Source organism: Aliiroseovarius sp. B-4, assembly GCF_056857795.1.
Map to the genome: position 1 here is coordinate 54,309 of NZ_JBSXNV010000030.1, position 54,977 is coordinate 109,285.

Annotated in this window: 59 protein-coding genes (2 of these 59 cut by a window edge); 40 read left to right on the forward strand and 19 right to left on the reverse strand. The window is 59.0% G+C overall.

What is annotated here, in order from left to right; genetic code table 11:
• Positions 1 to 920, reverse strand: the 5' portion of a protein-coding gene (gene ubiA, locus AC13C8_RS04495; protein ID WP_091428230.1) for a 4-hydroxybenzoate octaprenyltransferase. 49 nt of this gene lie to the left of the window's left edge; 920 of the gene's 969 nt are visible here — the first part of the coding sequence; it begins with the start codon at positions 918 to 920; its stop codon lies off the left edge, out of view.
• 11 nt (positions 921 to 931) lie between these two features.
• On the opposite strand from ubiA, the gene AC13C8_RS04500 reads away from it, so the two are divergent.
• From AC13C8_RS04500 to AC13C8_RS04515, 4 genes are all read left to right on the forward strand, one after another.
• The gene (locus AC13C8_RS04500) at positions 932 to 1,657 is read left to right on the forward strand and encodes a 16S rRNA (uracil(1498)-N(3))-methyltransferase (protein WP_482846502.1); all 726 of its coding nucleotides are present in this window, start codon (positions 932 to 934) and stop codon (positions 1,655 to 1,657) included.
• The gene (locus tag AC13C8_RS04505) at positions 1,627 to 2,520 is read left to right on the forward strand and encodes a GNAT family N-acetyltransferase (protein ID WP_482846503.1); all 894 of its coding nucleotides are present in this window, start codon (positions 1,627 to 1,629) and stop codon (positions 2,518 to 2,520) included. The genes AC13C8_RS04500 and AC13C8_RS04505 overlap by 31 nt, the downstream gene beginning before the upstream one ends.
• A complete protein-coding gene (locus AC13C8_RS04510; RefSeq protein ID WP_482846504.1) occupies positions 2,517 to 3,029 on the forward strand; it encodes a hypothetical protein in 513 nt (170 codons plus the stop codon). The genes AC13C8_RS04505 and AC13C8_RS04510 overlap by 4 nt, the downstream gene beginning before the upstream one ends.
• 64 nt (positions 3,030 to 3,093) lie before the next feature.
• Complete coding sequence (locus tag AC13C8_RS04515) at positions 3,094 to 4,464, forward strand: glutamate--cysteine ligase (protein WP_482846505.1); 1,371 nt, start codon at positions 3,094 to 3,096, stop codon at positions 4,462 to 4,464.
• A gap of 461 nt (positions 4,465 to 4,925) precedes the next feature.
• Here AC13C8_RS04515 and AC13C8_RS04520 read toward each other — a convergent pair whose 3' ends face one another.
• A complete protein-coding gene (locus AC13C8_RS04520; RefSeq protein ID WP_091428239.1) occupies positions 4,926 to 5,168 on the reverse strand; it encodes a hypothetical protein in 243 nt (80 codons plus the stop codon).
• A 93-nt stretch (positions 5,169 to 5,261) separates the two neighbouring features.
• Between AC13C8_RS04520 and AC13C8_RS04525 the strand changes: the two genes are divergently transcribed.
• The gene (locus tag AC13C8_RS04525; protein ID WP_091428241.1) at positions 5,262 to 5,630 is read left to right on the forward strand and encodes a YigZ family protein; all 369 of its coding nucleotides are present in this window, start codon (positions 5,262 to 5,264) and stop codon (positions 5,628 to 5,630) included.
• Positions 5,627 to 5,980: a diacylglycerol kinase gene (locus tag AC13C8_RS04530; protein ID WP_091428243.1), complete on the forward strand. Its 354-nt coding sequence runs from the start codon at positions 5,627 to 5,629 to the stop codon at positions 5,978 to 5,980. The genes AC13C8_RS04525 and AC13C8_RS04530 overlap by 4 nt, the downstream gene beginning before the upstream one ends.
• Before the next feature lie 4 nt (positions 5,981 to 5,984).
• Here the strand turns inward: AC13C8_RS04530 and AC13C8_RS04535 are convergent, their stop codons facing one another.
• The gene (locus AC13C8_RS04535) at positions 5,985 to 6,443 is read right to left on the reverse strand and encodes a hypothetical protein (protein ID WP_091428245.1); all 459 of its coding nucleotides are present in this window, start codon (positions 6,441 to 6,443) and stop codon (positions 5,985 to 5,987) included.
• Positions 6,444 to 6,803: 360 nt separating this feature from the next.
• On the opposite strand from AC13C8_RS04535, the gene AC13C8_RS04540 reads away from it, so the two are divergent.
• Entirely contained in the window at positions 6,804 to 7,397 is a 594-nt protein-coding gene (locus AC13C8_RS04540) for a thymidine kinase (RefSeq protein ID WP_091428248.1), read from the forward strand.
• A gap of 1 nt (position 7,398) precedes the next feature.
• Here the strand turns inward: AC13C8_RS04540 and AC13C8_RS04545 are convergent, their stop codons facing one another.
• From AC13C8_RS04545 to AC13C8_RS04560, 4 genes are all read right to left on the reverse strand, one after another.
• Entirely contained in the window at positions 7,399 to 8,349 is a 951-nt protein-coding gene (locus AC13C8_RS04545) for a 2-hydroxyacid dehydrogenase (RefSeq protein ID WP_482846506.1), read from the reverse strand.
• Complete coding sequence (locus tag AC13C8_RS04550; RefSeq protein WP_482846507.1) at positions 8,349 to 8,687, reverse strand: tRNA-binding protein; 339 nt, start codon at positions 8,685 to 8,687, stop codon at positions 8,349 to 8,351. The genes AC13C8_RS04545 and AC13C8_RS04550 overlap by 1 nt, the downstream gene beginning before the upstream one ends.
• Complete coding sequence (gene proC / locus AC13C8_RS04555; RefSeq protein WP_482846508.1) at positions 8,680 to 9,504, reverse strand: pyrroline-5-carboxylate reductase; 825 nt, start codon at positions 9,502 to 9,504, stop codon at positions 8,680 to 8,682. Before proC ends, AC13C8_RS04550 begins: the two co-directional genes overlap by 8 nt.
• 109 nt (positions 9,505 to 9,613) lie before the next feature.
• Positions 9,614 to 10,117, reverse strand: a complete 504-nt coding sequence (locus AC13C8_RS04560; protein WP_091428259.1) for a type III secretion system chaperone family protein — start codon at positions 10,115 to 10,117, stop codon at positions 9,614 to 9,616.
• Between the two features lie 325 nt (positions 10,118 to 10,442).
• Here AC13C8_RS04560 and AC13C8_RS04565 point away from each other — a divergent pair, with 325 nt between their 5' ends.
• From AC13C8_RS04565 to AC13C8_RS04585, 5 genes are all read left to right on the forward strand, one after another.
• Positions 10,443 to 11,729 (forward strand): lipoprotein-releasing ABC transporter permease subunit, encoded by a 1,287-nt coding sequence (locus tag AC13C8_RS04565; protein WP_482846509.1) that lies wholly within the window; start codon positions 10,443 to 10,445, stop codon positions 11,727 to 11,729.
• Positions 11,722 to 12,399, forward strand: a complete 678-nt coding sequence (locus AC13C8_RS04570) for an ABC transporter ATP-binding protein (protein ID WP_482846510.1) — start codon at positions 11,722 to 11,724, stop codon at positions 12,397 to 12,399. The genes AC13C8_RS04565 and AC13C8_RS04570 overlap by 8 nt, the downstream gene beginning before the upstream one ends.
• 105 nt (positions 12,400 to 12,504) lie before the next feature.
• On the forward strand, positions 12,505 to 13,152 hold the full coding sequence (locus AC13C8_RS04575; protein WP_482846511.1) for a DUF3047 domain-containing protein: 648 nt from the start codon (positions 12,505 to 12,507) through the stop codon (positions 13,150 to 13,152).
• Positions 13,153 to 13,244: 92 nt separating this feature from the next.
• Positions 13,245 to 13,658, forward strand: coding sequence for a c-type cytochrome (locus AC13C8_RS04580; protein ID WP_482846512.1), 414 nt, complete (start codon positions 13,245 to 13,247; stop codon positions 13,656 to 13,658).
• 347 nt (positions 13,659 to 14,005) lie between these two features.
• Positions 14,006 to 14,764 carry a reverse transcriptase domain-containing protein gene (locus AC13C8_RS04585; RefSeq protein ID WP_482846513.1) on the forward strand — a complete coding sequence of 253 codons (759 nt, stop codon included), beginning with the start codon at positions 14,006 to 14,008 and terminating at the stop codon, positions 14,762 to 14,764.
• Here AC13C8_RS04585 and parE read toward each other — a convergent pair.
• Positions 14,761 to 16,719, reverse strand: a complete 1,959-nt coding sequence (parE, locus tag AC13C8_RS04590) for a DNA topoisomerase IV subunit B (RefSeq protein ID WP_482846514.1) — start codon at positions 16,717 to 16,719, stop codon at positions 14,761 to 14,763. The two genes, AC13C8_RS04585 and parE, sit on opposite strands and share 4 nt — an antisense overlap.
• Before the next feature lie 135 nt (positions 16,720 to 16,854).
• Here parE and AC13C8_RS04595 point away from each other — a divergent pair, with 135 nt between their 5' ends.
• The gene (locus AC13C8_RS04595; protein ID WP_482846515.1) at positions 16,855 to 18,303 is read left to right on the forward strand and encodes a pyridoxal phosphate-dependent decarboxylase family protein; all 1,449 of its coding nucleotides are present in this window, start codon (positions 16,855 to 16,857) and stop codon (positions 18,301 to 18,303) included.
• Positions 18,304 to 18,372: 69 nt separating this feature from the next.
• On the opposite strand, the gene AC13C8_RS04600 is transcribed toward AC13C8_RS04595, so the two are convergent.
• Together AC13C8_RS04600 and truA are read right to left on the reverse strand one after the other, a co-directional pair.
• On the reverse strand, positions 18,373 to 19,236 hold the full coding sequence (locus AC13C8_RS04600; RefSeq protein ID WP_177179278.1) for a DUF533 domain-containing protein: 864 nt from the start codon (positions 19,234 to 19,236) through the stop codon (positions 18,373 to 18,375).
• Between the two features lie 145 nt (positions 19,237 to 19,381).
• A complete protein-coding gene (truA, locus tag AC13C8_RS04605; protein ID WP_091428265.1) occupies positions 19,382 to 20,149 on the reverse strand; it encodes a tRNA pseudouridine(38-40) synthase TruA in 768 nt (255 codons plus the stop codon).
• A gap of 108 nt (positions 20,150 to 20,257) precedes the next feature.
• Here truA and AC13C8_RS04610 point away from each other — a divergent pair, with 108 nt between their 5' ends.
• The 3 genes from AC13C8_RS04610 to AC13C8_RS04620 are packed head-to-tail and all read left to right on the forward strand — an operon-like array spanning position 20,258 to position 23,135.
• A complete protein-coding gene (locus tag AC13C8_RS04610) occupies positions 20,258 to 21,697 on the forward strand; it encodes a YcjX family GTP-binding protein (protein ID WP_091428266.1) in 1,440 nt (479 codons plus the stop codon).
• Positions 21,694 to 22,128 carry a GNAT family N-acetyltransferase gene (locus tag AC13C8_RS04615; RefSeq protein WP_091428267.1) on the forward strand — a complete coding sequence of 145 codons (435 nt, stop codon included), beginning with the start codon at positions 21,694 to 21,696 and terminating at the stop codon, positions 22,126 to 22,128. The genes AC13C8_RS04610 and AC13C8_RS04615 overlap by 4 nt, the downstream gene beginning before the upstream one ends.
• Complete coding sequence (locus tag AC13C8_RS04620; RefSeq protein WP_482846516.1) at positions 22,128 to 23,135, forward strand: YcjF family protein; 1,008 nt, start codon at positions 22,128 to 22,130, stop codon at positions 23,133 to 23,135. Before AC13C8_RS04615 ends, AC13C8_RS04620 begins: the two co-directional genes overlap by 1 nt.
• Before the next feature lie 18 nt (positions 23,136 to 23,153).
• Here the strand turns inward: AC13C8_RS04620 and AC13C8_RS04625 are convergent, their stop codons facing one another.
• A complete protein-coding gene (locus AC13C8_RS04625; protein WP_482846517.1) occupies positions 23,154 to 23,591 on the reverse strand; it encodes a group III truncated hemoglobin in 438 nt (145 codons plus the stop codon).
• A 274-nt stretch (positions 23,592 to 23,865) separates the two neighbouring features.
• On the opposite strand from AC13C8_RS04625, the gene ileS reads away from it, so the two are divergent.
• From ileS to AC13C8_RS04680, 11 genes are all read left to right on the forward strand, one after another.
• Complete coding sequence (gene ileS, locus AC13C8_RS04630) at positions 23,866 to 26,856, forward strand: isoleucine--tRNA ligase (RefSeq protein ID WP_482846518.1); 2,991 nt, start codon at positions 23,866 to 23,868, stop codon at positions 26,854 to 26,856.
• Positions 26,857 to 26,931: 75 nt separating this feature from the next.
• The gene (locus tag AC13C8_RS04635) at positions 26,932 to 27,390 is read left to right on the forward strand and encodes a methylated-DNA--[protein]-cysteine S-methyltransferase (RefSeq protein ID WP_482846519.1); all 459 of its coding nucleotides are present in this window, start codon (positions 26,932 to 26,934) and stop codon (positions 27,388 to 27,390) included.
• A 62-nt stretch (positions 27,391 to 27,452) separates the two neighbouring features.
• Positions 27,453 to 28,379, forward strand: coding sequence for an ABC transporter ATP-binding protein (locus AC13C8_RS04640; RefSeq protein WP_482846520.1), 927 nt, complete (start codon positions 27,453 to 27,455; stop codon positions 28,377 to 28,379).
• Positions 28,376 to 29,137: an ABC transporter permease gene (locus AC13C8_RS04645; protein WP_091428272.1), complete on the forward strand. Its 762-nt coding sequence runs from the start codon at positions 28,376 to 28,378 to the stop codon at positions 29,135 to 29,137. The genes AC13C8_RS04640 and AC13C8_RS04645 overlap by 4 nt, the downstream gene beginning before the upstream one ends.
• An 80-nt stretch (positions 29,138 to 29,217) precedes the next feature.
• Positions 29,218 to 30,015, forward strand: a complete 798-nt coding sequence (locus AC13C8_RS04650) for a S49 family peptidase (protein WP_482846562.1) — start codon at positions 29,218 to 29,220, stop codon at positions 30,013 to 30,015.
• Between the two features lie 168 nt (positions 30,016 to 30,183).
• Entirely contained in the window at positions 30,184 to 31,155 is a 972-nt protein-coding gene (locus AC13C8_RS04655) for a calcium/sodium antiporter (protein WP_245744637.1), read from the forward strand.
• Positions 31,155 to 31,946 carry an SDR family oxidoreductase gene (locus AC13C8_RS04660; RefSeq protein WP_091428273.1) on the forward strand — a complete coding sequence of 264 codons (792 nt, stop codon included), beginning with the start codon at positions 31,155 to 31,157 and terminating at the stop codon, positions 31,944 to 31,946. Before AC13C8_RS04655 ends, AC13C8_RS04660 begins: the two co-directional genes overlap by 1 nt.
• Positions 31,947 to 32,261: 315 nt before the next feature.
• Complete coding sequence (gene uvrC / locus AC13C8_RS04665) at positions 32,262 to 34,145, forward strand: excinuclease ABC subunit UvrC (protein WP_482846521.1); 1,884 nt, start codon at positions 32,262 to 32,264, stop codon at positions 34,143 to 34,145.
• 18 nt (positions 34,146 to 34,163) lie between these two features.
• A complete protein-coding gene (gene pgsA, locus AC13C8_RS04670; RefSeq protein ID WP_091428274.1) occupies positions 34,164 to 34,838 on the forward strand; it encodes a CDP-diacylglycerol--glycerol-3-phosphate 3-phosphatidyltransferase in 675 nt (224 codons plus the stop codon).
• Complete coding sequence (moaD, locus tag AC13C8_RS04675) at positions 34,831 to 35,079, forward strand: molybdopterin converting factor subunit 1 (protein WP_091428275.1); 249 nt, start codon at positions 34,831 to 34,833, stop codon at positions 35,077 to 35,079. Before pgsA ends, moaD begins: the two co-directional genes overlap by 8 nt.
• A 1-nt stretch (position 35,080) precedes the next feature.
• Positions 35,081 to 35,524 (forward strand): molybdenum cofactor biosynthesis protein MoaE, encoded by a 444-nt coding sequence (locus AC13C8_RS04680; RefSeq protein WP_482846522.1) that lies wholly within the window; start codon positions 35,081 to 35,083, stop codon positions 35,522 to 35,524.
• Positions 35,525 to 35,552: 28 nt separating this feature from the next.
• Here the strand turns inward: AC13C8_RS04680 and AC13C8_RS04685 are convergent, their stop codons facing one another.
• The 4 genes from AC13C8_RS04685 to fsa form a co-directional block, all read right to left on the reverse strand.
• A complete protein-coding gene (locus AC13C8_RS04685) occupies positions 35,553 to 36,251 on the reverse strand; it encodes a CDP-alcohol phosphatidyltransferase family protein (protein WP_482846523.1) in 699 nt (232 codons plus the stop codon).
• A 61-nt stretch (positions 36,252 to 36,312) separates the two neighbouring features.
• Positions 36,313 to 37,248: a tyrosine recombinase XerC gene (locus tag AC13C8_RS04690; protein ID WP_482846524.1), complete on the reverse strand. Its 936-nt coding sequence runs from the start codon at positions 37,246 to 37,248 to the stop codon at positions 36,313 to 36,315.
• Positions 37,245 to 37,952, reverse strand: coding sequence for a DUF484 family protein (locus AC13C8_RS04695; protein WP_091428279.1), 708 nt, complete (start codon positions 37,950 to 37,952; stop codon positions 37,245 to 37,247). The genes AC13C8_RS04690 and AC13C8_RS04695 overlap by 4 nt, the downstream gene beginning before the upstream one ends.
• Before the next feature lie 140 nt (positions 37,953 to 38,092).
• A complete protein-coding gene (gene fsa / locus AC13C8_RS04700) occupies positions 38,093 to 38,746 on the reverse strand; it encodes a fructose-6-phosphate aldolase (protein WP_482846525.1) in 654 nt (217 codons plus the stop codon).
• Positions 38,747 to 38,848: 102 nt separating this feature from the next.
• Between fsa and AC13C8_RS04705 the strand changes: the two genes are divergently transcribed.
• Together AC13C8_RS04705 and AC13C8_RS04710 are read left to right on the forward strand one after the other, a co-directional pair.
• A complete protein-coding gene (locus AC13C8_RS04705) occupies positions 38,849 to 41,044 on the forward strand; it encodes a primosomal protein N' (protein ID WP_482846526.1) in 2,196 nt (731 codons plus the stop codon).
• Between the two features lie 63 nt (positions 41,045 to 41,107).
• Complete coding sequence (locus AC13C8_RS04710; RefSeq protein ID WP_091428281.1) at positions 41,108 to 41,542, forward strand: GNAT family N-acetyltransferase; 435 nt, start codon at positions 41,108 to 41,110, stop codon at positions 41,540 to 41,542.
• A gap of 8 nt (positions 41,543 to 41,550) precedes the next feature.
• Here the strand turns inward: AC13C8_RS04710 and AC13C8_RS04715 are convergent, their stop codons facing one another.
• On the reverse strand, positions 41,551 to 42,624 hold the full coding sequence (locus tag AC13C8_RS04715) for a YeeE/YedE family protein (protein ID WP_482846527.1): 1,074 nt from the start codon (positions 42,622 to 42,624) through the stop codon (positions 41,551 to 41,553).
• A 134-nt stretch (positions 42,625 to 42,758) separates the two neighbouring features.
• Between AC13C8_RS04715 and AC13C8_RS04720 the strand changes: the two genes are divergently transcribed.
• The 5 genes from AC13C8_RS04720 to AC13C8_RS04740 all read left to right on the forward strand — a co-directional run bounded on the left by AC13C8_RS04720 (position 42,759) and on the right by AC13C8_RS04740 (position 46,632).
• A complete protein-coding gene (locus AC13C8_RS04720; protein WP_482846528.1) occupies positions 42,759 to 43,994 on the forward strand; it encodes an MFS transporter in 1,236 nt (411 codons plus the stop codon).
• Positions 43,995 to 44,076: 82 nt separating this feature from the next.
• Positions 44,077 to 44,946 carry a 50S ribosomal protein L11 methyltransferase gene (locus tag AC13C8_RS04725; protein ID WP_482846529.1) on the forward strand — a complete coding sequence of 290 codons (870 nt, stop codon included), beginning with the start codon at positions 44,077 to 44,079 and terminating at the stop codon, positions 44,944 to 44,946.
• 140 nt (positions 44,947 to 45,086) lie between these two features.
• A complete protein-coding gene (locus tag AC13C8_RS04730) occupies positions 45,087 to 45,395 on the forward strand; it encodes a hypothetical protein (RefSeq protein ID WP_143064274.1) in 309 nt (102 codons plus the stop codon).
• A 200-nt stretch (positions 45,396 to 45,595) separates the two neighbouring features.
• Positions 45,596 to 45,919: a 2Fe-2S iron-sulfur cluster-binding protein gene (locus AC13C8_RS04735; RefSeq protein ID WP_091428286.1), complete on the forward strand. Its 324-nt coding sequence runs from the start codon at positions 45,596 to 45,598 to the stop codon at positions 45,917 to 45,919.
• On the forward strand, positions 45,919 to 46,632 hold the full coding sequence (locus tag AC13C8_RS04740; protein WP_482846530.1) for an FG-GAP repeat domain-containing protein: 714 nt from the start codon (positions 45,919 to 45,921) through the stop codon (positions 46,630 to 46,632). Before AC13C8_RS04735 ends, AC13C8_RS04740 begins: the two co-directional genes overlap by 1 nt.
• Before the next feature lie 6 nt (positions 46,633 to 46,638).
• On the opposite strand, the gene purD is transcribed toward AC13C8_RS04740, so the two are convergent.
• Complete coding sequence (gene purD, locus AC13C8_RS04745; protein WP_482846531.1) at positions 46,639 to 47,901, reverse strand: phosphoribosylamine--glycine ligase; 1,263 nt, start codon at positions 47,899 to 47,901, stop codon at positions 46,639 to 46,641.
• Between the two features lie 81 nt (positions 47,902 to 47,982).
• On the opposite strand from purD, the gene xseA reads away from it, so the two are divergent.
• Positions 47,983 to 49,491 (forward strand): exodeoxyribonuclease VII large subunit, encoded by a 1,509-nt coding sequence (gene xseA, locus AC13C8_RS04750; protein ID WP_482846532.1) that lies wholly within the window; start codon positions 47,983 to 47,985, stop codon positions 49,489 to 49,491.
• Between the two features lie 12 nt (positions 49,492 to 49,503).
• Here xseA and AC13C8_RS04755 read toward each other — a convergent pair whose 3' ends face one another.
• Complete coding sequence (locus tag AC13C8_RS04755; protein WP_482846533.1) at positions 49,504 to 50,496, reverse strand: pseudouridine synthase; 993 nt, start codon at positions 50,494 to 50,496, stop codon at positions 49,504 to 49,506.
• 71 nt (positions 50,497 to 50,567) lie between these two features.
• Between AC13C8_RS04755 and AC13C8_RS04760 the strand changes: the two genes are divergently transcribed.
• Positions 50,568 to 51,020: a nucleoside deaminase gene (locus AC13C8_RS04760; RefSeq protein WP_482846534.1), complete on the forward strand. Its 453-nt coding sequence runs from the start codon at positions 50,568 to 50,570 to the stop codon at positions 51,018 to 51,020.
• A gap of 3 nt (positions 51,021 to 51,023) precedes the next feature.
• Here AC13C8_RS04760 and AC13C8_RS04765 read toward each other — a convergent pair whose 3' ends face one another.
• Positions 51,024 to 51,722 (reverse strand): metal-dependent hydrolase, encoded by a 699-nt coding sequence (locus AC13C8_RS04765; RefSeq protein WP_091428292.1) that lies wholly within the window; start codon positions 51,720 to 51,722, stop codon positions 51,024 to 51,026.
• Positions 51,723 to 51,870: 148 nt separating this feature from the next.
• On the opposite strand from AC13C8_RS04765, the gene gatC reads away from it, so the two are divergent.
• The 4 genes in view from gatC to AC13C8_RS04785 are tightly spaced (at most 43 nt apart) and all read left to right on the forward strand, a layout consistent with a single transcriptional unit that may run on beyond the window.
• Entirely contained in the window at positions 51,871 to 52,158 is a 288-nt protein-coding gene (gene gatC / locus AC13C8_RS04770) for an Asp-tRNA(Asn)/Glu-tRNA(Gln) amidotransferase subunit GatC (protein WP_091428293.1), read from the forward strand.
• A complete protein-coding gene (gene gatA / locus AC13C8_RS04775) occupies positions 52,158 to 53,639 on the forward strand; it encodes an Asp-tRNA(Asn)/Glu-tRNA(Gln) amidotransferase subunit GatA (RefSeq protein WP_091428294.1) in 1,482 nt (493 codons plus the stop codon). Before gatC ends, gatA begins: the two co-directional genes overlap by 1 nt.
• A gap of 43 nt (positions 53,640 to 53,682) precedes the next feature.
• The gene (locus AC13C8_RS04780; RefSeq protein ID WP_177179280.1) at positions 53,683 to 54,420 is read left to right on the forward strand and encodes a hypothetical protein; all 738 of its coding nucleotides are present in this window, start codon (positions 53,683 to 53,685) and stop codon (positions 54,418 to 54,420) included.
• Positions 54,421 to 54,977, forward strand: the 5' portion of a protein-coding gene (locus tag AC13C8_RS04785) for an N-acetylmuramoyl-L-alanine amidase (protein ID WP_281242417.1). 130 nt of this gene lie beyond the right edge of the window; the window shows 557 of its 687 coding nt (coding positions 1-557); its start codon is at positions 54,421 to 54,423; the stop codon falls past the right edge of the window.

The window sequence follows — 54,977 nt, forward strand, 5'->3', positions numbered from 1 at the left end:
TTCCGGTTGGATCGGAACAGTCGCAGGCAGGTTTCCGGATTGTCTGTTTTCAGTTGCCCGAGTTGCCACACCATATGCCAACCCATGAACCAGACTCCGCCAAGAGCGATGGCCAATGACAGGACATTTGCACCGGGAACCAAGGCCAAAACAACTGCAAATGCCATCAGGGCAACCGTCAGAATCTGAAACAACAGTAACCAACGTCGGCTGTTGTCGCCAAACAGGCGGGCGGTGGATTTTACACCGATCAGGGCGTCATCTTCGGTGTCCTGATGGGCATAGATCGTGTCGTAAAACAGTGTCCACGCGATACCTGCGACATAAAGCATCACTGCGGGCCAGCCAAGGCTTCCGGTATGCGCGGTCCACGCCAGAAGCGCGCCCCAGTTGAAGGCGATGCCCAGAAAGACCTGTGGCCACCAGGTAAACCGCTTTGCAAACGGATATATGGCGACTGGCAGCAGCGAGATAATGCCCAGCAAGATGGTCGCGCCGTTGAAGGTCAGCAGAATGCCAAACGCGATCAGGGCTTGCAGCGCCATCCAGATTGCGGCTTGCCGTGCCGTGACCTGCCCGGAAGGAATAGGGCGACTGCGCGTTCGTTCGACCCGCGCATCAATGTCCCGGTCGGTGATGTCATTCCACGTGCAACCCGCCCCACGCATCAGCCAAGCGCCGATGGCGCACCCCAACATGATCCACACATCAAACCAACCGAAACGCCCGGTGACGTTGGCGGCAAGCAATACCCCCCACCAGCACGGCAGCAGTAAAAGCCAGGTGCCGATGGGTCGGTCCGCGCGGCTCAGGCGCAGGTAAGGGCGGCTCCATGTCGGGGCGCGATGATCGACCCAATTGCCGCTATAGGCGTCGGACACCCGCCCTTTTGGCTCTGGCATATCGGCGTTTTGGGTCATAGGTTTCCCTCATGAAACAGGCGAAAGTCAGGCTCTATGTAGATCACCCCTTGGCCGAGGGGCAAACCGTTTCGCTGTCGCGGGATCAAGCACATTATCTTTTTGGGGTAATGCGCCTGGGCGAAGGCGACCTTGTGGCCCTGTTCAACGGGCGTGACGGAGAGTTCCCGGCACAGATCATCGAAGCCGGGAAGCGCAAAGGCGTTCTGGAATGTGCGGCCCGGTCGCGTCCCTTGCATATGCCGCCTGACCTGTGGCTGTGTTTTGCGCCGATCAAGAAAGCCCGCACCGATTTTATCGTGGAAAAAGCGGCTGAAATGGGCGCGGCCCTGATCCAGCCGATGCAGACGGAGTTCACCAATTCCGAACGCATCCGCCGCGACCGCCTGCAAGCACATGCTGTCGAGGCGGCCGAGCAATGCGGTGGCACCTATGTGCCCGAGGTTGTTGACTTGATGCGCATGGACAAACTGCTGGACGCTTGGCCCGATGATCGTCAGATCATGTTCTGTGACGAGTCATTGGCGGGGGCCGCGGAAACCCTGAGTGCGGCCAGCGGCCATCGCTGGGCGATCTTCATCGGTCCCGAAGGCGGTTTTTCCGACCGCGAACGTGGGCGCCTGCTTGCTATGGATGTCGCGCATCCGGTCAGCCTTGGCCCGCGCATCCTGCGGGCGGATACGGCTGCGGTCGCTGCGATGACCCTGTGGCAACAGACCTTGGGGGATTGGGCGTGATCCGCGTGGCAAAGCCGGGCGATGAAGGCGCGATTGATGCCTTCCTCGCGCCACGTTCCGAAAGCTCAATGTTTCTGCGATCCAATCTGGCACAGTTCGGCGTCAGCCCCGATCAGTCCGATGATCCGAGCGCTACGACCTTCTGGCTGATCGAAGAAGGTCCCATTCGCGCGGTGTTTGGGAAAAGCAATGCCGGGTTTCTGATGGGGCAGGCCCCCGACAATCACCGGACCGATTGGCGGGCATTTCGTCACGTATTGCGAGGAGCAAAGGTGGCAGGCATCACGGGCGAGACACATCAGATCAAGACTGCGCTGGATATTCTGGGCCTTCGCGATGCAGCGTTTTCCGTGATGCGGGACGAACCGCATTACAGACTGATTCTTCAGGACCTTGAGCGCCCGACAGGCAATGCGCAGCTTCGTACGGTCAGGTCGGATGAGTTCGACATGCTGGTTGACTGGATCATCGACTATGACACCAGCGTGCTGGGATCGGCGATGAATGCGGAAACCCGCACCCGCGCCCTTGCCAACGCCAGCGCACACATGGATTCCAAAAACCATCGGATTTTGGAAGTGGATGGCATACCCGTCGCCAAAACCGCGTTCAATGCGGCATTGCCCGACATGGTGCAGGTCGGCGGTGTTTATACGCCCCCGGAACATCGGTCGAGAGGCTATGCCCGCACGGCAGTCGCCCTGCATCTGTTGGAAGCGCGCGAGCGTGGTGTGACGACCGCGATCCTGTTTGCCAGCGGCGAGCCCGCCTGCCGCGCTTATGAATCGATCGGTTTTCGAAGGATCGGCACCTATACGCTGGGCATCCTCGCTAAAGCGCAGGTGATTGGAGCTGAGGAATGAGCTTTATGCGACCCGAAGCACGCGATGCGTTTGCCCGGTATCGCGAAGCCATGGTGGGCGGCGGGATCATACTGTTGGGTCTATGGTGGGCAATCGAATCGCTGGGCCTGGTCAAGTGGATCGGCCTGGCCGTCGCGGCATTCGGTGCTGCGATCCTGTGGTCGGGCATGCGTCATGCACGCATCCGTGCGGGTCACGGCGGTGTTGGGGTGGTGCAGGTCGATGAACGGCAAATCACTTATCTGGCCCCGGTCGGTGGCGGCTTTGCGTCGCTGGACGATGTCGGTCGGATCGAGATTGCCAAAGACCGCGCAGGCATGGCTGTTTGGCGGTTTCGCACCGGCAACGACATTCTGTTCATTCCAGTGCGCGCTGAAGGGGCCGAGGCATTGTTTGACGCGTTGACCGCCTTAACGGGTGCAGACATTGATGGGGCGATCCGAGCGGCCAATACGCCACCCCATGATACTGTTGTGATCTGGCAGCGGCCGGCCGTATCGCTGCATTGACAGTCCCGCCCCATTGGCCCACCACTGAAAGACCTTGCAAGGCGCGAACAGTCAGGAGACGCCCATGTCCATCCCTCAGTCCGGCGGCGGACCCATCACCCATCATGACCAACTGGCCCGGTATCTGGAAGACGGCTGCAAACCGCGTGATACGTGGAAGATCGGGACCGAGCATGAAAAGTTCGGCTACTGCAAAGACACACTGAAACCGCTGCCCTATGATGGACCGCGGTCGATCCTGGCGATGCTGGAAGGCTTGCGGGACCGCTTTAACTGGACCGAGGTGCGCGAGGCGGGCAACCTGATTGGCTTGGAACGTGACGGGGCGAATATCAGCCTTGAACCCGGTGGGCAGTTCGAGCTGTCTGGCGCGCCCTTGGACAGTATCCACCAGACTTGCGACGAGGTGAACGAACACCTGCGCGAGGTGCAAGAGGTGGCCGAGGGGATCGGCGCGCGTTTCATCGGTCTGGGGGCGGCCCCCGAATGGACGCACGAACAGATGCCTGTGATGCCCAAGGGGCGTTACAAGCTGATGACCGACTACATGGACAAGGTTGGGACACACGGCAAGCAGATGATGTATCGGACCTGCACGGTGCAGGTGAACCTCGATTTTACGAACGAGGCCGACATGGTGCAGAAATTCCGTGTGGCGCTGGCGTTGCAGCCTGTGGCCACCGCGCTTTTCGCCAATTCACCGTTCTTTGAAGGAAAACCGAACGGTCACAAATCCTGGCGGTCGCGCATCTGGCGTGATCTGGACCCGGCCCGCACCGGGATGCTGCCATTCGTCTTCGAAGACGGGATGGGGTTTGAGCGCTACGTCCAATACGCGCTCGATGTGCCAATGTATTTTGTCTATCGCGAGGGCGTATATGTCGACGCGCTGGGTCAGTCTTTCCGCGATTTCATGCAAGGCAAACTGCCCGCGCTGCCCGGAGAAAGGCCGACGCTGTCCGATTGGGCCGACCACTTGACCACCATCTTCCCCGAAGCGCGGATCAAGCAATACATGGAAATGCGCGGCGCCGATGGCGGCCCGTGGCGCCGACTTTGTGCGTTGCCAGCGTTCTGGGTGGGGCTGATGTATGACCAAAGCAGCCTTGATGCAGCGTGGGACCTTGCAAAAAATTTGGGTGCCGAAACCCGCGAGGGTCTGCGGGTTGCCGCTTCGGTCAAAGGGTTGCAGGGCGAAGCGGGCGGCGTGAAGCTGCACGATCTTGCTCGCGAGGCGGTAAAAATAGCCGAAACTGGTCTGAAGGCGCGCGCACGGGCAGGGAATGCGGGGCTGGTGCCCGACGAAACTCATTTCCTGAATGCCCTTCAGGAAAGTGTCGAGGAAGGGCGTTCGCCCGCCTGTGAATTGTTGGCCAAATATCACCACGAATGGGACGGTGATTTGAAACGGATCTATGCTGAATACAGCTACTGAGATGCTTTGAGTCTTCCGCGAAAGGCGGTTTTCAGGAGGCTCGTTCTACATATGAAGGGGCGCTGCCCCTCGGCCTCCCGCTGCGCGGGCGCCCTCACCCCGGGATACTTGTGACAAGAAAAAGAGAGGGGGCTGCCCTCTCTTTCAAGCTTTCGCTTTTCCTTGTACGGTCATCGGCGTCCCCGCCTGTACCGCTGAATCAGAATAACGCTCATTGGTTAACAAAATGTTGCGCTTTTTCTTGTTTCAAATATCCCCGCCGGAGGCTGCCATCATTTCGACGCTTGGTGACGATGCGCCTGATGTGCACGCAAGATATGGCATTCCAGAACTGCACGCGATGCTTTCCAACTACGGATGACCTTAGCGCGGCAAACGGGCGGCAGTCATGACGCACATGCTTGCGATCGACCTCGGCACATCTCATCGCGTGCCCCTTTTGGACGCCGCGCGGCGAGTGTTCATTCGTCTTTTATCTGCGCCGAGCGATAGATCCCTTCTGGCAGGTTCAAAGCCGCCGTCAGGTCCCTGAGTTGTGCAAGCGACAGGGTGATCCGGTGCACAAGATCCGTGCGCGGGTCCCATTGTTCCAACGTGACGCAGTCGTCAAACGCGTTGATCGTGACGTCTTCATTCAGATGCTCGCGGCCCTCGTCCACAAGGGTGACGACAGTGGCATCAAATTCGTGCTCAATGGTAAACATGGGACGAGTTTACGCGTTCAGACGGCAAAGGCCAGTGCCTCATTTGAGCGCAGTGTTCGAAGGTGCCGATGTAGTGGAGGGGAGCCGGGACATATGCGACAGTTTAACGGATTTCTGACGGATCGAGGATCAAAATACGCCGTGTCCGGCGGGCCGGTTGCGTCCCGTGCCGAAGTAAAGTCTTTTCTGAAAACCCTTGCGCGAGACAAACGCTTCGCAAAAGCCACTCACAATTCATGGGCCGCCATTTTGCCCGATGACGGTCCGGTCAAGGGTGACGATGGCGAAGCGGGTGCGGGGATGGTGATCCTGCGGATGCTGGAGCGCGAAGGGCTGCACGGGCACATCATCGTGGTCACGCGTTGGTTTGGTGGCACCAAGCTGGGGGGCGATCGGTTTCGCCGTATTCAGAATTGTGTGGATCATTACGTCGCCAATGCCATACTGGAGGCGCGGAGATGATCAGGTCGGAACTGAAACGCTTCTGGAACACCTGTGTTTGGTCTTGGGCGGGGTGGTGCACCGCGTGGAAAACCGAAAAATCGCTGCGCCAATGGATGATCGTGTGCCTTTTGTCCTGCGGTCTTGCGCTTTGGCTTGATCTTAGCCGCGGAGAGCGCGCCCTCATGCTTGCTTTGTCCGTGCTGGTGGTGGCGTCCGAACTGATCAACACGGCGATCGAGCGGGCTGTCGATCTTGTGACAAAAGACATCCACCCGCTTGCGGAGCAGGCAAAGGACGCCGGCAGTGCGTTTGTGGCGTTGACTGCCTTGGCCGGGGGCTTCGCTTGGCTGGCGATCTTGATGGGCTGAACCTTCAGCTGCCGCTTTCTTCTTCCAGATGCAGCTTCATGTCGATCAGCACATGTTGAAGTGCCAGCGTTTCGCGCAACAGGCGTTTGGCTTCATTGATTGTGATGACGCCGTCTTCGATGGATTGCTGATACTCGCCCATCAACATGGCAAACCGCTGTGACAGCGCGATAACATCGGAATTGACGCCGCCACCTTGGGCATTTTTACGTTCTGAATCATAGGACATGGTGATACCGCGCAGTTCCGCGAGTGCACCTGTGACATGAGGATATCGTGCAGCTTCTTCCAAGGCGGCCACTGCATCAACGGGCATGAACCTGTCCGCATGCTCGTCACTGTCAGAATAATACCGGCCCAGTGTCGCCTTGGATTTGCCGGTTAGTTCACACGCGGCCTCAAGCCCCACATCCTTGACCAGGGCCTCGGTGTGTTTTTTCAGATAGCTGCCAATACTGTCCATATTCGTAACCTCATCGCGTCCGCACAGCTTTGCGGGGAAAACCGGTTTTCTTTTCCCATTATTCTCAGCGCAATGGAATGGCTTATTTAATTCGTGGCAAGTTGGTGAGTTTATCGAGTGCATGGTGCAGTTTGTGCCAGCGCGCGGAAAGGGCCCGTCATGTGTATTATGGCGGGGGTCTGGTCAGGTGATCAGATCAGTGTCAGCAGGGCATAGGTAGTGAGTTTGAGGTCCGTTCCATCCCCAGGGTTTCGACCCGCAGACCTCGGTAGTGATTTTGTCCCTGCGACCCCCTTTTCGTCTGCGCATGAAACGACAGATAGTCTTGATCGCGGGGTCGGTGCCGCGTAATCCCTGTGCATGGCAAAACTCTATTTTCAGTATTCGACGATGAATGCGGGGAAATCGACCCTGCTCCTGCAAGCCAGCCATAACTATGGCGAACGCGGAATGCAGACCTATCTGGTTACGGCACGGTTGGATAATCGCGCTGGGACGGCCCGGATCGGCAGCCGGATCGGTATCGGGTCAGAGGCTGATACGTTCTCAGTTGGCGAAGACCTGTTTCAAAAAATCAAGGCGCGGCTGGATGCCGGCCCGTGTGCTTGCGTTTTCATTGACGAAGCCCAATTCCTTGAACCCGATCAGGTTTGGCAGCTGGCGCGTGCGGTCGATGACCTTGGCGTGCCTGTCATGTGCTACGGGCTGCGCGTTGATTTTCAGGGCAATCTGTTTCCGGGGTCGGCGGCGTTGCTGGCGCTGGCAGATGAAATGCGCGAGGTGCGCACGATCTGCCATTGCGGCAAGAAAGCCACGATGGTGGTGCGCCAGGACGGGGAAGGCAACGTGATGACCGCTGGCGATCAGGTGCAGATCGGCGGGAATGAGACATATGTCTCGCTTTGCCGCCGTCACTGGCGAGAAGCCGTGGGTGACAACGCGACCGGCGCCTAGATCAGACTGGGTTGACCAGTGGTTTGCCCGCCACAAATGCTTCCAGATTATCCACGGCCAGCAACCCCATCGCGGTGCGCACCTCAAGCGTGGCAGTGCCCAGGTGGGGCAGAAGCGTCACGTTTTCGCGCGCGATCAGGGCGTCAGGCACCCTGGGTTCAAACTCATAGACATCCAGGCCCGCACCCGCGATCTGCCCGGCGTCAAGCGCAGCGATCAATGCGGCCTCGTCCACGATTTCACCTCGCGCGATGTTCACGAATATGGCGTGGGGCTGCATCGCAGTAAACGTGCCCGCGCCAATCAGATGTTGGGTGTCTGCCCCGCCAGGGACGGCGATCACCAGAATATCGCAGGCACGGGCCACGTCCTGAATGCTATCCAACTGTTGCGCCGGGAAAGCTGGGAGTTTCGGAGAGCGGTTGAAGAATACCACGTCCATTCCGAACCCATAGTGACAACGCGCGGCTATCGCTTGGCCGATGCGGCCCATGCCAATGATGCCGACAGTCTTTCCGGTGACGTGCATCCCCAACATCTGCGTGGGGTGCCAGCCGTCCCAGAGACCCGCTCGCACAAGCCGTTCACCTTCACCCGCGCGGCGTGCCGTCATCAGGATCAGGATCATCGCCGTGTCGGCGGTCGCGTCTGTCACTGCACCGGGCGTGTTGGTCACCACCACTCCATGCGCGCGGGCGGCATCCACGTCGATATGGTTATAGCCCACGCCGAAATTGGCCAGCAGCTTGGCGCGGATATTCCCTGCCGCCTTGAACACCTCGGCCGAGTAGAAATCGCCCAGAGTTGGCAGCACGAGGTCATAGTCGCGCAGGCTTGCCACCATCTCGTCATGCGACATGGATGTGGTGTCGGTGCGCAGGGTCACATCGAAACCCGCGCGGGCACGATCAATCACCTTTTCTGGCAGGGGGCGGGTGACGAACAGCCGCATCAATACATCCGCGCGCCGTTCGGCACGGTCTTGTCCGGGGTCAACAGCACGATGTCTTCGTTTTCGTCGGGCAGGCCCAGCACCAGAACCTCGCTCATCACCGGACCGATCTGGCGCGGGGGGAAGTTGACGACGGCCAGAACCTCTTTGCCCACCAGCGTTCCCGGGTCGTAAAGCGCGGTGATCTGGGCCGAGCTTTTCTTTTCACCAAGCTCTGGCCCGAAATCGACCCAAAGCTTGATGGCGGGCTTGCGGGCCTCGGGGAAGGGTTCGGCACGGGTGATGGTCCCCTTGCGAATGTCGACTTTCAGGAAATCGTCAAAACTCAGATCACCCATTGGCAAGCTCCTTGGATCGGTTGGCGGCGGCGGCAACGGCACGGGTTAGAAGGGCGGGGAAGCCGTCTTTCTCGTTCATCAGCACCGCAAGTGCGGCGGCGGTGGTGCCGCCGGGGCTGGTCACGTTCATGCGCAACTGGGCCGGGTCGTCGTCTGCTTGTTCCGCCAAAGCGCCCGCCCCGGCCACCGTCGCCGTGGCAAGCTGCATGGCAAGATCGGCTGACAGACCTTGCGTCTCACCGGCGGCGGCCAGCGTTTCGATCAGGTGAAAGACATAGGCCGGGCCAGAGCCTGACACGGCGGTCACCGCGTCCATCTGGTGTTCCCCGTCCAGCCGCACGACCTGCCCAACCGCAGTGAGCAGTGCCTCGGCCATGTCCAGATGCTCATCGGTGGCGAGGTCATTGCCGCAGATCGCCGTAATTCCACGCGCAATGGCGGCGGGGGTGTTCGGCATCGCGCGGATGATCGGGGTCTGGTCGCCCAGCATCGCCTTGTAGGTGGCAATCGAGGTGCCAGCCGCGACCGACAGAAACAGCGTGTTGCCATTGCCGAACCCGGCCAGTGCGGGCAGCGTATCCGCCATCATCTGCGGCTTCACGGCGATCAGAACGATGGCTGGGCTGTCAGGCAAGGTCATGTTCAGGTTCACCCCGGTGCTGGAAAGCCAGTCCGATGGATGGGGATCGTTCACCCAAACCGCCCCCGCAGGCAGACCTTGTGCCAGCCAGCCTTCCAGCATCGCCGATCCCATCTTGCCGCAGCCCAGCAGCACCAGCCCGCGTGCCTCAAGCTCTTTCATACTCCCAGTGCTCATGTTGGCTCCTCCGCTATTCCAGCCATGGATAACGCGATGGTCGGGCAGGGAGCCAGCAAAAAAGCCCGACTGAAGCCGGACCTTTTTCTTAACCCGTCATGAAGTGGGATCAGGCGCGGCCATAAGCCTCGGCAATGGCGACCTGAAGCGCGTCGTCCACGCTGCGATCGGTCCAGCAGACCAGTTGGAAGGCAGGATAGAACCGTTCCGACGTTGCAACCGCGCTTGAGATCAATTGGTCGATTTGCTGCGGGCTGACGATTTGTCCGCCATTCAAGGCAAGGCCATAGCGATACACCATCAGACGCTGTTCATGCCAATAGGTGAACGCACCGGTCCAGCACATGTCATTGGTGCGGTTCAAGGCCTCGTAAAGGCGAGGCAGGCTTTCTTCCGGCGGCTCCATCTCGAACGTGCAGATCAGGCGCAACGTTTCGTCATAGGGCGACCACGCAAGGGTCAGCGAATAGGTTCGCCATTGTCCTTCAACCGCCATTGCGATCTGGTCGTCGGCCACGCGGTCAAACTCCCAAGCGTGGTGTTCGGCAATGGTTTCGACGATGTCGATGGGGTGAAGCTCGTCACTTTCGATGAACTGCTCGGTCGCGGACATGATGTTGTCCTTCCATTCGTTTCAGCCTCGCGACGCTTGGGCAGATGGTCGGCCAAGACCAAATGCGGCCACTAAGACTTGATGCCTGTACTAGGTTCGGCGTTCTGTGCGCCTTGCCCTTACTAGATATGGTGTCAGGTCGCCGAGTCCCTGTAAAGACAAACTTTCGCAGATGAAGCAGTTGTCCACAGAAAACATTTGTTTCTCCACAGCTTAACGGGGCATGACGGGGAAGGCGGAACCAAGCCAGTTTTTTCGGGTCCGCTTGACGTTGCCCCTTGGAACCCCCAACTTGCCGCGAAACAGAAGATGTCAGGAGACACAGGTGTCCAAACACACAGCCCCGTTTGCCCGGTTCGAGTGGCAGATTGCTTGGCGATACCTGCGCGCGCGCCGCGCCGATGGGGGCGTCAGCACGATGACCTGGATCAGCCTGATCGGTATCACGTTGGCCGTTGCGGCGCTCATCATAACGCTGGCTGTACGCACCGGGTTCCGGGACGAATTTGTCGACACGATTTTGGGCGCCAATGCCCATGTCGAGGTATTCGCCCAGAGCTATGTGAATGAAAATGGGCAGGTTGAACGCTCGATCACGAATTATGTGGAGTGGGCAGAACGCATCGCGCAAGTGCCCGGTGTTGTCCGCGCCGCGCCCCTGATCAAGGGTCAGGTCATGGCCAACGCGGGCCAGAACAACGCAGGGGTCGAGGTGTTTGGCATATCCTATAATGATCTGCTGGCCATCCCGCGCGTGGCCAAGCCCGAAAGCTTTGCGGGCGATATCTCGGCGTTTGAAAACGGCATTGCCATTGGGTCGGGCGTGGCGGCTGAGCTTGGTATCGGGCTGGGCGACAAGATCAAGATCATCTCGCCCAACGGGGTCAAGACGGCGTTCGGCACCAGCCCGCGGGTGAATGCCTATGACGTGACATATATCTTCACTGCCGGGCGCTGGGACATCGACCGCACACGCGTCTATCTTCCCTTTGCCGAGGCGCAGAGTTTTTTCAACCGTGAAGGCGCTGCCGATCAGATCGAGGTGATTGTTGATGAGCCAGAAAAGGTTGATCGGCTGATCGAAGATATTCTTGCCGCGACCGTGGAACCGTCATCCTATTGGACCTGGCGTGACCGATCCGGCGCGTTTCTACGGGCACTCGATATGGAAGATAACGTCATGTTCATTATCCTGTCGGTGCTGGTGCTGATCGCATCAATGAACATCACCTCGGGCTTGATCATGTTGGTCAAGAACAAGGGGCGCGACATCGGCATCCTGCGCACCATGGGTCTGACCGAAGGGTCGATTCTGCGGGTGTTTTTCCTGTGCGGATCGTTGACGGGGATCGTTGGCACCATCGCAGGGGTTATCCTTGGCTGTCTGTTTGCCATCAATATCGACGCGATCTTTTCGGCAGTGAACTACTTTGCCGGGGGCGGGGTGTGGGATCCGTCGATCCGCGGCATCTATCGCCTGCCTGCCAAGCTGGAGTTTTGGGACGTGGCGTCCGCTGTGGGCCTATCCCTGACCCTGTCTTTCCTTGTCACCCTGTTTCCGGCACGCAAGGCAGCCCGGATGAACCCGGTCGAGGCGCTGCGCTATGAGTAACCCTGTTCTTCACCTGTCAGGCATCGAAAAGACCTATAACGCGGGCACACCCGGCGAAATCCGCGTGCTGCGCGGGGCTGATCTGGAGATTGCGCGGGGCGAGGTCGTGGCATTGGTCGCGCCCTCTGGATCGGGCAAATCAACGCTTCTGCATATTGCCGGGCTGCTGGACACGGCAGACGCTGGGCAGGTTGCGATCAACGGGCAGGATATGGGCGCGCTGTCGGATCGCAGGCGCACCGCAGCCCGCCGGAACGAAGTGGGGTTCATCTACCAGTTCCACCACCTGCTGCCCGAATTCACCGCGCTGGAAAATATCGCCTTGCCGCAACTGGCCAACGGGATCAGCGACAAATCGGCCCGCGATCACGCGATGGAGTTGATGGAGCGCGTGGGCGTTGATACCCGCGCGACCCACCGACCGGCGGAACTGTCGGGCGGTGAACAGCAGCGCGTCGCCTTCTGCCGCGCGCTTGCCAACCGCCCCGCGCTTTTGCTGGCGGATGAGCCCACCGGCAACCTTGACCCCGACACCGCGGACACTGTGTTCAACGCGCTGATGGAGCTGGTGCGAGACACCGGTCTGTCGGCCCTGATCGCCACCCACAACCTTGAACTGGCCGCGCGGATGGATCGGACGCTCAGACTGGATGCGGGCGTCATCGTCTGACCGCTCTCGGTTCCTGACATTCACGTGACAGGCGGCGCGCTGCCATTGCGCCGCGCGATCCTTCTGGCACACTCCACGCTCGCAACCCGTGCATCGGAGAACCACATGCGCCACCTGACAAAATCCGCTTTCTTCGTCGCAGCACTGGGTGTGCAGGTGGCCAACGCTGGCCCTGTCGGATTTGGCGACTGGCGACAACATTGGTTCGCCCGGTTTGCGGATGTGGATTTCACCTACTCCGGCAAGTCGCTGAGCGTTCAGGCCAACGGCGCCGTGTCGATCACCTACAAGCTGCTGGACCAACAGCATTGGGATGCCAGGACCGCGCAATGGCGGTGGGCCGTGGATAAAACCGTGCCCGCAACCGACCTGCGCCAGAAGGGCGGTGATGACCGCAACCTTGCGCTCTATTTCGCGTTCCTTCCGGAAGCCGAGGCCGAACGGGTAAACGGGGGCCGCAACCTGCGCCGCCTTTTGAAAAACCCCATGGGTCGAGTCCTGGTCTATGTCTGGGGCGGCGATCACGGGCGTGGGGCCGTTCTGCCGTCGCCCTATCTGGGCACGCGCGGCAAGACCGTGGTGCTGCGGCCATCCGGAACGGGAGGATATAGCGAAAACGTCGATCTTGCCGCCGATTATCGCCGCGCCTTTGGATCGGATCCCGGTGCCCTGGTCGCCTTGGCCGTGTCGTCCGACAGCGACGATACCGACACCATTGCGCGGGGGCAGATCACGGATCTGGTGTTGAAATAGGCGGATTGCAGCAGCTTGGGCACCTGTTCCGGTTGAACCTGCCAGACGGCGTGCTAGGGTTATGCAACCCCTTTGAAAAGCTGCGAGGTTCCATGCTGCGCACCGTCCTGATCATCCCCGCCCTGACCCTGACGCTTGCCGCCTGCGAGCCGGATGGGTTGTTCACCGCAAGCACCGATAAAGTTGACGTGACGGACGAGACCGGCGCGCAAATCTTTGCAGAGAACTGCGCGTCCTGCCACGGGGCGGACGCCAAAGGCGGCGCGATCGCAGGAGCCCCAGACCTGACCACACTAACCGCCCGCCACGGCGGCAAATTCCCGGCCCGATATGTCATGTCCACCATCGACGGCTACGCCCAAGGCACCCACCGCGGCCCGATGCCCGAATTCGGCACCTATCTGGAAAGCGAGATGGAGGTCTGGGTGGACGAAAAAGGCGTGCAGACCCCGACGCCGGGGGCGCTGGTGCGCCTAGCGGAGTATTTGGAGAGTGTGCAGGGGTAGATTTCGCGCCTGAATAATCTCCAATCCCTGTTTCCGTTTGAACTTGAACTTCCCGTAGTGATTACATATTTGGTGATTGCAACCGGCGATAGAATGGCAGGCGACGTATAGGTTTAACTTATGCCCATCTGCATGGCGGATTGCCTATGGGTAAATCCAAGGTGATCCATATTTTGAACAGTGATCATCGCTGAGGTGAAAGGCCGCCGGATGTAAGTAATGGAGGGTTTTGCTATGCAGAAACTCAAATACTTCCTGCGCCTCGCTATGATGATTGCGGCAAAGTTGGTGGTCAAAGAGATCATCAAGTTCGTCATTGATCTGATTAGCGAGGCCACTGTTTACGCGTGTCGCACAATTATGAAACTCGTTTTGAGCTTAAGCCAAACAAATGGATTTACGTCCCTACTGAACAGGCAAAAATTGATGGCCTTAAAATCGTAACCAGACTTAGATCTCAGTGGACGCCTTGGTCTTACTACTATCATCTATATAAAGCTGGTGGACATGTCGCGGCGATGCGTCCCCATGCGCATCAAATCTACAAAGCTTCGATTGACCTAAGATATTTCTTCAGTTCTTGCACCCGAACAAAGGTCGCACGTTCTTTGCGTCTAGTTGGTTATTCTTCGAAGGACGCTTTTGATGTTGCACACCGCTCATGTGTTGTCAGCGGCAGGATAAAGCACCTACCTTATGGTTTTCCTCAGTCGATGCACCTTGCAACCTTGGTTATCGACAGAAGCGGACTGGGTAGTGAACTGCGACACTTGCAAAATGAAGGGATCGTAGTGTCCATGTATGTGGACGATATTCTTATTTCCTCAGACTGCGAGATTCAGCTGAAGAGTGCTTATGATCGTATTTTGAAATCGATTGAAGGTTCTAATTTCGATTTTTCACCGACTAAGCTGAGCCCGCCCGCATCTACAGTGACGGCGTTTAACTGTGAGATTTCAGACAGACTCAAAGTTCTTCCAGATAGAATGAATATCTTTCGCGAGCAATTACGTCATGCAAATGAACATGCGCGTGATGCGATCCTTAGATATGTTGGTGTTATTTGCGAGGACCAACGAACTGAGCTTGAAAGCAAAATCCCCTAGACATCCAACTCCTCCACGAACCTCGCATTCTCCTGAATATACTGGAACCGAAGCTCGGGTTTCTTCCCCATCAACTGTTCAACCAGAGCCGCCGTTTCGCCCGGTTCATCCTCGTCAATCGTGACGCGGATCAGCTTGCGGGATGCCGGGTCCATCGTGGTTTCTTTCAGGTCTTTCGCGTCCATCTCGCCCAGACCCTTGAACCGGCTGACGTCGATTTTCCCTTTGCCGCCCAGGCCTTTTTCCAGCCACGCGTCCCGCTCGGCTTCATCAAGGCAATAGACGCGCTTCGCCCCTTGGGTCAGGCGGAACAGCGGCGGGCAGGCCAGATACAGGTGGCCCGCGTCGATCATCGGGCGCATTTGGGTGAAGAAGAACGTCATCAGCAGGGCCGCGATATGCGCACCGTCTACGTCCGCGTCGGTCATGATGATGATTTTGTCATAACGCAGATCATCGACGTTGAACCGCGTGCCCAGCCCGACGCCAAGGGCTTGGGTCAGGTCGCTGATTTCCGCGTTCGTGCCGATTTTCGAACCCGCCGCGCCCAGCACGTTCAGGATTTTCCCGCGCAGGGGCAGCAGCGCCTGAGTCTTGCGGTTGCGCGCCATTTTGGCGGACCCACCAGCCGAGTCGCCCTCGACAATAAACAGCTCGGTCCCTTCGCGGTTGGTGGCCGAGCAATCGACCAGCTTGCCCGGCAGGCGCAGTTTCTTGGTGGCAGTCTTGCGCTGGGTCTCTTTTTCCTGTTTGCGGCGCAGACGTTCCTCGGCCCTGAGAACAAGGAAATCAAGGATCGCACCCGCGGATTTCGTGTCGGCGGCCAGCCAGTTGTCGAAATGGTCGCGGACCGATTGCTCGACCATCTTGTTGGCGCTTTCGGTCGATAGCCGGTCCTTGGTCTGCCCCACGAAAGACGGGTCGGCGATGAAACATGACACCAGCGCGCATCCGCCCGTCATCAGGTCGTCGCGAGTGATGTTGGCGGCTTTCTTGTTGCCCACCAGATCTCCATAGGCCTTGATGCCTTTCAGCATCGCGGCCCAGAAACCGGTGACGTGGGTGCCGCCTTCAGGGGTTGGGACGGTGTTACAGTAAGACTGCAAATAGCCATCCATCGACGGCGTCCAGTTGATCGCCCATTCGACATATCCCGGCTCACCAAACCGTTCGCGAAACTCGACCTTTCCGGCGAAGGGCTGATCGGCATAGACCGACGCGCCGCCCAACGTCTCTTTCAGGTAATCGGACAAGCCGCCGGGAAAGTGAAACGAGGCTTCGGTCGGGGTTTCGCCATCATCAATGTGCGATTTCCAGCGGATTTCAACGCCCGAGAACAGATATGCCTTGGAGCGCACCATGGTAAATAGCCGCTTGGGTTTGAACCGGTGGTGGCCAAAAATTTCCTCGTCGGCGTGGAATGTAACATCCGTGCCCCGCCGATTGGGGGCCGCGCCGACTTTCTCAACCGGGCCAAGCGGTATGCCGCGTGAAAACCGTTGTTCGAACAGTTCCTTGTTCTTGGCAACCTGCACGACCATCGTGTCTGACAGGGCGTTCACGACAGACGAGCCAACCCCGTGCAACCCGCCCGAGGTCTGATACGCCTTGCCCGAGAATTTGCCGCCCGCGTGCAGGGTGCACAGGATGACCTCTAACGCCGATTTGTCGGGGAACTTGGGGTGTGGATCAATCGGAATGCCGCGCCCGTTGTCGCGGACGGTGACGGCGTAATCTGCGTGCAGTTCAACCTCGATCCGGTTGGCATGGCCCGCAACGGCTTCGTCCATCGAGTTGTCAAGGATTTCCGCCACCATATGATGCAGCGCCCGTTCATCGGTGCCGCCGATATACATGCCGGGCCGCTGACGCACGGGTTCAAGACCTTCCAGCACCTCGATCGAGGACGCGTCATAGATGTCTTGGCCTTGGCTGGCCAACAGGTCATTGCTCATGGATGTATCGCCCTGCATGCTGCTTTGCTTTGCTATTTGCTGTAGTATGACAGAGCACCCGGACCGGGAAAAGGGCGGGTGCGTCGATAGCGCGATTGATACACCAGTTTTTCGGTTTTTGGGAAGGAACCCAACGTGACAGAACAATCAAATGCCCGAGGGGGTGAATGCGCAGGTTCTCTCGAACCGGCTGATTGGCAGGTGTTTCGCAAGCAGATGCACGATCTGCTTGACCATTGTCTTGACCGAATGGTGAATGCGACCGAACACCCGTGGCAATCACCACCGGATAATTTGATCAGTGTCTATGGGATCGGGCGGGGTGGCGATCTGGTCGCGCGCTTGACTGAACAGGTCATGCCCTATCACAGCGGAAACACGCATCCCCAGTTCTGGGGCTGGGTTCAGGGCAGCGGTTTGCCGTCGGACCTCATGGCCGGGCTTGTCGAGGCGGTGATGAACGCCAATGTCGGCGGCCGCGATCATGGTGCCAATGCGATGGAACATGCGGTCATCGACTGGACCCGCCGGAAAATGGGCATGAGACCCGGGGCAAGCGGCGTGTTGGTGACGGGCACATCGCAGGCGACGGTAATTGCGCTTCAGACCGCGAAAATGCGCGCTGTTCCTGAGATGCGGTCCAAGGGCGGTGGTGCAAACCTGACGGTGTATGCCGGAGATCGGGTTCACAATGCGATACGCAAGGCGGTAGAGCTTTTGGGCCTGGGCCATAACGCGTTGCGTCTGATCCCGACGGATCACGGCAAGATGGATGTTCAGGCCTTGGTGCAGCAGATCGCACAGGATTGTGCTGACGGTTTTCTGCCGATGGCGATTGTCGGGACGGTCGGGTCGGTGGACATCGGCAGTTTCGATGATCTTAATGCCCTGGCCGATGTCGCGCAGGCGCGGAATATCTGGCTGCATGTTGACGGTGCATTCGGTGCCTGGACGCGATTGGCCGACGACCCATGGCGCAGTCTGAGCGACGGGATTGAACGGGCGGACAGCATCGCGCTTGATTTCCATAAATGGATGTATGTCGGCTATGATTGCGGCTTGGCCCTGATCGCGAACGAGGCCGAACACCGCGCCGCCTTTGCCGTCCGTCCGCCCTATCTTGAGGGGTTCGAGGCGGGTCTGTCCGGCGGCGAACGTTGGTTCTGCGACTATGGTATCGACCTGTCACGCAGCAATCGAGCGCTGAAGGTCTGGTGCGCGTTGGAGATGTTCGGGGAAGACGCATTTGCCGCGGCGATCACGCGCAACTGCGCGCAGGCTGCGCTGATGGCCGATCTGGTCCAGTCGCATGGCATGGCGCTGGTTGCGCCGGTCGTGTCAAACATTTGTGTGTTTACCGCAAGGCCGGATCTGTCGCCGCAGGAACAATCCAGCTTGAACAGACAGATTGCGATCAAACTGCAACTGGACCGGGGGCCCGTGTTTTCGACCACACATGTGAACGGGATAACATGTCTGCGCGCTGCATTTGCCAACCATCGGACGCGCGATCACCATATTCACACCGCGATACAGAATGTGAAGGCGCTTGCTGAAAATGGCCTCTTGGCCAATGGCGAATAGAACACCGTTATCGAATAGCAGAAATGGTGCCGTATGCGTGGCGCCATTTCTGACAGTATCGCTTTGCGTTTAACTGTATAGCGCGGGTTCGCCCATCCGCTGATGTATCGCGTTGGCGGTGCGGGCATCTATACCCAAAGCCTGGCCCAGTTCGTGCAGATATTTTGCTTCGGCCTGACTGTCGAGGTCCAAGCCGACCAGCGACATAGCATAGACTTGTGCCTCCATCCCGCGCGGCACGTCGTTGGCAAGGCCCTGGACACTTACCGGGCGGCGGAACGCGTCGTTCAAAACATCAACCTCGTCCGGGGTCATGTCGCCCATATGCTGCATCAGCGCTTCTTTCTCGCGCTCGTCGATACGTCCGTCACACTTGGCTGCTTGCACGATGGCGCGCAGCAATACAGCGGCTTGGTCTTCTTGCTCCTGGGTTGGTGTGGCTTCGGGCGCGCCTCCATTTTGAAATGCATCGTTCAGCATGCCACCCAACGAACCGGGCGTGGGTGTCGCCACGCGCGTGTCCGGTGTGCCGCCGCCAGACAGGCTTTCCAAAAGGCCACCCAAGCCGCCCTGAGCGGCACCAGTGCCAGAGCGCGCGCCACCGAGCATACCGCCCAGCATGTCCATCAGATCGCCACCGGGATTGGCAGGTTGACGACCCGTCGATTGTGACCCGCCGCCAGCGTTCATGATACTGCCCAGAATATCGGTCAGTCCGCCACCAGAGCTTTGCGTGGATGTCAACTGACCGCCAGACAAACTGCCCAACAGATCGCCCAAGCCACCTTCCGGCGAATTGGTGCTGCCAAATATGCTGCCGGTGCCCGGATCGGATGCGGGGCGCTGGCGAGCCGCACCTTTGCCCATACTGGACACGCCTTTGGCGATAGCTGCACCAAGGGCCATTTTAGCCAGTGTTCCTACAAGACTCATATCAATACCTCCCAATTCAATCTGTATGGACATTAGAAGAGCATTTGCCCGGACATAAGGGGAAACACGGTGCGGGCGCGTCAGAAACCCATCAGATGTTCGCGCATACGACCGTGCAAATTGTCTGATTCGAGCCCGTGTGACGTCAGGCGAACGGGTCTTCCGGATAGGTCACGCCAGCCAGATAAAGACCGCCCGGGGGGCTAACCGGACCACAAGCGGCGCGATCTCGTGCCTTGAGTGCGCGGCTGACCTCGTCCGGTGTCCAGGCCCCGACACCCACACGTTCCAGCGTTCCGACGAAGCTGCGGACCTGATTGTGCAAAAAAGACCGGGCGCGCACGTGGAAACGGTATTCGGTGCCATGGGGCAGGCGAAGCTCCTCGACCCGAAGCTGGTCCAGCGTCTTGATCGGGCTTTCGGCCTGACAGATCGACGACCGGAAGGTTGTGAAGTCATGCCGCCCCAACAGGCGGTCTGCGCCGACTTGCATGGCGTTCGCGTCCAACTTGTGCTTGATGTGCCAGGCCAGACCGCGATCATGGGTCAGGGGCGCGCGGCGGGATATCAAACGGTACAGATACCGACGCTCCAGCGCCGAGAATCGCGCGTGGAAATCGTCGGCCACCTGCGCGCAATCCACAATCGCAACACTTTGGCCTCTCAGGTGGAAGTTCAATGCCTCGGACAGTCGAAACGCATCCCAATCCTTTACCAGATCGCAATGCGCCACCTGCGCCAGACCATGAACGCCCGCATCGGTGCGCCCAGCCGCCGCGATTTTGTGATCGCCGGGTTCGAGTTTCGCCAACGCAGCCTCGATCGTTCCCTGAACCGAAGGGTGCTCTTTCTGGCGCTGCCAACCGGCAAAACCTGCGCCGTGATATTCGATCTTCAAAACGTATCTGGGCATGACGTTTCGCATACCGCGCAGCGAAGATGTGGGCAAGTCGCGACATGATCGAGCGCACGCATTGAACGCTCCCCTCTGGCACAAGACTGCGTGCGCGCATATGTTCGGATGGATAAGAAGACGGAGGCACCCGTGGGGCTAGGCGATATCGCAGACAGCATCACCCGACAGATCGAGGCCATAGGCGACGCCACAAGCGAGGCGTTGTTTGAGCCGGTGATCCGTTTGGGGGTTACAGGCCTGTCGCGCGCGGGCAAGACGGTTTTCATCACATCGCTGGTTGCCAACCTGATGAACCGGGGGCGTATGTCCGGGCTTCTGGCCGCGTCTGAAGGGCGCATCCAGACAGCTTTTCTGCAACCGCAACCGGACGATACGGTGCCGCGCTTCGATTTTGAAACTCATCTGGCGGCGATGACGGGGCCGACACCGCACTGGCCGGATTCAACCCGCGCCACGTCGGAACTGCGCCTGTCGTTCCGTGTGCAACCGTCGGGCATTCTGGGTGGGCTTCGCGGGCCGCGCACGGTGCATCTGGACATCGTTGACTACCCTGGCGAATGGCTGCTGGACCTGGCGCTGCTGGACCTCAGCTATACCGAATGGGCGGCACAGGTGCTGGATCGGATTGCCGACCGTCCGCAAGCGGCAAGCTATCTGGGCATGGTGCAGGGGATCGACGCCGCCGCACCGCTGGACGAGATGGAGGCGAAACGCCTGGCGGGTGGATTTGCCGCTTATCTGACATCCGCACGCCAGGACGGCTATAGCGATTGCACCCCCGGTCGGTTCCTGCTGCCCGGTGATCTGGAGGGTAGCCCGGTTCTGACTTTCGCACCCATTCTTCAGCCCGGTTCGACTCCGCGTAAAAGCCTGTGGCGCGAAATGGAGCGGCGTTTTGAAGCCTATAAATCCCGCGTTGTGAAACCGTTTTTTCGTGACCATTTTGCGAAAATCGACCGCCAGATCGTGCTGGTTGATGTGTTGGGGGCGATCCATTCGGGCCCCGCTGCGCTGGAAGACCTGCGCCGCGCCATGGCTGAAATCCTGACCGCCTTCCGCCCCGGTGCGAACGCTTTCCTCAGTTCGATCTTCCTTGGGCGGAGGGTGGAACGTATTCTTTTTGCCGCCACAAAGGCCGACCACCTGCATCACAGCCAGCATCCACGCCTGACGGCGATCACCGAGGCGCTTTTGCGCGAAGCTCGTGACCGGGCGGATTTTGCAGGCGCCAAGACCGCAGCCATGTCGATTGCCGCTCTGCGCACGACCGTTGAGGAACGCATGGAGCATGACGGGCAAATGCTGGATTGCGTAAGAGGCAGGCTCTTGGACAGCGGCAAGACCGCTGCATTCTATCCGGGTGCTTTGCCAGACGATCCCGCGCGTCTGTTGTCGCCCGCGCGAAAGGGGGCTGAGGCGTGGCTTGATGCGGATTACGAGGTGATGCGCTTCGCGCCTGCCGTGGTGTCGCTTAAGCCGGGTGAGGGGCCGCCCCATATCCGACTGGATAAAGCGGCAGAATTTTTGTTTGGGGATCGGCTATGAAAATCTTGCCCGCGACCCCGGCCGATGCCCCCGCGATAGCAAATATTCTGACAGGGTGGATCGCCGCAACCCCATGGATACCACGCGTCCATTCCCGCCGTTCGGAGAAAGAATTCGCGCGGATATTGGTGGATCGTGGCTGGACCAAAGTGGCACGCGACCGGGGGCGCGCGCTTGGATTTCTGGCTCGTGACGGGGCCGAAGTGCATGCGCTTTACCTGTCCCCCGCCGCGCGTGGGCAAGGGATTGGCAAGGCCCTGCTGGACGAAGCGAAGGCCGTTTGCCCCGAGCTTTCGCTCTACGCCTTTCAGGCGAACGAAGGCGCGTGTCGGTTTTACCGGCGCGAAGGTTTCTCCGAAGAGTTTCGCACCGATGGGGCTGGCAACGACGAACATTTGCCAGACATTCGCTTTCGTTGGAGGGCAGCGTGATGAGTAGATCGGAAAAACCCAGAACCGGTCCCGTGTTGATCGAATTGGACGATGAGCAGACTGTTTCGCCCGCCGATGCCCCTCCGGTTCCAGAGGTCGCGGCAGTGGATGCCACCGGCGCGGCTATGCAGGGCGCGATCAGTTTTGCTGGGCGCAAACGTTCGCGACTTACACGGTGGTTTTGGTCGCTTCTGCTTTCAATCACCGGGTTCGTCCTGTCGGTGGCGGCGTATGATTTTGTCACCAGCCTGATCGCCCGCCAACCCGTATTGGGCTATGCGGCACTTGGTTTGATTACTGCCTTCACCCTGGTGCTACTGATCATTGCGCTGAAAGAATGGGTGGCGTTTGCCCGGCTGCGTCGCGTCGACACGCTGCATCATGCCGCCGAAGCCGCCGTGGCCCATAATGACTTGGCCGAAGCGCGTGTCGTTGTTGAGAAACTCAAGCAGCTTTACCGCGGTCGCGATGATCTTCGCTGGGGCTTGAAGCGTCTTGACGAACGCGAAGCGGATGCGTTCGATGTGGACACATTGCTTGCATTGACCGAACGCGAACTATTGGCCCCGCTTGACGCCGCCGCGGTCAAAGAGGTCGAAGCCGCCGCCCGTCAGGTGGCCATGGTCACGGCGATCGTGCCAATAGCCCTTGCAGATGTTGTCACGGCCTTGACGGCCAATATCCGCATGATCCGCCGTATCGCGGAAATATATGGTGGCCGGTCCGGCGTGTTGGGCGGCTGGCGGCTGACCCGTGCGGTGATGGCGCATCTTGTGGCGACAGGCGCTGTGGCCGTCGGCGATGACATGATCGGATCGCTGGCCGGGGGCGGGATGCTGTCAAAACTCAGTCGCCGTTTCGGCGAAGGCGTGGTCAACGGGGCGTTGACCGCCCGCGTGGGTGTGGCAGCCCTTGAGGTCTGCCGCCCGCTGCCCTTCGGCCCAAAGAAACGCCCCGGCGTGTCGGGTATCGTTAAGCGCGCATTGACGGGTTTGTTCGGAAGCTGAGCCTCTGATACGGGCTGATCAGCTTAGTTTCGGCACGTGCTGCGCAGGCTGCGACAGATCTTCGACACCCATCCGCAATCCGCGGCCGATCCGATGGGCCAGCATGATCCACGCGCGCGCGGTGTTTGGTGGCAGCAGCTCGTTTGTGACCTCTTCAAACAGGTCTAGCCATGGGTTGAAATGGGCTGGTTTCACGTCTCCGGCTTGCATATGTGCCCGCATCGGATTGCCGTCGTAACCTGGTTCTCGCAGGATGGCCCCGCGCCAGAACCTTGAAATCAGCGCGATATGCGCCGCCCATTCGGCATCCGTCGTGCCCACGTGACCATTGAAAACTGGTCCAAGCTGTGGATGTCGTCGGATCCGCGCATAGAACTCTGCCAAAACCCGGTCGATCTGATCCGGCGTGATATCGAAAAGCCTGAGTGGATTTGGCTTTGAAGCTGTCTGTGCCATCGCACACCCTTTTTCGCACACCCTTTTCCGAGTAAAATACTCGACAAACTCGGGGCCGCAAGGGGGGCGACATGGACAAAACAGCACAGGCCTTCATGACTTTACGCCGCCGAACCACGCGCCTATAACGCCCCCATGATGCACGCACAGGCCATCATTATTCGAATTATATGCCCGGCGCTCTGATCCAGACGAGCCGCCGGGACAAGGCGTTTGGAAATCCGCGCCGCCCCAACCCTATATTTGCGATAATCTCCTGAAAAGGACCGGACACATGTGTGCCGACACCCCTGAATACAAAGACACCCTGACGCTTCCCGTCACCGATTTTCCCATGCGCGCAGGCCTGCCCAAGCGCGAGCCTGAATGGCTGGCCCGTTGGGAAAAAATCGGCGTCTATGACCGCCTGCGCGAAAAAGAAGGGCGCACACCGTTTGTGCTGCACGATGGGCCCCCTTACGCCAATGGGCACTTGCATATCGGTCACGCGCTGAACAAGACAATCAAGGATATGATCGTGCGGTCGCACCAGATGATGGGGTTTGACAGCCGTTACGTGCCGGGCTGGGATTGCCACGGCCTGCCCATCGAATGGAAGATCGAAGAGCAATACCGCAAGAAGGGCCGCGACAAGGACGCGGTCGATGTGGTCGATTTCCGTCAGGAATGCCGCAAGTTTGCTGCTGGCTGGATCGACATCCAGCGCGAGGAATTCAAACGTCTGGGTATCACCGGCAACTGGGCCGACCCCTATCTGACGATGGATTTCCACGCCGAACGCGTGATCGCCGAAGAATTCATGAAGTTCCTGATGAACGGCACACTCTATCAGGGATCGAAACCCGTGATGTGGTCGCCGGTTGAAAAGACTGCGCTGGCCGAGGCCGAGGTGGAATACCACGACAAGGAAAGTTTCACCATCTGGGTGAAGTTCAAGGTCACGGATTTCAGCCTGCCCGATATGGTCCTGTCCGACGAAGAGGAAACCGACGAAACCCGCGGGGCGGTTGCTCTGGCCAAAGACGCGGCTGCGCACGATTTTATCGGCGCGCATGTGGTGATCTGGACGACGACCCCATGGACCATCCCGTCCAACAAGGCCGTCGTGTTTGGCGAGACCTTCGAATACGGGCTATACGAAGTCACCGATTGCCCGGATGAGTGCTGGGCCGCCAAGGGCGACCGGTTCATCCTTGCCGACAAGCTGGCCGCGGATGTGATGGCGCGAGCGCGGCTGGAACCCGGGATGTATCGCCGCGTGCGTAACGTGACGCCCGCGCAATTGTCAGGCATGACGCTGCACCACCCGCTGGCCGGTGCAGAAGGCGCCAATGGGGAATGGGACGCTGCCCGTGACTTCCGCGCCGCCGATTTCGTGACGGACGAGGAAGGCACCGGGTTTGTCCATTGTGCTCCGTCCCACGGGATGGAAGAATTCGAACTGTATCGCGATCTGGGGATGCTGGATCAGGTCATCACCTATAACGTGATGGACGACGGATCATTCCGCGCGGACCTGCCCTTCTTTGGCGGCACCTACATCCTGAACCGCAAGGGCGGCGAGGGCGATGCAAACAAGACGGTGATCGACAAGCTCGCCTCCGTTGGGGGGCTGCTGGCCCGTGGTAAGATCAAGCATTCCTATCCGCATTCATGGCGGTCGAAAGCGCCGATCATCTATCGCAACACGCCGCAGTGGTTTGTGTCTGTGGATCGCGAAGTCGGCGACGGGCAGGACGAGATGGGCAAGACCATCCGCACGCGCGCCCTGAACTCGATCGACCAATTGGTGAAATGGTGGCCGCAGACCGGACGCAACCGGCTTTATTCGATGATCGAGGCGCGGCCCGATTGGGTTCTGTCGCGTCAACGCGCCTGGGGTGTGCCGCTGACCTGTTTCGTGAAGAAAGGCGCGCTGCCGACCGACCCGGACTATCTTCTGCGTGATCCCGCAGTTAATGCCCGTGTGGCTGAATCCTTCGAGGCGGAAGGTGCGGATGCGTGGTATAAGGACGGTGCCAAGGAACGCTTCATCGGCGATGCGGCCAACCCGGATGACTATGAGCAGGTGTTCGATGTGCTGGACGTGTGGTTCGACAGTGGTTCGACACATGCGTTTGTTCTGCGCGACCGTGAAGACGGCACGCCGGACGGGATCGCGGATGTCTATATGGAAGGCACCGACCAGCACCGCGGGTGGTTCCACTCGTCGCTTTTGCAAGCCTGCGGCACCAAGGGGCGCGCGCCTTACAAGAACGTCGTGACCCACGGCTTCACCCTGGACGAGAAGGGCATGAAGATGTCCAAGTCTCTGGGCAACACCATCGTGCCGGAACAGGTCGTGAAGCAATATGGCGCGGACATCCTGCGCCTGTGGGTGGCCCAGACGGATTATACGGTCGACCAGCGGATCGGGCCGGAAATCCTGAAAGGGGTTGCCGACAGCTATCGCCGCTTGCGAAACACAATGCGCTTCATGCTGGGCAATCTGCATGAGTTTGACGAAGCCGAGCGTGTGGACGCAACCGACATGCCCGAGCTGGAACGCTGGGTGTTGCATCGTCTGGCAGAACTCGATCACGTTGTGCGCGAAGGGTACAAGACCTTTGATTTCCAAGGTGTGTTCTCGGCCGTGTTCAATTTCGCGACCGTCGATCTGTCGAGCTTCTATTTTGATATCCGCAAGGACGCGCTGTATTGCGACGGGGCGGACAGCCGGAACCGCCGCGCCGCGCGCACGGTGCTGGACATCCTGTTCCATCGTTTGACCACCTGGCTTGCGCCGGTGCTGGTCTTCACGATGGAAGATGTGTGGCTGGAGCGGTTCCCGGGTGATGACAGCTCGGTCCATCTGGTCGATTTCCCCGACACGCCTGCCGATTGGCTGGACGAGCCATTGGCCGCGAAATGGTCGGGTATCCGCAAGGCGCGCCGTGTGGTGACTGCTGCGCTGGAAGTGCAGCGGCGCGACAAGGTGATCGGGGCGTCACTGGAGGCCGCGCCGGTGGTTCATGTGCGCGACAAGGACATCCTGGCCGCGCTGAAATCTGTGAACTTCGCGGATATTGCAATCACCTCGTCTGTGTCGCTGACAAACGACCCGCTACCATCGGAAGCCTTCCGCCTGCCAGAGGTCGAGGGCGTGGGCGTTGTGTTCGAAAAAGCGTCCGGCGAGAAATGCCAGCGTTGCTGGAAAATCCTGCCGGATGTGGGCAGCCATGACCACGCGGGCACCTGTGGTCGCTGTGACAAGGCGCTGGGCTGATCAAATCGCCCAATAGGCAAGAGACCGAGCGCCCTGGCCATTGTGTCGGGGCGTTTAGTTTTGCAGGCTGCACCTATGACAGTTGCAGTGGTCGATAGCCCGGTCGGGCGTTTGGGAGTGGTCGAGGAAGCAGGGGTCATCGTCCGGCTGGTTTGGAATGCTGAACCGGATGGCGTGTTGACACCCGTGCTTGCAGAGGCACAGCAGCAACTCAACGCATATTTCGATCATCGGTTAACGCGGTTTGAACTTCCAACACGCGTCGCGGGCAGCGACTTTCAACGCGCTGTTTGCGATGTCATGGCGGGCATCCCTTATGGTGAAACTCTGACCTATGGCGACATTGCAAAGCTGACCGGCAACTCGGCGCAAGCGGTTGGAAATGCGTGTGGCGCCAATCCGATCCCGATCATCATCCCTTGCCATCGCGTGATGGGCGCAGGCGGCAAACTGGTTGGATTTTCCGGTGCGGGCGGGGTCGAGACAAAAGTTCAGCTTTTGCGCCTTGAAGGCGCTGCCGGGTTGCTTATCTGAAAGGTCTGGTCCGCAACGCGTTGTTGAACAACAAACAACCGGCGGCAACACAGGGGGACAAAATGACCACGATCCTGAACGTCAGCGGCGTGACCAAGACCTATGAGGGCGGTCATGAAGCCCTGAAAGGTGTTGATCTTGAGATCGACGAGGGCGAGATTCTTGCCCTGCTTGGCCCCAATGGCGCTGGCAAGACGACGCTGATCTCGATCATTTGCGGAATTGCGACGGCAACTTCTGGCACGATCACAGTGGGTGGGTTCGATCACGTGAAAGATTACCGCGCCGCCCGCAATCTGATTGGACTGGTGCCACAGGAAATCAATCTGGAACCGTTCGAGACAGTGATGAACACGGTGCGCTTTTCGCGCGGATTGTTTGGACGACCGCGCGATGATGCACGAATTGAAGAAATCCTGAAACTGCTCAGCCTGCATGACAAGAAGGACAGCCGTATCATGACGCTGTCCGGCGGCATGAAGCGGCGCGTATTGATCGCGAAGGCGTTGTGCCACGATCCCCAGGTCCTGTTTCTGGACGAACCCACCGCAGGCGTTGATGTCGAGTTGCGCAAGGACATGTGGGACATCGTCGCCAAGCTGAAACAAACCGGAGTGACCGTTATCCTGACCACCCATTACATTGAAGAAGCCGAAGCGATGGCTGATCGGATCGCGGTGATCTCGAAAGGGGAAATTCTGTTGGTCGAAGACAAGGATGCGCTGATCAAACGTTTGGGACAAAAGGAGCTTCTGATTGAATTGGATACCCCGATTGATACCGTGCCTGAGACATTGGCTGACTATCCCCTGACCGTGTCGGGCGAAGGTGGGTTGATTTACAGCTATGATGCGCAGGCGGGCAGCACCGGGATTACCGGCCTGCTTGCGGACCTGCGCGACGCCGGGCTGCATATGTCGGACCTGTCCACGCGCCAAAGCTCGCTTGAGGATATTTTTGTGGATCTGGTAAGGGAGGACGCCGCATGAACTGGAATGCCATTGCCGCAATCTATCGGTTCGAAATGGCGCGGACCTTTCGCACGCTGATGCAGTCCATCGTGTCGCCTGTGTTGTCCACATCGCTTTATTTTGTAGTGTTCGGTGCCGCCATCGGGTCGCGCATTGATCAGGTCGAAGGCGTCAGCTATGGCGCTTTCATCGTGCCCGGTCTGATCATGCTGACCGTCCTGACGCAAAGCACCACCAATGCCTCGTTCGGAATCTATTTTCCCAAATTCATCGGCACTGTTTACGAGCTTTTGTCCGCGCCAATCTCGTTTTTCGAGATTGTCATCGGTTATGTCGGAGCGGCGGCGACCAAGGCCTTCATGATCGGTCTGATCATTCTGGCCACGGCGCATTTCTTTGTCGATCTGACCATCGCCCATCCCGTCTGGATGATGGCGTTTCTGGTGCTGACCTGTATCAGTTTCGCGTTGCTTGGTTTCATCATAGGCATCTGGGCACAGAACTTTGAACAGTTGCAGTTGGTGCCACTGTTGGTCATCACGCCGCTGGTGTTTCTTGGTGGCTCGTTCTATTCGATCTCGATGCTGCCTCCGGTTTGGCAGACCATCACGCTGTTCAATCCTGTCGTCTACCTGATCTCGGGCTTTCGCTGGGCGTTTTTCGGCATGGCGGATGTATCTCTTGGCTGGTCAGTGCTTGCGATTGCAGTTTTCATGACCACATGTCTTGCAACCATCGGCTGGATTTTCCGCACTGGATATCGGTTGCGCAGTTGATGATGGGCGATTTGCAACAGGGGGAACATGCATCGCCCCTTTCCCTTGTTTGATCCGGAGGCGCGATCTAAATGACAGCCATGACAACCTATATACCGTTCATCAAGAAGCCGCCGCTGGTTGCGGTGATCCGCCTGTCTGGCGTGATTGCGTCAGGCGCGCGGGGGCAATTGAATGACGCGGTCCTTGCCCCGGTGATCGAACGCGCCTTTCGCAAAGGAAAACCACAGGCCGTCGCATTGGTGATAAACTCTCCGGGTGGCAGCCCCGTGCAATCCAGCCTGATCGCGGCCCGCATTCGTCGTCTGGCCGCCGAGAAAGAAATTCCCGTCTATGCCTTTGTCGAAGATGTTGCGGCATCGGGTGGATATTGGCTGGCGACGGCGGCGGAAGAGATTTACGCCGACGAAAGTTCGATCCTCGGGTCCATCGGCGTGATTTCGGCTGGGTTTGGCCTGACGGGATTGATTGAAAAAATCGGGGTCGAGCGGCGGGTCTATACCGCGGGAAAATCGAAATCCATGCTGGACCCGTTCCAACCGGAAAAGCCCGCCGACATCAAACGCCTGAAGGCGTTGCAAATGGATATTCACGAGGCGTTCAAAGCGCAGGTCGCATCCCGTCGGAAAGGCAAGCTGGCCGAAGATGAAGATTTGTTCACTGGTGACATCTGGCTGGGCCATGCCGCGATCGAGAAAGGTCTGGCTGATGGGATCGGGCATGTGGTGCCCAAGATGAAAGAGAAATTCGGCGACAAGGTGCGGTTTCGCGTCCACGGCCCGCGCCGCCCGTTCATCAGCCGGTTTGGATTGCAACTGGGGTCAGACGCGATCACGGCGATAGAGGAGCGGGCGGAATTCGCGCGCTTTGGTCTTTGAATGGTCATTAAGATCGTCGTTCTGTTTCTGGTTGCGATGGGCGTATTGGCCATGTTCGGGAAGCTCAGATACCCCGGGCAGCAACGTATCGAAGCCATGAAATGTCCGCGTTGTGGAAAGTACCGGTTGGGGAAGTCCCCCTGCGACTGTAGCGGAAAGGGCTGAGCCTTGGATCTGATCTATGCCATGCTCGGCCTTGTCATTCTTCTGTTCGCGGGCGACAGCCTTGTGCGCGGGGCGGTGAACATGTCGCTGCGCCTTGGTGTGCCTGCGCTGATCGTTTCGCTGACCGTCGTCGCGTTTGGCACTTCGGCACCCGAGCTTCTGATCTCGGTCAAGGCAATCTTCGAAGGGGTGCCCGGGTTGGCCATGGGTAACGTGGTCGGGTCAAACACCGCGAATATCCTGTTGGTGCTTGGGGTGCCGGCCGTGATTTCCGGCCTGTCTACGGCGACCTGTGACACCAGAAAAAGTTATCTTCAGATGATGGGGGCCACGCTGCTGTTCATCATCTTGAGCATGAATGGCGTGATCACTTGGATACAAGGTCTGGTGCTTCTGGCTGCGCTTGGCCTGATGCTGAATTCGGCGTTTCGCGTAGCTTTGTCGCACCGACGCTCCAACCACGTTGCGGCAAATGACGCCTGCTGCGACGGCGAAGAAGAGGTCGAGGGTGCCGACCCGGACATGCCGTGGTGGAAGGTCATTCTGTTCCTCGTGCTGGGCTTGATTGGCTTGCCGTTGGGGGCTGATCTTCTGGTCGACGCCTCGACCAACATCGCCCGTCATTTTGGTGTGTCTGAAACTGTGATCGGCCTGACGCTGGTGGCGCTGGGCACTTCCTTGCCAGAACTGGCGACGACAGTGATGGCGGCGCTGCGAAATCAAGCCGAGGTCGCCTTGGGAAACGTGATCGGGTCGAATATGTTCAACCTGCTGGCAATCATTGGCATTGCGTCTTTGGTGGGTCCGATCCCAATTGAGCGCGGTATCCTGCATTTCGACCTTTGGGTGATGTTGGGTGCGTCCCTACTGCTGGCACCTTTCGTCTTCTTGAAATGGCATATGGGTCGCATATGGGGGGTCGTCTTGTCGTCGCTCTACGTGATCTATGTGATGATCGTTCTGGGAATGTCCTGATGAACCAGCCACGCGCATTGATTACCGGGGCGGGCGCGCGGCTTGGACGTGCCATGGCGTTGGAACTTGCGCGGCAGGGGTGCGATGTGGCGGTTCACTACGCGACATCAGAGGATGGGGCATCCGAGACCGTCGGGAACATACAATCCATGGGTCGGAAAGCCGTGGCCTTGCAGGCTGATCTTCTGGATATGGAACAGGTTGAGGTGCTCGTGCCTCGCGCGGCAAAGGCGTTGGGCGGGCCGCTGTCCCTATTGGTCAACAATGCGTCGATCTTTGAGTATGATACGCTGACCTCGGCCACGCAGCAAAGTTGGGACAGGCATATGTCCTCGAACCTGCGGGCACCGTTCTTCCTGATGCAGTCCTTTGCCGCGCAAGCGTCCAGAGCGGTCATTGATGATAATGGCGAAAGCCTTCCCCAAGCGCTTGTCGTGAACATGCTCGATCAGCGTGTGCAAAAGCCCACGCCCGAGTTCATGACCTACAGCCTTGCCAAGAACGCTCTTTGGACGCTGACCCGTACTGGCGCGCAGGCTCTGGCCCCGCATGTGCGTGTCAACGGTATTGCGCCCGGGACCACGCTGATCGGTGCGCGACAGACGCAGGCGCATTTTGACGGGCAGCGGTCAGCATCACTTTTGCAACGTGGGGCGAACGTCGAAGACATTACAGCCGCGCTTGCATTTTTCCTGAATGCACCAGCCGTCACAGGGCAAATGATTGCTGTGGATGGCGGGCAGCATCTGGCATGGCAGACCCCGGACATTCGCGGCGTGGAAGATCACTGAGACCCGGTAAAATGGCACAGGTTGCTTTCAGCAACCGCAAAGTTGTGCACGCGTGAAGTTCCCCCTGCGGAAAGTCCATATTTTTTGCAATGATTTCATTTGTTTACACGGGTGTCATATTTCTTTTGTTAACTATCAATGGCTTAGATAGCTGCCTAAAAATTAGGCACATCGCGGAAGCAGGCTGAATACAAGGGATTTTTGTGGATGGTCAAAACATGTCCTCAGAGTTATCCACAGAAATTGTGGGCAGGTTTCCTCTTGTCTTCGTGGCGTTAAGATTGCAGGCGCGCAGAGAATCAGGGCAACAATATAATGAACGCTGAGAACACCATGAAAGAACAGGATCGACCAGAGGTTCCGGTCGGACATGGTGTCATTCAATCTTATTTGAAAACACTGGATAATTCACCGGGTGTTTACCGGATGCTCGATGCCAAGGGGCGCGTGCTCTATGTGGGTAAGGCGCGCAGCCTGAAGAAGCGTGTGTCGAACTATGCCAAGCCGTCGGGGCATACCGCGCGTATCGCACGGATGATCAGCCAGACCGCGTCGATGATGTTTCTGACCACGCAGACCGAGACCGAAGCGCTGCTGCTGGAACAGAACCTGATCAAGCAATTGAAGCCGCATTTCAACGTGCTTTTGCGTGACGACAAGAGCTTTCCGAACATTCTGGTCACTGGGCATGATTTTCCGCAGATCAAGAAACACCGTGGTGCGCGGAAAGAGAAGGGTGCATATTACGGCCCCTTTGCCAGCGCTGATGCTGTGAACCGGACCCTGAACCAGTTGCAGAAGGTGTTTCTGTTGCGCAATTGCTCGGACGCTATGTTCGAAACCCGCACGCGACCTTGCCTGCAATATCAGATCAAGCGATGCTCTGGCCCGTGCGTCGGCAAAATTGATGCCAAAGGGTATGCAAGTCTTGTGCGCGATGCCGAGGATTTTCTGTCGGGCCGCACAACAAAAATGCAGGAAAATCTGGCAGCAGATATGCAGGCGGCATCCGAGGCACTGGAGTTTGAAAAGGCCGCCATCTTGCGCGACCGTATCCGGGCGTTGACCCAGGTGCAGCAAGCGCAGGGTGTCAATCCGCGTGGCGTCGCCGAGGCGGACGTGATCGCGCTTCACATGGAAGGCGGGCAGGCTTGCGTTCAGGTGTTCTTTATCCGCGCCCATCAAAACTGGGGCAACCGCGACTTCTATCCGCGCACAGGTGCGGGGGCGGGGCCGGGCGAAGTGCTTCAGGCTTTCGTAGGTCAGTTCTATGACCAGAAGGAACCGCCGCGCCTGATCCTGCTGTCCGATCCGCTGGACGAACAGGACCTGATGGCCGAAGCGTTGTCAGAACGATTGGGGCGCAAAGTTGAAATCTCTGTGCCATTGCGAGGCGAGAAATCCGAACTTGTCGCAAATGCGCAACGCAATGCCCGCGAAAGCCTTGGCCGTAAGATGGCGGAAACGGCCACTCAGGCACGGCTGCTGGATGGCATCGCACGGGCTTTTGATCTGGACGTGCCACCACAGCGGATCGAGGTCTACGACAACTCGCACATCCAAGGCGCCCACGCGGTCGGCGCGATGATTGTGGCCGGGCCGGAAGGTTTCATGAAAAGCCAGTATCGCAAGTTCAACATCAAGGGCGATGATCTGACCCCCGGCGATGATTTCGGCATGATGAAAGAAGTGCTGACGCGTCGCTTCAAACGTCTTCTGAAGGAAGACCCGGACCGTGAGGGCGAACATTGGCCCGATCTCCTGCTGATCGACGGCGGCGCGGGACAGGTCAGCGCAGTCCACGAGATCATGGAGGAGCTTGGCGTGACGGACATTCCGATGGTTGGAGTGGCCAAAGGGGTCGACCGTGACCAAGGAAAAGAAGAATTCTATCGACGGAAACAGCGCCCCTTCGCGTTGAAACGGAATGACCCGATTCTTTACTTTATCCAACGTTTGCGGGACGAAGCGCACCGCTTTGCCATCGGCACCCACCGTGATAAACGCGCCAAAGCGCAGGGCGCAACCCCGCTGGACGAGGTGCCGGGTGTGGGGGCTACCCGCAAGCGAGCGTTGTTGCAGCATTTCGGATCGGCCAAGGCGGTCAGCCGCGCGGGGCTTGACGATCTGAAGGCGGTCGACGGAATTTCCGAAACACTTGCCGAAACCATCTATGGCTTCTTCCATGACAAGGGCTGACGGGGTAAGGAGAAACCTATGAGATGGAACCTGCCCAATATTCTGACCGTTGCCCGCTTGATCGCGGCTCCTTTGTTGCCGGTGATGTTTCTGTATTTCGCGCGACCCTGGGCGGATTGGTATGCGATGATCCTGTTCATCGTTGCCTCGATCACCGATTATCTGGACGGGTATCTGGCCCGCGCATGGAAGTTGGAAAGCCTGTTTGGTGCGGCGATGGATCCGATTGCCGACAAGGCCATGGTGCTGATCGCGCTTCTGGTGATCAACGGCTATGCCGGAGTGACACCTTGGATATTGTTGCCCTCGGCACTGATCATCTATCGCGAGGTGTTCGTATCTGGTTTGCGCGAGACACTGGGTGATCGCGCGCGTGCGTTGAAAGTGACTCAACTGGCAAAATGGAAAACCACGGTGCAGATGGTGGCGATCGCGGTCCTGTTTTCCACCGGGATTTTCCAGCAAAGCCTATTGGATCGAATGCAGGGCATGGATCAAGCAATCGTCGAGGGCATCTTCAATGGCACGATTTCGGATAATGTTGGGCTGTTGTATTACGAAGCCGCCGGGCGGTGGTCGGCATGGTTGGGAATCACACTGCTGTGGATCGCAGGCGCACTGACGGTCGTAACAGGCTGGGATTATTTTCGTAAAGCCCTGCCATTTCTGCGAGAGGAGCCTGACAATGGTTGAGGTCATGTATTTTGCCTGGGTTCGTGAACGTATCGGAGAGCCGCGCGAGAAAATCGACACACAAGCGTCAACGGTGGCCGAGCTGGTGAGCGAACTGAGCGCCCGTGAACCACGTTATGCGGCGGCGTTCGCTGATCTGGCTGCCCTGCGCGTGGCTCTGGACCAAGAGCTTGCTGACTTCGATGCCCCCCTGAAAGGAGTGCGCGAAGTGGCGTTTTTCCCTCCGATGACGGGTGGTTAGGATGTCAGTCAAGGTTCAGTCAGAACCGTTTGATCCGGGCGCAGAGCTGTCGCGATTTGCACAGCGTCGCGCTGACATCGGGGCCGTGGTCAGCTTTACAGGCATTGTGCGCGATGATGTCGGCACGCTTTCGCGGATGGAGATCGAGCACTATCCAGGCATGACGGAAAAAGCAATCACGGCGATCGTGGATGAGGCTTGCGCGCGATGGTCACTGGCGGGGTGTTTGGTGATCCACCGACACGGCCCCTTGGCACCCGGCGAACAGATCATGATGGTGGCAACCGCAGCCAAACACCGGGTCGCCGCGTTCGAAGCTGCCGAATTTCTGATGGACTATCTGAAATCCCGCGCGCCGTTCTGGAAAAAAGAAATTCAGCAGGACGGGTCAACCGACTGGGTAGACGCCAAGGTGGATGACGAGGACGCATTGACGCGGTGGTGAGATCGAGCAAGCGTTGGTTCGCGCAGCTTCAGGCAGTGCCGCGCTCAGGCATGATCTGTTGCGCAATTCCCGCCCCCAACAAGTAGATCGAGGTCAGCACCAACCCCCAATGCGCCCAGCTTTCCGGGTGAAAATCGACCCATGCTGCCCATCCGGCAAAGCCAGTCCATGCAAGCGCGACGGGCAGACTGATTGCGCGCCAGCGTTCGGTGCGAACCGGGTGGATGAATTTCAGCGGCAGGAACATTGCCACCGCAAGCGCCGTCACCAGAACCAGCATGAACCAGAAATTCGGTTGCGTTGCGAACAGGACAATGACCAGCATATTCCAACAGCCGGGAAACCCCGAAAAGCTGTTGTCTTTGGTTTTCATCCTGGTGTCGGCAAAATAGATCGCACTGGTGAAGGTGATAACGATGATGGCAAACCAGCCAGTCCAGCCGGGCATGAGACCCGACTTGAACAGCGCGTATGCCGGTATGAAGACATAGGTCAGATAATCAATGATCAGGTCCATCAACACACCGTCATATTGCGGCGCGTTGACCGACACGTCATAGCGCCGTGCCAGCGGCCCGTCGATGCCATCGACCCCGAAGGCTACAACCAGCCACAGGAACATCAGGCTCCAGTTTTCGTCCACGGCGGCCAGCATGGCCAGCATTGAAAAAACGGCACCTGTCGCGGTCAACAGATGGACGAGAAGGGCTTTGGTCGAAAGTTTCATGCGCGCTTTGTGCCGGAAAAATACAAAAGGGGAAAGAAGAAACCCGGTGGCTCCTGTTTGGTTACGCGCGCGGGTGAGCGGCGTTATAGACCTCTAGCAATCGCGATGTGTCGACTGTCGTATAGGCCTGTGTTGTCGACAGACTGGCATGGCCCAGCAATTCCTGAATGGCTCGCAAATCGCCACCGGCGGCAAGAAGATGTGTCGCGAAGCTGTGCCGCATGGCATGGGGTGTGGCGGTTGCTGGCAGGCCAAGTTGCAGGCGCACTTGCTCCATCACCTTTTGCACGATGCGCGGGCCAAGTGCGCCACCGCGAACGCCGCGAAACAGGGGCGCGTCAGGTGTTTCCGGGTGGGGACACAGGCGGCGATAGGTCTCGACAGCATCACGGGCGGCGGGCAGAACCGGCACAACACGTTCCTTGCCGCCCTTGCCCTTGATGCGCAAGGCGTCCGCCAGGGGCGCATCGGCGCAGGTCAAGCCAAGTGCTTCCGAGATACGCAAGCCGCAACCATAAAGAAGTGTCGCAACTGCGATGTCCCTTGCACCGACCCAACCGTGCTGAGATTGCATCCCGACCGTCTCGATCACTGCCATGGCGGCATCGGGTGCCAGTGGACGGGGCAGTTTCTTGGTAAATTTCGGGCTGCGTGTCGACAGAACGGCGGTGGCATCGAAATCATCCCGTTCGCTCAGCCAGCGGTAAAAACTTTTGACGGCAGACAAAGACCGGGCAAGAGAGCGCGCGCCGACGCCGCGCCCGCGCTCATGCGCCATCCACGCCCGCATGTCGGACAGTGTGACGCGAGCCAGTCCGCCCCGCCCGGCTGATCCGCCCAGATGGCCTGCCATGAAAGCCAGATACGCGGTCAGATCGGTTTGATACGCCGTGACCGTGTTCGTAGAGGCACCATCCAGCGCCCGGATGTGATCCAGCCATTCCGAAAGTGCTGCGCGTGCACCGTCCGAGATTGCAAATGTGTCCTTGGCTGTCACGACAACCAGCGGCGCATCGCGCGTTCAAACACACCACCGAAGAACGCCAGAAGATCGGTGCCCTGACCGGGTTTGAACAGCTGCGCGTCCTCGACCCCCAGAACCAGCATGCCGGGCAAACGGCCTTCGCCGAGATCCAGACGAATGCAAGCCTCGGACCGGACCCAGAAACCAGTGTCACCATAGATCGTTTCGTCTTGTTCTTGAATCTGGCGCAGAAAGACCTGACGCGTGGATTGATCGCCGCTCATACCCAGATAGTCATTTACGAACCCGGGGGCTGCGATGGACAAGACCGGGCCCAACCGCCCGACTGCGCGGTTCTTTTCGCCGTGTTCAGTTTCCAGAACCAACCGAACACAATCGACGCGTAAGATTTCGGCCACTTCGCCGCTGAGGTCTGCCATGAACAATTCAAAATCCGCCGGGTCCAGCATCCTGAGCACGGCACGGTGGATCATGTTCATGCCGGAAATGTTGTTGTATGCTGCTGCGATCACCGACCGATGGGTATCTTCCAGACGGTCCAGACGGGCCTCAAGCCGCTCCATCGCAATGCCACGCAGGTCCACGATATTGGCCCCCATCGCGCGTTCATTCGCGGCGATTAACGCACGCATGATATCCTGATCATCCAGAATTGTTTCGGGTTGCGCGATTAAATGCGCGCGCAATTCATCGTCAATCGTAGCTGGTACGCTCATCTGCTGCCTCAGTTTTGTTTTGGTCGTTTTGACCGAACATACACCAAGCCGAAGCGCGGTTGGTCAATTTTTTAACACCTGCCCCAACAGAAAGAGGGGGCCGTGGCCCCCTCGTAACAGTTGTGCAGTCGTAAGACCGCTTACAGAATTTTGATACCAGCCGCTTTGATGTCGGCCAGAAACCCATCCAGACCCTTATCGGTCAGGACGTGTTTCGCCATCGCCTTGATGACCGAAGTCGGCGCGGTGGCCACATCTGCCCCGGCCAGCGCGCAGTCTTTCATGTGGTTGACCGACCGGATCGACGCCGCCAAAATCTGCGTCTCGAACCCGTAATTGTCATAGATGGTCCGAATGTCCTCGATCAGTTCCAGCCCATCCATGTTGATGTCATCCAGACGGCCGATGAAGGGTGAAATGAAGGTGGCACCGGCCTTTGCGGCCAGAAGCGCCTGGTTGGCCGAGAAACACAGCGTCACGTTCACCATATTGCCTTCATCGGTCAGCACCTTGCAGGCTTTCAGCCCGTCCCAGGTCAACGGGACTTTGATCGCGATGTTGTCTGCGATCTTGGCCAGCTTGCGTCCTTCGGCGATCATGGTGTCAGCATCCAGGGCGGTGACTTCGGCAGAGACTGGTCCATCCACGATGTCACAGATTTCCTTGGTCACTTCCAGAATGTCACGACCGGATTTTGCGATGATCGAGGGGTTGGTTGTCACGCCGTCAAGCATTCCAGCGTCGTTCAGTTCCTTGATGGCGTCGATATCGGCAGTATCAGCGAAAAATTTCATGTGCGCGACTCCTGTAGCTGTTGGGCGTTTGCGCTCTCATACCCCATGGGCGCGCGGGCAGAAAGCCCTTATGGTGCGCCCGACGACGGGGACTCAGGCGAAATGAGCGACATTCAGCATTTTTCGGAAGGCGCGCGCGTCGGTGTTCTGACCGCGCAGCCCTTGGACCGCATTCTGACCTACCGCGCGCCTGAAGGGGGCTGCGTGCAGGGTGACTTTGTCGAGGTGCCGCTTGGCCCGCGCAAGGTGTTGGGCGTGATCTGGGGGCCGGGCGAAGGTGGGTTTGATGCCTCAAAATTGCGCGCCGTGATCCGCGTGCTGGACGTGGCCCCGATGCGCGCCGAAATGGCCGAGTTCCTGACCCGTGTGGGCGATTATACCCTCACCCCGATGAGCCAGATGCTGCGCCTTGCCACCCGCGCGCCGGGATTGTCCGATCCGCCCTCGATGCGGAAGGTTCTTAAGGCATCGGGTCATCGCCCCAACCGCCTGACGGACGCGCGTGCGAAAGTGATGGACGTGCTGATGGATCAGCCCGGCGTTGGGTTCACCCAGAAGGAACTGGCCGATCTGGCGGGGGTGAGCGGATCGGTAGTCAAGGGGTTGGTGACACTGGGCGCCATCCGCGAAGAGGATACACCCCGTGATTTACCTTATCCGCGACTTGATCCGGACCTGCCCGGCAAGGAATTGACCGACGATCAGGCCGCTGCGGCCAAGCAGTTGACCGACGGGGTGCGCGGTGGTCGATACGGCACCACGCTCTTGCGCGGGGTTACGGGCGCAGGCAAGACCGAGGTTTATCTGGAAGCTGTCGCCGCCGGTCTGCGCAAAGGGCGGCAAGCTCTGGTGCTTCTGCCCGAGATCGCCCTGACTGCGGAGTTCCTGAAACGCGTAGAAGAACGTTTCGGAGCGCGCCCTGCCGAATGGCATTCCGGTGTCACCATGACCGAACGCCGCCGATGCTGGCGGATGGTCGGGCAGGGGGAGGCTTCGCTGGTGGTCGGTGCTCGTTCTGCGCTCTATCTCCCTTTTCGGGACCTTGGCTTGGTGATTGTGGATGAGGAGCATGACGGCTCCTACAAGCAGGAAGACGGTGTGCTCTATTCCGCGCGGGACATGGCGGTGATGCGGGCCTCTATCTGTGATGCGCAAGTGGTGCTGGCGTCTGCCACGCCGTCGTTAGAGACTTGGGCCAACTGCGAAGCGGGCAAGTATAAGCGCATTGAATTGACAAGCCGTTATGGCCCCGCCGTCATGCCCGACATGCGTGCGATTGATATGCGGCAAGAGGATTTGCCGTCGCAAAGCTGGATATCACCCACACTGAAAGCCGCTGTGACACGCCGCATCGCGAAGGGTGAACAATCGTTGCTGTTCATCAACCGCCGTGGCTATGCGCCGGTCACGATCTGCCGCGCCTGCGGACATCAGATCGGTTGCGACCACTGCGACGCACGCATGGTGGAACATCGCTTTCAGAAACGTCTTGTCTGCCACCAATGTGGCGAGACGAAACCGATGCCCGAGGCTTGCCCGGAATGCGAGGTTGAAGGCAAGCTGGCCCCGGTTGGCCCAGGAGTCGAACGGCTGGCGGAAGAGATCCGAGCGAGCTTTCCCGACGCCCGCGTTGCTGTGTTGTCGTCCGACCTTTTTGGGTCAGCCCGCGCGCTTAAAGAACAGATCGAGCTGATCGCCGAGGGCGGTGCCGACATCATCATCGGCACGCAACTGGTGGCAAAAGGGCACAATTTTCCAAAGCTGACTCTGGTCGGGGTGATTGATGCCGATCTTGGCTTGCAAGGCTCCGACCTGCGCGCGGCTGAACGCACATTCCAATTAATCCGGCAGGTTGCAGGCCGGGCCGGGCGGGCGGAAACACCCGGCGTAGCGCTTTTGCAAACATTCCAACCCGAACATCCGGTGATCCGAGCGATCCTTGCGGGCGAGGAAGAGAAGTTCTGGCGCGCGGAAGCGGCCGAGCGTCAGGCTGCGGGCGTTCCGCCCTACGGTCGTCTGGCCGGGATCGTCCTGTCCTCGCCGGATATTCAGGCAGTGTTCGATCTGGGGTCCGAGATGGCGCGGCGATCCGAACCGTTGATCCAGATCGGCGCGCAACTCTACGGTCCCGCGCCTGCGCCCATCGCCCGCGTGCGCGGACGGCATCGTGTTCGATTGCTGGTGAAAGCGGATAAGAGCGCGCCCATTCAAGCAGCGCTGAAACGTTGGCTGGCGCAGTTCCAGATCAAGGGGGATATGCGCGTATCCGTGGATATTGACCCGCAGAGTTTTTATTGAGCACTACTGCCGCTGGTCTGGTGCAACATTCCATGTGGTCCGCGCATCGGCTATACTGCGCACATGACCGGCCCTGTGACCTACCATTTTTTGAACGCAGAGAACGCCCGGATGCTCGAAAGGGCAGACGTCTTTGACAACGCCGTTGATCCTGAGTTTTTGAAGGCGTTCGTGTCGACGTCAGGGCACGAAATGATCTTTGCGCGAGTGGATGACAGCGTTATTGGATTTGCGTCAGGCACCGTTTTGCTGCATCCCGACAAACCCCCTGCGTTTTTCATCAACGAGGTCGGTGTGGCCGAGGAAATGCGCAGACGTGGCATCGCAGGCACGCTGTGTCGAAACCTTATCGAACAAGCGCGCGATGCCGGGTGTCAGGGCATCTGGCTTGCCACGGAGATGGGGAACAAGCCCGCGCGCGCACTTTATCAGAGTTTGAATGCGCGCGAGACTGGCGAGATTGTCGTCTATGATTGGGATGGAGCAATGGATGTCTGAGGTGCGGATCACGCCGCCGGCAGCGCTGCGCCTCTTCCCTTCGACTGATCGACCAAAGCATCGGTAAAGACCGCCCCGATCCACATGCACAAAAGCGCAAGCCATGCGGTTCCGACTAAGATCGACGTGCCCGTCACACCCGCACCGATAGCGCACCCCCCGGCCAGCATGGCACCGAAGCCCATCAGCACCGCCCCAAACATCGAGCGGCGCATGTTGGCCTCGCTGTCGAAGCCTTGGAACTTGAACTCCCCGGCCAGCCAACTGGCGGCAAAGGCCCCAATGACAACGCCGGGAACAAGGCCCACATCGAACTCCAACACCGGATCGGGGATCAGGAAGAACATAAGCGTGTTGGCGGACGGGCCAGAGAAGGTGACGGAGTTTACGGTCACAGGCTCGAACGCAGCAAGAGACAGTTGATACGTCAACACCCAACCCAGTGCGACGGCAAAGCCGACACCGGACCCGAAAACAAGACGCCGGTATCCCATGCCGGATTTGCGCGCGATATAGATCGCGAGGACGGCAATCAGTATGCCAAGCGCGAAACCGGACCAGTCCGGCACGCCAAGCGCATTCAGCAGGTTCACATTCACGCCGCCATCGGTCATCCACAGCTGGGCCAGCTTATCGCGCGTTGGGGCGAGCCAGCCATGCAGGCTCATCTGCGCGACCACCGCGAAGATCAGGCCGGACACCACCGATCGCAGGTTGCCGGTGGCCGCCAGCACCAGAAGGCGGCCCGAACAGCCACGCGCCAGCACCATGCCCACGCCGAACATCAACCCGCCAATGATGGCACCCGACCAAGTGCCAGTCACCGCCATCATGCGCGCGTCCTCGGGTCGCAACAGGCCCAGAAGTGACGCCCCCTGCACCCAGACAAGAGCGGTTGAGAAGGTCAGAAGCCAGATCGCCACGGAACTGTCCATCATACGCCGGGCGAACTCCACGGTCGCTGCGCGCAGGCAAAACCGGGACCGCTGTGCTGCAACGCCAAAGACAATACCGGTTATCAGCCCGAACAGTGCGGCTGTCGGCTCCTCTCCGATACGATCAATCAGGGGCACAATATCCATACGATCTCCTTCAATTGCTGGGTTAACTTGCCGGGTTATGTTTCGGCCTACCTTGACATAAATCATTAACACATACGATTGAGTGAATGCGTTTTGATCTCGCCAATTGAAAAAAACAGGCGTAATGCGAGATCATGAGACACCAGATCCTGACACTCGACGAAGCCCGGATGCTACCGTTCTGGCGTCGCCCCATCTTTCTTTTGATGCTGATGGCGGCCGGGATGCCGATTGCGTTTTTCACCTGGTCCGCCCTTCTGAACAACTTCGTGATCGAGGTAGCGGGTTTCACCGGCGTCGAAATCGGCTGGTTGCATACGGTGCGCGAGATTCCCGGCTTTTTGGCCATCGGCGTGATCGCCTTGCTCATGCTGTTTCGCGAACAGGTTCTGGGTGTTGTGGCGCTTGGTCTACTGGGCGCGGCCACCGCGATCACCGCATGGTTTCCAAGTTTGGGAGGCATTCTGACAATCACGATGTTGTCGTCTATCGGGTTTCATTATTTCGAGACGGTGAACCAGTCGCTTCAGCTTCAATGGATCGACAAAAAACGCGCGCCGCAAATGTTGGGGTGGATCATGTCCATCGGGTCTGCGGCCGCTTTGCTAAGTTATGGGCTTCTGATGTTGACGTGGAAGACATTCGATCTGAGCTATAATCTTGTCTACATGATCGCGGGCGGCACTACGCTGGCCATTTCGGTGTTCGCTTTCTTCGCCTATCCGCAGTTTGAAAGCCCCGAGCCGCAGTTGAAGCAGTTCGTGCTGCGCCGCCGTTACTGGCTTTACTACGCGTTGCAGTTCATGGCGGGCGCCCGGCGACAGATTTTTACGGTCTTCGCCGCCTTCATGATGGTCGAACGCTTTGGTTTTGAGGTGCACGAGGTCACGGCGCTGTTCCTGATCAACTACCTTGCCAATATCTTCTTTGCGCCATTAATGGGGAAAGCGGTTGCCAGATGGGGAGAACGTCGTGCGTTGGCCTTTGAATATACCGGGCTGATCTGCGTGTTCCTTGCCTATGGCGGGATCTATTATTTTGGCTGGGGTATGGTGCTGGCGGCAGCGCTTTATGTGCTCGACCACCTGTTCTTCGCGCTGGCCTTCGCGCTGAAAACCTATTTCCAAAAGATCGCAGACCCGAGGGACATCGCGCCGACAGCTGCCGTCGCCTTCACAATCAACCATATTGCAGCGGTCTTCCTGCCGGCGCTGCTCGGCTATCTGTGGGTTGTGTCGCCGGGGGGCGTCTTTGGCCTGGCCGCGGCCATGGCTTGTATCTCTCTGATGCTGTCGCTTCTTATCCCACGCCACCCGGAGAAGGGGAACGAGACCGTCTTTTCGCGTCCGTTGCCGCAGGTTGCCGAGTAACTCGCCTGCCAGCGTTGTGGTTGTGGTTGACCGCGCGGGCGCTGCTCGCTAGGCCGTTTCTGTCATCAGAAAGGATGCTGTCATGTCCACTTGGACCGCACTTACCACGTTGGACGGCCAAGACGCCGCCGAAGCGCTTGGCTTGGCGATGGAGGTGTTGACCCCAGACCCCATCGGCGTCGGTGTGTTTGAAGTGGAGGACGGGAGCGGAATTTGGGAAGTCGGAGGCTATTTCACAGAGGAACCTGATGCCGCCGGACTTGCCCTGCTGGCGGCGATGCACAAGGCAAAAGACTTCACTGTCTCGGAATTGCCCGAGGTTCATTGGGTCGCCCATGTGCGCCGTGAATTGTCCCCGGTCGAAGCCGGACGCTTTTTCGTGCATGGCAGTCATGATGCCGACAACGTGCCGGAAGGAAAGATCGCACTGCTGATCGAAGCTGCGATGGCATTCGGCACAGGACACCACGGCACCACGCTGGGTTGCCTGAAGGCGCTGGATGGATTGGTAGAACAAGGGTTTGTCGGCAAGAATGTCGTCGATATTGGTTGCGGGACCGCCGTCTTGGCGATGGCTGCCGCGCGTGTTTGGCCCAATCCGGTCTTGGCCAGTGATATTGATCAGGTGGCCGTTGATGTCGCAAGAGCGAATGTTGCTGCCAACGATCTTGAAGAACGTGTCCATTGCGTAGAGGCAGCAGGATTCAATGCTCCAGAGTTGCATGAAGCGTCGCCATTTGATCTGGTATTTGCAAATATTCTGAAAGGGCCATTGATCGGACTTGCCCCGGATATGGCAAAACACCTTTCTACCAAGGGATATGCGATTCTATCGGGTATTCTGAACCCGCAAGCAGACGAAGTGATTTCCGTTTATCTCCAAAACGGGCTTAATCTGGTCGAACGCACCGAAATTGTTGACTGGACGACACTGATTCTTCAAAAAAGTTAGTGTTTTTTACGCGAAAATTTGACAGATTTCTGGTCATAAACACTTTTTTGCCATATTCTGAACTGGGTGTATTTTTAATTTGTTTATTGGGGAGGGTATTGAAAGTGACTGATGCACAAGTTCAAGACTTTCAAAAACGAGTGCGCGGAATTAGCCGTCAGCACCGTCGCTTGTCGCAGGGCTATGTCCAGCTGGTAGAGCGCGATGGGCTGTTGGTGCCCAGCAAGCCCCGGCTGCGGCGGGGGTTCCCAATCAAGGGACTGATCCTGACGCTTATTGGGTTCATGCTGTTCAAAGGCTTCCTGTTCAGCCAGGTCGGCGTGATCAACTACAATGATCGTCTTGACCGACTGTCGCAAGGGACGATGATCGAACAAGCCGGGGCTTGGATCATGCAGGACGATCCGGTGACAACTGCCATTAGCGGGTTCATGTCCAACCCGTTCTAACGTGGACATCTAGTTTCAATGCCAGCCCGCGCGCGACAAAGCGTTTCGGGCTGGTTTCGTTTTGAAACGTGGCTTTCGCGATGTCATTTCGACGCAAAGCCACATTTTCCGTTACGGTAAGCTGTCTTGACTGGCAAATCCTCTTGGCCTTGCCTATCTGCCTTGTCTAGAAAGACCCGAGCATGAACAGGAGGCGCCAAATGGCAAAGATTACCTATATCGAGCACAATGGAACGCAGCACGTCGTCGACGTCGCCAACGGTTTGACCGTGATGGAAGGCGCGCGCGACAACAATATCCCGGGAATCGAAGCCGATTGCGGCGGGGCATGCGCCTGTTCGACCTGTCATGTCTATGTCGACGCGGCGTGGGTCGACAAGGTGCCCGCCAAGGATGCAATGGAAGAAGACATGCTCGATTTCGCCTATGAGCCGGATGCCGAGCGGTCCCGCCTGACTTGCCAGCTCAAGGTCACTGATGATCTTGACGGTCTGGTCGTCCATATGCCGGAAAAACAAATCTGATGATCGGTCTGCGGGCTGCCCTGATTTTCATCTGCCTTGCAGCCCCGGCGGCAGCGCAGATCACGTCGGCCCGATATGTTGAACCCACGGACCGCTATGGCCATGGGGCGGTTCCCGGTGGCGAATATGGTGCGCTTGAGGTGACGCTGGCTGACGGTGCGCGCGCTGTGTCCCGCGTCTCTGGCGGCGTGTTCGAGGATACGGCACCGCGACTGCACGATTTCGATGGTGACGGCGCGCCCGAAATCGTGACCGTGTTCAGCGGCGATGATGTCGGCGCAATGATCCGCATCTATGCGTGGCGTGATGGCAAGCTGGTGCTGCGTGGGGCAAACACCCCGATCGGCGCGCGTCATCGTTGGTTGGCCGTGGCAGGCATGGCAGATTTCAATGGCGATGGGTTGGACGAGATCGCCTTTGTCGATCGCCCCCATTTGGCGCGCAGGCTCACACTAACAACAGTCAAGCCTGGTCGTGACGGCGTTGCATTCAGCGAGTTGGCCACCGTCGAAGGTCTGACCAATCACAAGTTCGGCAGCCCGGTGATCGAAGGCGGCGTGCGTGATTGCGCGGGGGAGCCTCCCGTTGTTGTGACCGCCAGCGCCAACTGGTCCAGGGTCATTGAAACCCGTCTGGACGGTTTGGAACTGAAGCTGATCAATGTCGGTCGGTATCAAGGACCGGACAGCCTGTCGGCGCGTCTGGGCTGTTAGGGGTGGTTAAAGCGCCCGCCAGCCGATATCCGAGCGGTTGAACCCCTCGGGCCAGTCAATCCTTTCGATCATCGCATAGGCGCGGTCGCGGGCCTCGTGCAGGCTGTCGCCGCGGGCGGTGACGTTCAGGACACGTCCGCCGCTGGCGGTGATCTGCCCGTCGACTTCGGTCGTTCCAGCATGAAACACCATATTCTTCGAATCCTCAGGCAGATCATCCAACCCGTTGATAACCGTCCCCTTCTGATAGGTCCCGGGGTAGCCCTTGGCCGCCATCACCACCGTGATTGCGTGGTCGTCAGCCCAGTTGACCTTGGCCTTGTCCAACTGCCCCTCGGCACAGGCCAGCATCAGATCCAACGCCTGCGCGCCCAACCGCATCATCAACACCTGACATTCCGGATCGCCGAAACGGGCGTTGTATTCCACCAAACGCGCTTGCCCGTCCTTGATCATGAACCCCGCATACAGAACGCCCTGATAGGGTGTGCCGCGCTTGGCCATTTCGATCACGGTCGGCTCGATGATCTCGCGCATGGCACGGGCGGCAATTTCGTCCGTCAGAACCGGGGCAGGGGAATAGGCGCCCATGCCGCCGGTGTTCAGCCCGGTGTCACCATCCCCCACACGTTTGTGGTCCTGCGCTGTGCCAATCGGCAGGGCGGTCTTGCCGTCGCAAAGGATGAAGTATGATGCCTCTTCGCCCTCCATGAATTCTTCGATCACGACTTCCGCGCCAGCCCCACCAAACACGCCGCCGAACATGTCGTCTATGGCGTCGAGCGCGGTCTGAACGTCCATCGCGACGATCACGCCTTTACCAGCAGCCAGCCCATCGGCCTTGACCACAATTGGGGCACCTTGCTCGCGGATGTAAGCCTTGGCGGCCTCGGCGTCGGTGAAATGCCCGTAGGCCGCTGTCGGCGCGCCCGCCGCGTCGCAGACCGCTTTGGTGAAGGATTTCGAGGCTTCCAGTTTGGCGGCCTCGGCAGAAGGGCCGAAAACCTTGATCCCGGCCTCACGCAAACGATCCGCGACACCTTTTGCCAACGGGGCTTCCGGGCCGACGATCACAAAATCTATGGTGTTTTCCTGTGCGAACGTCACAACCGCGTCACCATCTTCAATATCCAGTTTCGCACAATCCGCGATCTGGGCCATTCCGGCATTTCCCGGCGCAACAATCAAACGGTCGCATTTCGGGTTCTGCATCACCGCCCATGCCAGCGCATGTTCACGCCCACCGCTGCCCAGAATAAGGATGTTCATGGATATTCCCCCGCTTGGCCTTCCGTCACCGGCGTTCTAAGGTCGGGGCGCTGAAATCACAAGGAAAGAGACACCGGCCCCATGTCCGACCTGATCGACGATCCACAGCCCGGCGAAAATGCGCCAGAGTTCACCGTCTCGGAAATCTCCGGCGCGCTGAAGAAAACCATCGAGGGCGCGTTTGGTCGCGTTCGCGTGCGGGGCGAGGTTGGGCGTGTGATGCTGGCACGGTCGGGGCATCTTTACTTCGATGTGAAAGATGATCGGTCTGTTCTGGCCGCTGTCAGCTGGAAGGGGCAGGTCAGCCGCCTGTCGATCAAGCCTGAAGAAGGGATGGAGGTGATCGTCACCGGCAAGCTGACAACCTTTGGCAGTCAGTCGAAGTATCAGTTGAACGTTGATGACGTTGTCGTGGCCGGAGAAGGCGCGTTGATGGCGATGTTGGAAAAGCGAAAGAAAATGCTGGCCGCCGAGGGACTCTTCGCGCCCGAACGCAAGAAAAAGCTGCCTTTCCTTCCCGAGGTGATCGGGGTCGTGACGTCCCCGTCCGGTGCGGTGATCCGCGATATCCTGCACCGTCTGCGCGACCGGTTCCCGCGCAAGGTGTTGATCTGGCCTGTCGCCGTGCAGGGCGAGGCCTGTGCACCACAGGTCGCCGCCGCAATCGAAGGCTTCAACCGCATGCAACCGGGTGGTGCACTGCCGCGACCCGACCTGTTGATCGTTGCGCGCGGTGGTGGCTCGATCGAGGATCTGTGGGGGTTTAATGAGGAAATCGTCGCGCGCGCCGCCGCCGCGTCGGACATTCCCCTGATCTCGGCTGTGGGGCACGAGACGGATACAACTCTGATCGACTATGTCTCAGACCTGCGCGCGCCCACGCCGACGGCGGCAGCCGAACATGCCGTGCCGGTGCGTCTGGAATTGCTTGCGTGGACCGAGGAACAAGCCACCCGCCTGACCCGATCTCTGGAGCAGGCATTGACCCAGCGCGGCCAGCGTCTGCGTGACCTGTCACGCGCTCTGCCACGGGTCGAGACCTTGTTGGACAACCCACGCCAACGGTTGGATACCGTCAGTCACAAACTGCCCGCAGCGCTGCGCAGCATGACCCAGACCCGGCGGGTGAAACTGACAGAAGCGTCAGCAGGTCTGCGCCCGCGTGTTCTGACGGCGCGATTGGCACCGATGCGGGATCGGCTTGGCATGGTGGCGTCGCGATTGGACCCGGATCGTATCACAGACGCCAACAAACGCCGGACGGTCGAGATAACGGGCCTGTCAGCGCGATTGGATCGTGCCTTTCTGGCGAATACAAAGCGGCACGGGGATCGGCTGTCCAGCCTTGAACGGATGCGCCAGACGCTGGGATACACCGAAACGCTGAAGCGCGGCTATGCGGTTGTGCGGGGCGACGGAGATGTGGTGACGACGCAGGTCGCGGCGGCGCAAGCCAAGTCGCTTGAGATCGAGTTTGCGGATGGTCGATTGGCGCTGGATGGGGCAGCGACATCGGCGGTGAAGCCGATCAAACCTGCAACAAAGCCCAAGCCCAAAAAGGACGCCCCCGATCAAGGATCGCTGTTCTAACCGGTAACCATGCTACTTGTTGCGTGAACCGGGACGACCCTGGGGCTTGCCGCCTGGGCCTTTGCCGCCAGGGCCTTTTACCGCCGGACGTTGACCGGGTTTCCCACCGGGCCGCCCACCTTTGAATGCAGGCTTGGCCCCCGGTTTGCTTCCATGCTTGCCGCGCGGGATCTCTTTGCGCGTCCGCATGGGCGCCGGCTTTGCATCTTCCAACCCAAGCTGGTCGCGCACAATGCGCTGGCGGATTTCCTCGACCTCGCCGGGTTTCAATTCGCCCAGTTGGAAGGGGCCGTAGCTGACGCGCAGAAGCCGGTTCACGGTCAGGCCGACCGCTTCCATGGCGCGGCGCACCTCGCGGTTCTTGCCTTCGCGCAGGGTCACGGTCAGCCACGCATTCGCGCCCTGTTGCCGGTCCAGCGACACGGCCATTGGTTGGAACCGCTCACCATCGATGGTCAATCCCTTGCGCACGGGCGCAAGCGTGTCTTCGGTCGGGCGTCCATTCACCCGCACGCGGTATTTGCGCGACCAACCGGTCGAGGGCAGCTCCAGCTTGCGCTTCACCTCGCCATCATTGGTCAGCAGCAGCAGGCCTTCAGAGTTAATGTCGAGCCGCCCAACGCTCATCACCCGTGGCATATCTTCAGGTAAGGCGGCGAAGACTGTATTGCGCCCTTTCTCGTCACGCTCGGTCGTCACAAGGCCGATGGGCTTGTAATACAGCCACATGCGCGGCGGTTCCGGGTCGGTCAAAGGGGCTTCGTCAAACAGGATAGTGTCCTTGGCCGTGACATTCAGGGCGGGGCTGTCGATCACCTTGCCGTTCACGGTCACACGGCCCGCTTCGATCATGCGCTCGGCCTCGCGGCGGCTGGCGATACCGGCACGCGCCAGAACCTTGGCAATGCGGTCGCCTTTCGACGGATCGGCCGTCGTGGCGTCCGGCTTTTTCGGTGCAGGCTTGCGGGCCGGTCTGGGAACGGGGGGGCGTTTCTTGTCAGTCATGCCCCCGCATAGCGCGAGGCGGCGCAAAGGGGAAGCCTTGGCAAGCGTTCCGGTCCGGGGCAAAAGGGGGCATGAGTAGGTTCACAAGCCATATGAATACTGCGCTGGCTGAGGCCCGCGCCGCCGCCAAACGTGGCGAGGTGCCCGTCGGCGCAGTCCTGGTGTCGCCGGAAGGCAAGGTGATCGCGGCGGCGGGCAACCGGACACGCGAGTTGAACGACCCCACGGCCCATGCCGAAATCATTGCGATCCGCGAAGGCTGTGCGCAGGCCGGATCAGAGCGTCTGCCCGATCACGACCTTTACGTAACGCTAGAGCCTTGCGCGATGTGCGCAACCGCCATGTCGGCGGCGCGCATCCGCCGGGTCTATTACGGTGCGGCGGACCCGAAATCAGGCGGCGTCGCACATGGCGCGCGCATCTTCACACATCCGCAGTGTCACCATATCCCCGAGGTCTATGACGGCATCGGCGCGGACGAGGCCGAGCAGATATTGAAGGATTTCTTCGCGTCCCGGCGTTGATCCTCAGATCGTGATCGGCTTCAGAACCTCTGGTTCCACCACATTCACGTCCGGCAGGGCGGCAATCAATTCATCAGCGGATTGTGCCAGGACGGGGAAGGTCTTGTAGTGGCAGGGAATTACGGTCTGGAAATCGAAATACCGTTTCGCCGCATAGGCCACGCGCGCCATATCCATCGTGTAATGCCCCCCGGCGCACAGAATGCCGATATCGGGTTTGTGCAGATCGCCCATCCACTCCATATCCGCCATGATGTCGGTGTCGCCGGACAGATAGATCACGTGCCCTTCGCCTGCGATCATAAACCCGACCTCGGCACCTGCGCAGAGGGGCCGATCGCCGCCAAGATAATCGAAGCTGGCGGAATGTGACGCGTTCACCATCGTCACCTTGGCTCCGTTCAGGTCGATGGTGCCGCCCTTGCCGAACCCCAGCGTATCGACCTCGCCTTCATTGCCCCAGAAGGTGGCAAGCTCATGGATCGCCGCAATCGGAATGCCTTTCTCGCGTGCAATGGCTAGGGTTGAGGAAGCGTGGTCGCCATGCCCGTGGGTGATCAGGATGTGAGTCGCGCCAGCGGTGGCCTGGTCCCGGCGATCCTCGGGAAACATCGGGTTACCATCCAGCCATGGATCAACCAGTAAAACCGCGTCTTCAATCTCGATCCGAAAACCGGAATGTCCAAGGAATGTGATTTGCATGGAAAGCCCCCTTTTCATCGTTTGGGGTCAGAGTAGCACCAAAACCGCCCCTGTCACCTGTGGGACAGCGCCGCAAGCCGTTCACATGGCTTGCGGGCGGGACGGGCGCGCGCTAAACGAACTGGCGAAACACAGACGGGAGCACCCCATGTCGATCGACATCGAAACCGCGCGCAAGGTTGCGCATCTGGCCCGCATCAAGGTCGAAGACGACCGCTTGCCGGAGCTTGCCGAAAACTTCAACGCGATCCTCGGCTTCATCGAGCAGTTGAACGAGGTGGACGTGGACGGGATCGAACCGATGACCTCAGTCACGCCGATGCGTCTGAAGCGGCGCGAAGACGTGGTGACGGATGGCAGCATGCAGGACAAGATACTGTCAAACGCGCCTGACGCACGTGAAGGCTTCTTTGCGGTTCCGAAGGTGGTGGAATAATGGCTGACCTGAACAAACTGACGATTGCGGATGCCCGCGATGCGATGCGCAGGGGCGATCTGACATCTGTCGAACTGACCGAGGCGTGTCTGACCGAGATCGAAGGCGCAGGCGCGCTGGGCGCGTTTGTCCACAAAACGCCCGAACTTGCGCGCGAACAGGCCAAAGCGGCGGACGACCGCATCAAGGCGGGCGATGCGCCTGACATGTGCGGCATCCCGCTGGGGATCAAAGACTTGTTCTGCACCAAGGGCGTGGCGTCACAAGCGGGTAGCCGCATTCTTGAAGGCTTCATCCCGGAATACGAATCGACTGTCAGTCAAAACCTTCTGGACAATGGCACCGTCATGTTGGGCAAGCTCAACATGGATGAATTCGCGATGGGTTCGTCGAACGAGACGAGCGTGTATGGCAATGCAGTGAATCCGTGGAAAATCGACGACCGCAAGCTGACACCGGGCGGAAGCTCGGGCGGGTCGGCGTCGGCTGTGGCCGCTGACCTTTGCCTTGCCGCGACCGGCACCGACACAGGCGGGTCAATCCGCCAGCCTGCCGCCTTTACTGGCATTACCGGGATCAAGCCGACCTATGGGCGATGCTCGCGCTGGGGTGTTGTGGCGTTCGCATCTTCGTTGGATCAGGCTGGTCCGATGACCAAATCGGTGCGCGACGCTGCGATCATGCTGGAAGCGATGTGCAGCCATGATGCGAAAGATTCCACCAGTGCAGACCTGCCAGTGCCGAATTTCGAGGCCATGCTGACCGGTAACATCAAGGGCAAGAAGATCGGTATTCCCAAGGAATATCGCATGGACGGTATGCCGGACGAGATTGAAGCGTTGTGGGCCAAAGGTGCCGACATGCTGCGCGACGCGGGGGCCGAGATTGTTGATATCTCGCTGCCTCACACGAAATATGCTCTGCCCGCCTATTATGTGATTGCACCAGCAGAGGCGTCGTCGAACCTCGCCCGATATGACGGCGTGCGTTATGGCCACCGTGCCAAGCTGGGGCAGGGCGATGGCATTACCGAGATGTATGAGAAAACCCGCGCCGAAGGGTTCGGGGCCGAAGTGCAACGCCGCGTGATGGTTGGCACCTATGTGTTGTCGGCGGGCTTCTATGACGCCTATTACAATCGTGCCCGCAAGGTGCGCGCGCTGATCAAGAAAGACTTCGAAGATGTGTTCGCGCAAGGCATCGACGCAATCCTGACACCCGCGACGCCGTCTGCCGCCTTTGGGCTGGGCGAGATGGAAAACGCCGATCCGGTCAAGATGTATCTGAACGACGTGTTTACCGTGACGGTGAACCTTGCCGGGTTGCCGGGTATTTCGGTACCCGCCGGGCTGGACGCGCAGGGCTTGCCGCTGGGTCTGCAACTGATCGGGCGCCCGTGGGAAGAAGGCGATCTGCTGAATATCGCTCACGAGGTAGAGCAACGTGCCGGATTTGTGGCAAAGCCCCGGAAATGGTGGTAACTCCTGCAAATTATTAACTCCTTGCTGCGAGAAAGAGGGTTCTATGCGGTATATTTTGGGTCTCGTCGCCGTTGCTTCGGTTTCAGCTTGCGCCAGCAATGCCCCTGACAGCCGGTCGCCTGCGAATGTGACACCTGCTGTCGATCCGGTGTCGGGTGCGCCTTTGTCGGCGATGATCGAAGGAAGCTCTGTTACCAGTCAGTCGATTGATGGCAATCAGAATGCCGCTGTCGCGCCCGGCATTTCCGACGAACAGGATTTCAGTGCCGTCGCGGCCCGCGAAAGTATTGAAAGTGACGCCCAGCGTATCGAAAGCTATCAGGCCGCCTATCAACAGGCCGAGGTGGTCGCCGTCCCTGAACGCCCCGAAGGCAGTTCGGTTTCGGTGGTGGAATATGCGTTGTCGACCACCAATACGGTGGGGCAGTCGATCTATTCCCGCTCGGCATTGTCGGGCGACGCGCGGGCAGAACGCAATTGCGCGCGCTATACTTCCGCCGATTTTGCACAAATCGCGTTTCTTGAGGCCGGTGGCCCCAAGCGAGACAGACATGGGTTGGACCCCGATGGTGACGGATTTGCCTGCGGTTGGAACCCGGCCCCCTTCCGCTCCGCCCGTGGTGCGGTCGAGGATACGGCAGTGGTCGAAGATTCTGGCATCAGCAAAGCGGACCTGGAAGCCGTGGGCATCACGACTGATGATACGAGTGATCTTGCCGACCCGGCACCGCTTCCGGGTGAAACTCTTAACATCTCGGGCGAAACCGTCGCGAGCGAATAGGTGCAGATCACATCCCGTCCGTCCCCGAATTTCGGCCCGCGACGGGATGGCCTCGCACCTTCGTTGATCGTTCTTCATTATACCGCCATGGCTGATCCGGCCGAGGCGTTGGATCGTCTTTGCGCGCCTGAACACGAAGTGTCTGCCCATTACCTGATCCACCGCGACGGGCGGGTGTTTCAGTTGGTGGATGAAGATATGCGCGCGTGGCACGCGGGGGCAGGCACGTGGCGCGGGATGGATGACATCAATTCCCGCTCGATCGGGATCGAGATCGACAATGACGGGGTATCCCCGTTCAGCGAACCGCAGTTGGCACAGCTTGAAAAGTTGTTGCCCCTGATCATGGAGCGATGGTCGATTCCCATAGAAGGTGTGATCGGGCATAGCGACATGGCACCGGACCGCAAATCCGATCCCGGTCGGCGGTTCCCGTGGTCCCGGCTTGCACGACAAGAGTTGGCCATCTGGCCTGATGGTTCCGAAACCACGCCGGATGAGGCGGAGTTTCTTCAACAGGCGGCTGTTTTCGGTTATCCATCGAATGCCGGGTGCAC

Excerpts from the sequence above, each read along its gene's own strand:
- AC13C8_RS04715 (WP_482846527.1), bottom strand. The coding sequence starts at position 42,624 with ATGGATATTGTGCCCCTGATTGATCGTATCGGAGAGGAGCCGACAGCC.
- AC13C8_RS04685 (WP_482846523.1), bottom strand. The coding sequence starts at position 36,251 with ATGAAACTTTCGACCAAAGCCCTTCTCGTCCATCTGTTGACCGCGACA.
- AC13C8_RS04530 (WP_091428243.1), top strand. The coding sequence starts at position 5,627 with ATGATCAGGTCGGAACTGAAACGCTTCTGGAACACCTGTGTTTGGTCT.
- pgsA (WP_091428274.1), top strand. The coding sequence starts at position 34,164 with ATGAGATGGAACCTGCCCAATATTCTGACCGTTGCCCGCTTGATCGCG.
- AC13C8_RS04735 (WP_091428286.1), top strand. The coding sequence starts at position 45,596 with ATGGCAAAGATTACCTATATCGAGCACAATGGAACGCAGCACGTCGTC.
- gatA (WP_091428294.1), top strand. The coding sequence starts at position 52,158 with ATGGCTGACCTGAACAAACTGACGATTGCGGATGCCCGCGATGCGATG.
- AC13C8_RS04600 (WP_177179278.1), bottom strand. The coding sequence starts at position 19,236 with ATGAGTCTTGTAGGAACACTGGCTAAAATGGCCCTTGGTGCAGCTATC.
- gatC (WP_091428293.1), top strand. The coding sequence starts at position 51,871 with ATGTCGATCGACATCGAAACCGCGCGCAAGGTTGCGCATCTGGCCCGC.
- AC13C8_RS04535 (WP_091428245.1), bottom strand. The coding sequence starts at position 6,443 with ATGGACAGTATTGGCAGCTATCTGAAAAAACACACCGAGGCCCTGGTC.
- uvrC (WP_482846521.1), top strand. The coding sequence starts at position 32,262 with ATGAACGCTGAGAACACCATGAAAGAACAGGATCGACCAGAGGTTCCG.
- AC13C8_RS04765 (WP_091428292.1), bottom strand. The coding sequence starts at position 51,722 with ATGCAAATCACATTCCTTGGACATTCCGGTTTTCGGATCGAGATTGAA.
- purD (WP_482846531.1), bottom strand. The coding sequence starts at position 47,901 with ATGAACATCCTTATTCTGGGCAGCGGTGGGCGTGAACATGCGCTGGCA.
- ileS (WP_482846518.1), top strand. The coding sequence starts at position 23,866 with ATGTGTGCCGACACCCCTGAATACAAAGACACCCTGACGCTTCCCGTC.
- parE (WP_482846514.1), bottom strand. The coding sequence starts at position 16,719 with ATGAGCAATGACCTGTTGGCCAGCCAAGGCCAAGACATCTATGACGCG.
- AC13C8_RS04610 (WP_091428266.1), top strand. The coding sequence starts at position 20,258 with ATGGATAAGAAGACGGAGGCACCCGTGGGGCTAGGCGATATCGCAGAC.
- AC13C8_RS04545 (WP_482846506.1), bottom strand. The coding sequence starts at position 8,349 with ATGCGGCTGTTCGTCACCCGCCCCCTGCCAGAAAAGGTGATTGATCGT.
- moaD (WP_091428275.1), top strand. The coding sequence starts at position 34,831 with ATGGTTGAGGTCATGTATTTTGCCTGGGTTCGTGAACGTATCGGAGAG.
- AC13C8_RS04550 (WP_482846507.1), bottom strand. The coding sequence starts at position 8,687 with ATGGGTGATCTGAGTTTTGACGATTTCCTGAAAGTCGACATTCGCAAG.
- AC13C8_RS04645 (WP_091428272.1), top strand. The coding sequence starts at position 28,376 with ATGAACTGGAATGCCATTGCCGCAATCTATCGGTTCGAAATGGCGCGG.
- AC13C8_RS04725 (WP_482846529.1), top strand. The coding sequence starts at position 44,077 with ATGTCCACTTGGACCGCACTTACCACGTTGGACGGCCAAGACGCCGCC.
- AC13C8_RS04500 (WP_482846502.1), top strand. The coding sequence starts at position 932 with ATGAAACAGGCGAAAGTCAGGCTCTATGTAGATCACCCCTTGGCCGAG.
- AC13C8_RS04680 (WP_482846522.1), top strand. The coding sequence starts at position 35,081 with ATGTCAGTCAAGGTTCAGTCAGAACCGTTTGATCCGGGCGCAGAGCTG.
- AC13C8_RS04650 (WP_482846562.1), top strand. The coding sequence starts at position 29,218 with ATGACAACCTATATACCGTTCATCAAGAAGCCGCCGCTGGTTGCGGTG.
- AC13C8_RS04615 (WP_091428267.1), top strand. The coding sequence starts at position 21,694 with ATGAAAATCTTGCCCGCGACCCCGGCCGATGCCCCCGCGATAGCAAAT.
- AC13C8_RS04695 (WP_091428279.1), bottom strand. The coding sequence starts at position 37,952 with ATGAGCGTACCAGCTACGATTGACGATGAATTGCGCGCGCATTTAATC.
- AC13C8_RS04540 (WP_091428248.1), top strand. The coding sequence starts at position 6,804 with ATGGCAAAACTCTATTTTCAGTATTCGACGATGAATGCGGGGAAATCG.
- AC13C8_RS04510 (WP_482846504.1), top strand. The coding sequence starts at position 2,517 with ATGAGCTTTATGCGACCCGAAGCACGCGATGCGTTTGCCCGGTATCGC.
- AC13C8_RS04575 (WP_482846511.1), top strand. The coding sequence starts at position 12,505 with ATGCGCCACCTGACAAAATCCGCTTTCTTCGTCGCAGCACTGGGTGTG.
- AC13C8_RS04640 (WP_482846520.1), top strand. The coding sequence starts at position 27,453 with ATGACCACGATCCTGAACGTCAGCGGCGTGACCAAGACCTATGAGGGC.
- AC13C8_RS04760 (WP_482846534.1), top strand. The coding sequence starts at position 50,568 with ATGAGTAGGTTCACAAGCCATATGAATACTGCGCTGGCTGAGGCCCGC.
- xseA (WP_482846532.1), top strand. The coding sequence starts at position 47,983 with ATGTCCGACCTGATCGACGATCCACAGCCCGGCGAAAATGCGCCAGAG.
- AC13C8_RS04660 (WP_091428273.1), top strand. The coding sequence starts at position 31,155 with ATGAACCAGCCACGCGCATTGATTACCGGGGCGGGCGCGCGGCTTGGA.
- AC13C8_RS04580 (WP_482846512.1), top strand. The coding sequence starts at position 13,245 with ATGCTGCGCACCGTCCTGATCATCCCCGCCCTGACCCTGACGCTTGCC.
- AC13C8_RS04710 (WP_091428281.1), top strand. The coding sequence starts at position 41,108 with ATGACCGGCCCTGTGACCTACCATTTTTTGAACGCAGAGAACGCCCGG.
- AC13C8_RS04560 (WP_091428259.1), bottom strand. The coding sequence starts at position 10,117 with ATGTCCGCGACCGAGCAGTTCATCGAAAGTGACGAGCTTCACCCCATC.
- AC13C8_RS04740 (WP_482846530.1), top strand. The coding sequence starts at position 45,919 with ATGATCGGTCTGCGGGCTGCCCTGATTTTCATCTGCCTTGCAGCCCCG.
- proC (WP_482846508.1), bottom strand. The coding sequence starts at position 9,504 with ATGAGCACTGGGAGTATGAAAGAGCTTGAGGCACGCGGGCTGGTGCTG.
- AC13C8_RS04705 (WP_482846526.1), top strand. The coding sequence starts at position 38,849 with ATGAGCGACATTCAGCATTTTTCGGAAGGCGCGCGCGTCGGTGTTCTG.
- AC13C8_RS04525 (WP_091428241.1), top strand. The coding sequence starts at position 5,262 with ATGCGACAGTTTAACGGATTTCTGACGGATCGAGGATCAAAATACGCC.
- AC13C8_RS04635 (WP_482846519.1), top strand. The coding sequence starts at position 26,932 with ATGACAGTTGCAGTGGTCGATAGCCCGGTCGGGCGTTTGGGAGTGGTC.
- truA (WP_091428265.1), bottom strand. The coding sequence starts at position 20,149 with ATGCCCAGATACGTTTTGAAGATCGAATATCACGGCGCAGGTTTTGCC.
- AC13C8_RS04515 (WP_482846505.1), top strand. The coding sequence starts at position 3,094 with ATGTCCATCCCTCAGTCCGGCGGCGGACCCATCACCCATCATGACCAA.
- AC13C8_RS04620 (WP_482846516.1), top strand. The coding sequence starts at position 22,128 with ATGAGTAGATCGGAAAAACCCAGAACCGGTCCCGTGTTGATCGAATTG.
- AC13C8_RS04780 (WP_177179280.1), top strand. The coding sequence starts at position 53,683 with ATGCGGTATATTTTGGGTCTCGTCGCCGTTGCTTCGGTTTCAGCTTGC.
- AC13C8_RS04625 (WP_482846517.1), bottom strand. The coding sequence starts at position 23,591 with ATGGCACAGACAGCTTCAAAGCCAAATCCACTCAGGCTTTTCGATATC.
- AC13C8_RS04720 (WP_482846528.1), top strand. The coding sequence starts at position 42,759 with ATGAGACACCAGATCCTGACACTCGACGAAGCCCGGATGCTACCGTTC.
- AC13C8_RS04520 (WP_091428239.1), bottom strand. The coding sequence starts at position 5,168 with ATGTTTACCATTGAGCACGAATTTGATGCCACTGTCGTCACCCTTGTG.
- fsa (WP_482846525.1), bottom strand. The coding sequence starts at position 38,746 with ATGAAATTTTTCGCTGATACTGCCGATATCGACGCCATCAAGGAACTG.
- AC13C8_RS04755 (WP_482846533.1), bottom strand. The coding sequence starts at position 50,496 with ATGACTGACAAGAAACGCCCCCCCGTTCCCAGACCGGCCCGCAAGCCT.
- AC13C8_RS04570 (WP_482846510.1), top strand. The coding sequence starts at position 11,722 with ATGAGTAACCCTGTTCTTCACCTGTCAGGCATCGAAAAGACCTATAAC.